Source organism: Duganella vulcania (genome assembly GCF_009857655.1).
Taxonomy (GTDB): domain Bacteria; phylum Pseudomonadota; class Gammaproteobacteria; order Burkholderiales; family Burkholderiaceae_D; genus Rugamonas; species Rugamonas vulcania.
The window spans coordinates 56,747-98,987 of record NZ_WWCX01000015.1 but is presented as its reverse complement, the minus strand read 5'-3'; the positions used below and the strand labels follow the sequence as shown (position 1 = coordinate 98,987).

The window sequence follows — 42,241 nt, the reverse complement described above, 5'->3', positions numbered from 1 at the left end:
GACATGCGCGGCCCGCGCTTCCAGCCGCTGACGCTGTGGGTGCCGATCGCCGCCGCCACGGTGGCCAGCCTGCTGTTCGCGATGCTGCTGGCGTGGTACTTCTCGCGCCCGATCCGCGCGCTGCGGCAAGCCTTCGACGCGGCCGCCGGCGGCGACCTGGCGCCCCGCTTCGGCGCCGGCGGCAAGGGCAAGCGCAACTCCGAACTGAACGACCTGGGCCGCGACTTCGACCGCATGACGGCGCGCCTGCGCAGCCTGATCGACGGCCAGACGCGGCTGCTGCACGACGTCTCGCACGAGCTGCGCTCGCCGCTGGCACGCCTGCAGGCGGCGATCGGCCTGGCGCATCAACAGCCCGAAAAGCTGGCCGCATCGCTGGAGCGCATCGAACGGGAAAGCGTCCGCATGGACAAGCTGGTGGGTGAACTGTTGACGCTGGCCCGCCTGGAAGCGGGCGCCATCAAGGCCAGCGAGGAGGAAATCAGCATGGCCGAGCTGCTGGAGCAGATCACCGACGACGCCAACTACGAGGCTTCCAGCCAGCAGCGCAGCGTGGTGCAGGAAGGGGAAGCCGACGTCATGGTCGCCGGCCAGGCCGACCTGTTGGGGCGCGCCATCGAGAACGTGGTGCGCAACGCCATCAAGCACAGTCCCGAGGGCGGCGTGGTGCAGCTGCAGACCAGCATCCTGCCCGACGCGCGCCAGCTGTGCATCCGTGTGCTCGACCGCGGGCCGGGCGTGGCGGCGGCCGACTTGGCAACCATCTTCCAGCCCTTCTTCCGCTCCAGCAGCGCCAGCGCCGAAGGGCACGGCTTGGGCCTGGCCATCGCCCAGCACGTGATCGAGGCCCACGGCGGCAGCATCAAGGCCAGCAACCGCGAGGACGGCGGCTTGTGCGTGGAAATGATGCTGCCGGTGAAAGGTTGACGCAGGCGGCCCGCAAAGCAAACGCGGGCCGAAGCCCGCGTGTTGTGAAGACCGGCAAAGCGCGGCTTATGCTTTAGGCAAGGTCACGCCGTGCTGGCCCTGGTACTTGCCGTTGCGGTCCTTGTACGACACATCGCACACTTCATCGCTCTCGAAGAACAGCACCTGCGCGCAGCCTTCGCCGGCGTAGATCTTGGCCGGCAGCGGTGTGGTGTTGGAGAACTCCAGCGTCACATAGCCTTCCCACTCGGGCTCGAACGGCGTCACGTTGACGATGATGCCGCAACGGGCGTAGGTCGACTTGCCCAGGCAAACCGTCAGCACGCTGCGCGGGATGCGGAAATATTCCATGGTGCGGGCCAGCGCGAACGAGTTTGGCGGGATGATGCAGACGTCGCTCTTGATGTCGACGAAGGAATTCGAGTCGAAGTTCTTCGGATCGACGATGGTGCTGTTGATGTTGGTGAAGACCTTGAACTCGTCGGCGCAACGGATGTCGTAGCCGTACGACGAGGTGCCGTACGAGATGACCTTGCGGCCTTCTTCCTGGCGTACCTGGTCCGGGAAGAACGGTTCGATCATCCCATGTTGCTCCGCCATACGGCGTATCCATTTGTCGCTTTTAATCGTCATCGCAAGGCATTCCTAAAGTTCAGGGGCGGCGCAACAGCGCCGAATGCCCAAGATTTTACGCGAAAGCCCGCTTTTTAAGAACTTTTTTACCAGAATCGCTCAGCAGCCCGGCGATCATCTCGCGGGTGGCCTGCGCCGCCAGCGCCGGCGACTCCATCGGGAACAGGTGGCCGCCCGGCACGATGCGGAAGTGCTTGCCCACCAGCGCCTGCGTATGGCCCAGGCCGGACTGGCTGGTTTCCCAGGAATCGGTGCCGCCGATGAAGCCGATCGGCGCCGGGAAGCGGCCGCGCACCAGCTTGGGCAGGTGGTGCGGCAGGCTGGCATAGATGCTGGTTTCCACTTCCCGCGTGAAGCGCAGCTGCACGCCCTCGGGATGGGGCTTCAGGCCGCTCGCCATGTAGTCCTCGAGCACGCCCGGCGCCCAGGCGGCGAACAGGTCCTTGCCGGCGAAGTGCTGGTAGGCCGCCTGCGCGTCCGGCCACACATTGCGCCGGCGGATGGAGAACTTCGCCGGCGGCACGCGGTTGGCGTTGCCGCTCATTTTGATCAGGCGCCAGAACAGCGCGCGCCAGCCGGCCACCACCGGCGCGTCCAGCATCACCACGCAACGCACCAGGTCCGGACGGGCATGGGCCACCATCAGGCTGAGCATGCCGCCCAGCGAGTGCCCGACCAGGATCACCGGCTCGTCGTAGCGCGCAGTCAGCTCGTTGATGTATTCGTCGACCAGCGCCGGCCAGCCGTCGCTGACCGGGTAGCGCGGGCTGTGGCCGTGCATGTCCAGCGCCTGGATGTCGAAATCGTCGGCCAGCAGCTCGAAAAACTGGCGGTACACGCCCGCCGGGTAGCTGTTGGCATGGGCAAAATGCAGCTTGGGCTTGCTCACAAGCGGTCTCCGTATGATTGTTTTCGGACCATTGTAATGGCACTTCCCACGGCAGGCTTGGGGGAAAGGCTCTAATTTAGCGGCCGTACCAGTAGCGCGCGTGCGCCTGGCGGTAGGCAGCGATATCGATAGTGTCGCCGAAATCCAGCGTCACTGCACCCGCCTGGTCGGTACGCAGCCGTTCGATATGCAGCTGGCCGTAGCGGTCATAGACTTCCGCCTTGGGATGATGATAACGATTGCGATAGCCCACCTGGAACACGGCGGTCCGCGGATCGACCGCCCGCAGGAAGGCCGGCGTGGACGACGTGCCGCTGCCGTGGTGTGGCGCCAGCAGCACGTCGGCGCGCAGGGTGGCGCGGTCGCGTTGCAGCAGCTCGGCCTCCTGCGCGGCTTCGATGTCGGCGGCCAGCAGCATGGCCTTGCCGCCGGCTGTGATCTTCAGCGTGCAGCCGCGCGCGTTCGGCTTGAGCGCCGTGTCGGCATAGCTGGCGGGCAGCGGATGCAATATCTCGAAGCGCACGCCGTCCCAGCTCCAGCGCTGTCCCGTCGCACAATGCACGTGCTGGCGCGCGGCGCCGGCAATCGGATGCTGGATGGGCAGCGACGACAGCACCCAGTCCACCCGCACGCCATCGAGTACCGTCAAGGCGCCGCCGGAGTGGTCGATGTCGCTGTGGGTGACGATCATGCCGTCCAATGCGGCGATGCCGCGCGCCTTCAGGTAAGGCAGGATGACGCGGTTGCCGGCGTTGGAGGTGGGCGCATAAGAGGGGCCGGTGTCGTACAGCAGGCGATGATGGCTGGTTTCGATCAGCAGCGCCATGCCCTGCCCCACATCGAAGACGGTGACGGTCATGCGGCCCGGCGCCGGATGCGAGGGCTCAGCCGCCAACAGCGGTATCCACGTCGCGAGGCCCAGCCAGCGCACCGGCCAGCCGCGCGGCGCGAGCAGCCAGAGGGTACCGCAGGTGGCCCAGCAGAACAGCCAGAACGGCGGCGTCGGCGCGCTCCATACGGCAAAACGCAGACCACTGAACCATTGCAGGCAAACGGCCAGCCACTCCACCAGCAGGTGCGCAAGGCCCAGCACAGGCACCGCCAGCGGCGCGGGCAACATGCTGCCGACCAGCGCGAGCGGCGTGACCACAAGGCTGATCAGCGGGATCGCCATCGCGTTCGCCAGCGGGCTGACCACCGACACCTGCGCGAACAGCAGCATCGTCAACGGCACCAGGCCGAATGTGACGGCGTACTGCGTGTGGGCGCCAGCATGCAAGGCCTGCCACAGCCGCTCGCTGCGCGAAGGCCCGTCCGCGCCTGGCGGCACATGCCCATCACTGTGCGCGGCGTCAGGAGGACGCCCAGGCCTCAGCGCGACGCGCCCAACGGTGGCATACAAGATCGTGGCGACCGCTCCGAACGAGAGCCAGAAGCCGGGCCACAACACCGCCCACGGATCGATCAGCACCACCACGCCAAGCGCGGTGCACAGCACCTGCGCCACGCTGGCGATGCGGCTCGACCACAGCGCGGCAGCGACCACCATCAGCATATACAAGGTGCGCTGCGCCGGCACGCCGAAGCCGGCCAGCAGCACGTAGAACAGGGCCACCGTCGCGCCGACCAGCGCCGCCACTTTTTGCGCAGGCAGCAGCAAAGGCAGTTGCGCGCGCGTGAAGAAGGAATGGCGCCAGAGGGTGAATGCCGCCAGCGCGAACAGCCCCGCCACCATCGTTATGTGCAAACCGGAGATGGAAATGAGGTGGCCGATGCCGGTGCGGTTGAAGACGTTCCAGTCGGATTGGTCGATGCCACGCTGGTCGCCGACCACCAGCGCGACGATCACGCCGGCATACGGCTTATCCGGCAGCGCGGCCTGTATGCGTGCGCGCAGCAACGCGCGCGTGTGCTCGATCATATTGCCGGCGCTGAGGACGAAACTATCGATCCGGCGGTTGCCCTGTGCCGGCCGCACATAGCCCGTCGCCCGCAGGCCTTGCTCCAGCAGCCACACTTCGTAATCGAAGCCATACGGGTTGGCGTTGCCGTGCGGCCGTTGCAGCCGCACGGTCAGCTGCCAGCGCTCGCCGGGCTGCACGTCGCCCACTTCGTTCACCTGATCGCGAAAGCCCGCGTACCAGGCCAACGAGATATGCGGCGGGACCGCGTTCTGCGCGCCGTTCAGCACGCGCTCCACCGCGAAATTGAAACGCACGCCCTGATCGAAGCTGTATGGCAGATTGTCGATGGTGCCGACCAGGGTGAAGTCCCGCCCTTCATCGGCGAGGGCAAGCTGCGGAGCCAGCACGCGCTGCGCCATCCAGGCGGCCCAGAAGAACCCAACCACGCCGCCGGCCAGCAACGACGCGGCACAACGCAACGCGGCCTGCGCCTGCACGCCGATACGAGCAGCGCGCCGCCGTAACCAGCCGCGCCACAACCCAAGCCAGAGTGCGAACACCAGCGCGGCGGCCACACCGGCCGACGCGGACGGCAGCGTCGCCTGCGTTTGCAGCAAGGCCGCTCCCGCAGCGAAGCCTATCAATACCGCCCTCATCGCGCCGTCGCTCCTCAAGTATCGTAACAGTCCGATACTACGCAGATGCGACTACTAGACACGGGCAACCGTGTCGGATATTGATGCAGATCAGCCGGTGCGGTAGCCGGTCAGCTGATTCTGCATCAGGTGGAAGTACAAGCCGTCGCGTTGCTGGATCAGCTCCGCGTGCGCGCCCTGCTGCACAACGGCGCCATGCTCCAGCACCAGTGCGCGGTCGGCCTTGACGATGGTGGAATAGCGATGCGCGATGACGATGGTGGTGCGGCCTTCCATCAACTTGTCCAGCGCCTGCTGCACTTGCAGCTCGCTGGCGGAATCGAGCGCGCTGGTGGCTTCGTCGAGAATCAGGATCTTCGGGTCGCGCAGCAAGGCGCGGGCGATGGCGATGCGCTGTTTCTGCCCTCCGGACAGCTGCACGCCGCGCTCGCCCACCACGGTATCGTAACCGTGCGGGAATCCGGCGATGAAATCGTGCGCGTTGGCCAGCCTCGCGGCATCGGCCACTTCATCGCGCGTCACATGCCGGTCGGGCACGGCGAAGGCGATGTTCTCGAAGATACTGCCGGAGAACAGCGACGGTTCCTGTTCGACGATCGCGATGTGCGCGCGCACGCCAGCCACGTCCAGCTGTTCCGAGGGCACACCGTCGAAGGCGATGCAGCCCTGGTGCGGGCGATAGAAGCCCAGTATCAGGCTGGCGATGGTGGACTTGCCCGCGCCCGACGCGCCCACCAGCGCCACGTTTTCGCCAGCCGCGATCGCGAAGTTCACGCCGTCAAGGGCCAGCTTTTTCGGCCGCTCGGGATAGACAAAGCTGACATCGCGGAATGCCAACGCGCCGCGCAGCGTCACCGCGCCCGCAGGTTCCGCAGCCGGCTGCGCTTCGCTCTCGATGATCTCGAACACCCGCTCCGTGGCGCCGATGGTGCGCATCCAGTCGCTCCAGAAATCGCTGACCGCGCCGGACGAACTGGTGACCATGCCGGCATAGATCACAAAGCTGGTCAGCTCCCCGACCGACAGGCTGCCCTGCCCTATCAGCCGTGATCCCAGCCACAAGGTCACCAGCAGCGCCAGGTACATGACGAACGACGACACACCCCGGAACGACGCCAGCAAGCGCGTGTTGGCGATGGCCGCAGCCAGTGCATGCGCGGTGGCGTCGGCATATTTGGCGCCGGCGGCGCGCTGCTGGTTAAAGGCATGCACCAGCCGGATGTTGGTGAAGTACTCGTGCGCCACGCCGCCGCATTCCGCTTGCCGCTGCTGGATGTCGCGCGAACGCCGGAGCACTTGCTTGCCCAGCCAGTCGCCCATGTACAGCGTCAGCGGAACGTAGACCAGCAGGATGAGGCTGAGCACCGGGGAGATCAGCAGCAGCATGACGACGCAACCGGCCAGCACGCACAACGAGCGCAGCGAGATGGCCAGGCCCATGGTCAGCGTATCGTGCAGGATTTCGACGTCGGCCGACAGGCGGCTGGTCAGTTCGCCGACGTTGTGCTTGTCGTAGAAGCCCACTGGCTGCCGTATCAGCGCGCCATACAGCAGGCGGCGGATACGCGCGACGATCATATGTCCGGTCGATTCGAACAGGTAGTAGCGCATCGTGGTCGCCACCGCCTGCAGCGCCAGCACCGCCGTTATGATCGCGGCGAAGGGAGCGAACCAGCCGCTGTCCCCCTTCGTGCCGATATGATCGATGAAGTATGAAAGCGCCTTCGGATAACTCAACTCCACCAGCACCGTCAACGCCATGAACAACAGGCCCAGGGCCAGGCGCGGCGCGAATGTGCGCAGCAGCGCGAGCCGTTGCAGGTGCGGATTGCTCATCCGTTCAGACGGAGCAGGACCAGCGCGGCAGCAATCCATCCGGCCGCCGATAGCGCACCGCCACGCCGTCGCGCGTGGCCAGCAAGGCATCCTGCACCGGCGCCTCGAGCGAGGCGCGGGCGCCGCCACCGATATGGGCTTGCAGCATCCGCGAGATGTCCCACGCCAGGTCGTCTGTCGCCGGCTCGCTCCTCACCCGCAGGCCCAGGGCAGCCAGCTCCTCGCCGGTGATCGCATAATGATGCGAATGATAGCCGGACATCAGGTGCTCGACGATGCGGGCGTGCGCCTCGGCATCGTGCTGCGGCAACTGATGGCGCAGCAGTTCCTCGCCGATCTGGCGCAGCTCCAGCGTGGTGCGGTAGAACGCCGTCAGCGTGGGCGGGAACACGCTTGCGCTCAACAGCGACAAGGCTTCCGCGCGCGCCTGCCCCTCGTCCGCGCCGAACCATGCGGCGCACATTTCGCCGAAGCGCTGGATGTCCTGGGAAGATACCGCGGTCGATTCGCCGCCATCGGCATCGCCTTGCAAGTGCGGATCGATGGGCGAGAAGATGGCCAATTCGCCGGCAATGATTTCGTCGCCTGCGAGCGTCAACAGCGTGGCCGACGATTGGCAGTGGAACGGTACAATGAAAGTCAATCGCTGCGTGTACTCGCGCAGCAGCAGCGCGATGCGGCGCGCCGCGTTGACGACGCCGCCCCGGCATTGCAGCACAACGTCCAGCCGGTCGCTGCGCCCGATGGCGCGCAGCTGGCGGTACAGCTCCGGCAGCATTTCCATGTCCAGCTGGGATGCCGCCATCACCAGCACGCGGCTGCCGCGCACCGCTTCGAGATGCTTGATTTTTTCCGGCAGGGGTTCGTTCAGTGGGTGCGGCATGCGGTCTCCTGCAACAGCGGTGCCGCGCCGTTGGACGGCAAGCGTCCGGGGCGCGGGACGGTCAGACGCTTAGCACCAGATGCCGGTGTCGGCGATCCGGTTGCGCGGGCCGCGGGCGTCAGGACCCGAGCAACCTGCCAATGCCACGCCTTCGCGTGCTTTCCACTGCGGCGCGGCTTTCACGGCGCCGGCTTTTTTCTCTGCCAGTTTGAATGCAAACAGCTTCGCCTCATTTTGCTTTTTCATTTGTAGAACCTCTTCAGATAGTTAAAGTTCAAACGATGACCACGGATAGTGGTGCAAGAAAGGTATCATTGCCGTTTATTCATGTCAATAAAACACAGTTATTGCTGCGTCATTTCACCGACACGTCGGTAGACTTGACCGCCACGCGCTCAGTGATGTTCTTGGCGGCGATGGTTTCGGTCAGGAAGGAGGTCGACTTGACTAGCAAGTCACGCGCGACTTCTTCCAGCGGGGAGCCGCTGATGCTGGCGTGGTTGCCGCCCAGCCCGACGCCGCCGCCCCAGCCCAGGGCCGACACGCCGAAGCCGTTCTTCTCATTGTTGGCCTGGAAGGTTTTGGAGGCGATGATCTTGGCGCGCTTGACATCCACCACGCGGATGTCCATGTTCATGTGGACCTTGGATTTCTTGAAGTCGACCGAGCCGGCCAGCAGGCCCAGCGGACCTTTGAGGAAGCCCAGGCCGCCCAGGCCGGTGGAGCTTTGCTCGAAGCCCAGCGAGGTGATCGAACCGGTGATCATGTAGTCGGCCGCTTCGGCCTCGACCTTCTTGCCGATCAGCGCCAGTTCCTTGTTGATCTCTTCCATTTCGGCGCGCTCCTGCACGTCGAAGCAGCCGGTCTGCGTGAGTGCGGTGGCCAGCATTTCGGTCATGCCGGTGCCGACGCCGGTGTAGCTCGGCTGCGCCACATTGCCCTGGCGCTCCCACCAACGGTACTGGCGCGGGTCCTGCTGGCCGGCGCCGGACGAGCAATCGGCCGATTTGCACTTGAACTCGGTGAACACGACCTTGGCGGCCGGGTTGGCGCACTTGGGCACATCGATCTGGCGCTCGGCGACCTCGCTCGAGTCGGCAAGGCATAGGACGGGGACAAACAGGAGGGCGGCGGCAATGCCAGCGTGAGATTTCATCGTAGGGATAGTGAGAGTGGAGGGAAAAACATTGGCAATTATGCACCACACCCCGATCCGCAATTCTATCTAAATGTCACAAAAACATGATAAATGAATAAAGTTTAAGATGGCGCAACACTTCCCCCGAAATTTTGTGCTTGAGCTCGTCATCAACATCCTTGCATCCGGGGTAGTGTTTGTTTGGCGTTTGCCGTGGTCGCGGACGCGACCTCCTCCACGCTCATGCCGCGCAACTCCGCCAGCACCGCGCCGATGCGGGGAATCTGGTCGGGACTATTGCGGCCGGGATGAACCCAGCTCGGCGCGATATCCGGCGCGTCGGTTTCCAGCACGATGGCGTCCAGCGGCAGCTCGGCCGCCAGGCGGCGGATTTGCAGCGCGCGCGTGAAGGTCATGGCGCCGCCGAAGCCCAGTTTGAAACCCAACTCGATGTAGCCCTGCGCCTGCTGAAAACTGCCATTGAAGGCGTGGGCGATGCCGCCCGCCGGCCGGATCTGGCGCACGTGCTTGAGCACCACGTCCTGCGAGCGGCGCACATGCATCAACACCGGCAGCTCGAAATCGCGGGCGATCTTGAGCTGCTCGCGGAAGAAGAACATCTGCTTCTCGCGCATCGCCGGCTCGGTCAGCATCGGAAGGAAAAAATCCAGGCCGATCTCGCCCAGCGCCACGAAACGCTTGTCGGCCATCGCGGCGGCGACCTGCTCGCGCAATACGCGCAGGTCGTCCTCCCCGGCGTGCGGCACGTAGATCGGATGGATGCCCAGCGCGTAGCAGCCGTTGTCCAAGCTGGCGGCCAGTTGCGCCACCACCGGGAAGTTGGCCACCGCCACCGCCGGGATGACGATCATCGACACGCCCCGCTCCCGCGCCAGCGCCGCCTGCGCGACGGACTCGCCGCCGAATTCGTGCGCATCGAGGTGGCAGTGGGTGTCTATCCACATGACGTCAGTCCTGGTACGGCTGCAGGCCTTCGTCGGTCAGGCGCAGCACGCGGTCGCAGCGGCGCGCCAGCTCGATATCGTGGGTGACGATGATGAAGGCCGTGCCCAGGGTGCGCGACAATTCCAGCATCAGGTCGAAGACGGTCTGCGCGGTGGCGTGATCGAGATTGCCGGTCGGTTCATCGGCCAGCACGCAGGCGGGCTGCGTGACCAATGCCCGCGCCAGCGCCACACGTTGACGCTCGCCGCCCGACAGCTCGCCCGGCACGTGCGTGACGCGCTTGGCCAGGTTGACGCGGGCGAGGATCTGCTGCGCCGTGCTGGTCGCCTCGGCGCGTTTGACGCGGCGTATCATCAGCGGCATCGCCACGTTGTCGAGCGCACTGAATTCCGGCAGCAGGTGATGGAACTGGTAGACGAAGCCCAGCGAAGCGTTGCGCAGGTCGCCGCGCGCGGTTTCGCTCAGGCTGGCGAAGTCCTTGCCCAGCAAGGTCACGCTGCCCTTGGTCGGCGTATCGAGGCCGCCCAGCAGGTGCAGCAGCGTCGATTTGCCGGAGCCGGAAGCGCCGACGATGGCCACGCGTTCGCCGCGCCGCACGTCGATGTCGATACCTTTCAGTACCTGCACCGAGTAGGCGCCTTGCGTGAACGTCTTGCCCAGGTTGCGGCAGGACAGGACCACAGGTTCGAGATTACTCATAGCGCAGCGCCTCCGCAGGTTTCACGCGGGCGGCCCACCAGCTCGGGTACAGCGTCGCCACAAAGGCCAGCGCCACGGCGACCCCACCAATCTTGGAGACGTCCGGCCAGCGCAGGTCGGACGGCACGGTGCTAATGTAGTAGATATCCTTCGACAAGAACTGCACTCCCAATAAATGTTCGATAAACGGCACGATGACGTCGATGTTGAGCGCCACCAGCACGCCCAGGCCCACGCCGATCGCGGTGCCGAGGATGCCCACCAGCGCACCCTGGATCATGAAGATCTTCATGATCGAGCGCGGCGAAGCACCCAGCGTGCGCAGGATGGCGATATCGGCCTGCTTGTCGGTCACGGTCATCACCAGCGTCGACACCAGGTTGAACGCGGCCACCGCGATGATCAGCGTCAGGATGATGAACATCATGCGCTTCTCGGTCTGCACGGCGGCGAACCAGTTGGCGTTCAGCTTGGACCAGTCGCGCATGATCAAGTCACCCGACATGCTGTTCTTCAGGTCCTGCGCCACTTGCGGCGCGCGGTGCATGTCCGACAGGCGCAGGCGCAAGCCGGCCGGCGCGTCCATGCGCAGCAGCTTTTCGGCGTCGGTCAGGTGGACGAAGGCCAGCGCCGAGTCGAACTCGTTATGGCCCGCCTCGAAAATGCCGACCACGGTGAACGAGCGCAAACGCGGCAGCACGCCGGCCGGCGTGGGCTGGCCCTGGGCCAGCGCCAGCGTGACCTTCTCGCCGAGGTTGACGCGCAGCGCGCGCGCCAGCTCGATCCCCAGCACGATGTTGTAGCTGCCCGGCTGCAGCGCGTTGAAGCTTCCGCGTTTGGTCTGCTTGGCGACGTCGGAGACGTTGGGTTCCTGCTCCGGCAGCACGCCGCGGATGATGGCGGGACGCAGCACGTCGTCGCGCACCAGCATGCCCTGGGTCTCCGCGAACGGCGCCGCGCCGATCACTTCAGGATTCTTGCGCGCTTCGGCGGCGGCGGCGTGCCAGTCCGGCATCGAACCGCGGGCATCGAAGATCTCGATATGGGCCAGCACCGACAGCATGCGGTCCGTCACTTCCTTCTGGAAGCCATTCATCACCGACAGCACGACGATCAGCGCGGCCACGCCCAGGCCAATGCCGGCCATGGAAATGAGCGAGATAAAGGAGATAAAACTATTGCGCCCGCTTCGCTTGCCGGCCCGCGTGTAACGCAGGCCAACCAGCCACTCAAAGGGCAGATTCTGGATAATGCTCATGGGCTCCGTAGGGAATCAAACTTGGTGAGCCCGCAGTTTGCCATATAAACAGCATGTCATGGGTGAAAAAGGCCGTGCCGGGCAGCGGCGAGGACGCCGGCAAGCCATGTAAACATCCTGCCGCAGCCCGCTATGCCCTACAATCTCGGGATGACTGAAATCACCCTTGCCCTGCCCTACGCGCTGCCCCCGCCGGAGATGGCGCCCGACCTGATGCGCGCCCTGACCCCCCCCGCCCTGGCGGCACTGTTGTCTCTCAATAAACACTATCAATACCAGGCTTATGACGCGAAAGCCCGGCTGCTGCCGCACGAAGCCTGGCTAGCGCACGCGCTGGGACTGGCGTCCGCACCCGACCAGCCGGACACCGGCGCGCCGCTGGCCACCGCCGTCATGCACGGCTGCGGCCTGCAGGCGGAAGCCGCGCAAGGCCACTGGTTCATCGTGCAGCCGGCGCACATCCAGCTGTCGCGCACCCACCTGCTGCTGTCCGACCCGCGCGGCATGCATCTGAGCGAGGCGGAATCGCGCGCGCTGTTCGATCTGGCCCGCCCCTGCTTCGAGGAGCAAGGCAAGACGCTGCTGCACGCGGCGCCCGGCCTGTGGTTTGCGCGGGCCGACGAGTGGGCCGGCCTGGACACGGCGTCGCCCGACGCCGCGACCACGCAGAACCTGAGCGACTGGATGCCCGAGGGCGAATATGCGCGCCCCTACCGCAAGCTGCAAAACGAAATCCAGATGCAGTGGCACGAGCAGCCGGTCAACGAAGCACGCCAGGCGCGCGGACTGCAGGCGGTGAACTCGTTCTGGCTGTGGGGCGGCGCCGGTCCGCTGAAGGCCGCGCCGCGTGCGCTGGCGATCGGCGGTGGCCCGGACTGGATGCAGGCGCTGGCCGCGCCCGCGCTGCGCCAGCCGTCGGCCGATCAGCTGATCGCCCAGCCGGGCGCGGTGATGCTGGCCGAGCTGATACCGTCGGCGCAATCCGGCGACTGGTCCGATTGGATCACCCGCATGCAGCGCATCGAGCAGGAATGGCTGGCGCCATTGCTGGCGGCCTTGCGCGATGGCCGCATCGGCGGCTTAAGGCTGGTGCTCAGCCACCGCAACGGCTGGTCCAGCGTCGAGACCAGCAAGCTCTCGCTGCGCAAATTCTGGCGCAAGCAAAACCTGAACCTCTTACTGAAGCAAGCCTGACATGACCCGTATCGCCATCCGCCCCTGCCCGTTCCGCGAATCCGAAATGCTGCGCCAGGGCGGCATCCATCCCGTGCTGGCGCGCCTGTACGCGTCGCGCGGCCTGACCGACGTCAAGGAGCTGTCGAGCGAGCTGGCGTCCATGATCCCGCCATCGGGCCTGCTGCACATCGACGCCGCCGCCGTGTTCCTGGCCGACTCCATCGCCGCCAACAAGCGCATGGTGATCGTGGCCGACTACGATTGCGACGGCGCCACCGCCTGCGCGGTCGCGCTGCGCGGCCTGCGTGCGATGGGCGCCAACATCGATTTCATCGTGCCTAACCGCTTCGAATACGGCTACGGCCTGACGCCGGAGATCGTCGAACTGACGGCGCGCGAAAAGCAGCCGGACATCATCATCACCGTTGACAACGGCATCGCCAGTATTGACGGCGTGGCCGAGGCCAACCGGCGCGGCATCGAAGTGGTCGTCACCGACCACCACCTGCCGGCCGACACCCTGCCCGCCGCGCGCGTGATCGTCAATCCGAACCAGCCGGAGTGCGGCTTCCCGAGCAAGCATATCGCCGGCGTCGGCGTGGTGTTCTACGTGCTGCTGGCGCTGCGCGCGGAGCTGCGCAAGCGCGGCGTGTTCGACGCCCAGACCCAGCCCAAGCTGGACAACCTGCTCGACCTGGTCGCGCTGGGCACCGTGGCCGACGTGGTGCGGCTCGATCCGAACAACCGCATCCTGGTGGCGCAAGGCCTCAAGCGCATGCGCGCGGGCCGCATGCACGCCGGCGTGGCGGCGCTGTTCCGCGTGGCCGGCCGCGAACCGCGCAACGCCAATCCCTTCGACCTGGGTTTCGCGCTCGGCCCGCGCCTGAACGCGGCCGGACGCCTGGAGGACATGTCGCTGGGGATCGAATGCCTGATCACCGACGACGAAGGCCGCGCATGGCAACTGGCGCAGCAGCTCAATGAAATCAACCTGAAACGGCGCGAGATCGAAGCCGAGATGCAGGACGCAGCCTTGCAGCACCTGGACGCGTTCGAGCCGGCCAACAGCAGCACCATCTGCGTGTTCGACGAATCCTGGCACCAGGGCGTGATCGGCATCGTCGCCTCGCGTTTAAAGGAGAAGTTCTTCCGCCCGACCATCACCTTCGCGCCCGGCGCCGACGGCTGGATCAAGGGTTCCGGCCGCTCCATCCCCGGCTTCCACCTGCGCGATGCGCTGGACCTGGTGTACAAGAAGGCGCCATCGCTGATCGACAAGTTCGGCGGCCACGCGATGGCGGCCGGCCTGACGCTGCGCGCCGACGCCTTCGACGCCTTCTCGGCGGCCTTCGAGGAAGTGGGCCGCGCATGGCTGAGCAAGCAGCAGCTGGAACGCGTGATCGAAACCGACGGCCCGCTGGAAGACGCCTACTACACCACCGCCTTCATCGACCTGATGGACGGCCAGGTATGGGGCCAGGGCTTCCCGCCGCCGGTGTTCTGCGACGAGTTCCGCGTGGTGAGCCAGCGCATCCTGAAGGAGCGCCACCTCAAGCTGCTGCTGGAGAAGAACGGCGCCCGCTACGACGCCATCTGGTTCGGCCACGTCGACTCGCTGGGCGAGCGCGCCAAGGTCGCGTTCCGGCTCGACGCCAACGAATACAACGGCGTCACCAAGGTGCAGCTGATGGTGGAACATGCCGAACCGGTGTGAGAATGCGTGTACTTTTCACAAGGGCATGATGGTATTCTGAGCCTTCCAGTCTTGCTACGCAGGGAGTACGAAAATGAAATTCGATTGGCACGGCGGGACAATATCGCCTTCGACTGAAATCGATTCGGGCTACAGGAATACGCAAAATGTCCGCCGCTTTCTTTGTGGCGAGTGCGGGCCGGACTTCAAATTCGACCGCGAACTGATGGCCTGGATGCGCAACGGCGGCGCGAAAAACATGGCCGATGTGGTGGAAGAATGGAAGCGCCGGCGCGGCAGTAACTGACTGTCGCGAAACAAGGACTACAGCCAGACGGGAACGCATGGAACCGACAATTCCAAATGACGAGTTCATCCGGTCGAATTTCCCCAGGCTGGCGGCGGCGCTGGAATACATGCCGGTCGGCGTAACGATCGTCGACCGCGACCTGACCATACGGTTTTGGAATCCGGCCTTTTGCCAGGTGCAGGGTTTTCCGGATGAAGTGATGCATCCCGGCGTCACGATGGCCGAAGTGTTCCGTTACATCGCCTTGCGCGGGGACTACGGCCCCGGCGCCATCGACGACCTGGTGGCTGTGCGGGTCGGGCTCTGCCTGAAGTTCGAACCCCACAATTTCACGCGCACCATGGCGAGCGGCGTACGGCTGAACATCATCGGCCGCCCCATCTTTGCCGCGGACGGCACGGTCAGCGGCTTCGTGACCATTTACCACGATGTGACGGCGGAGAAGCGCCACGAGGAAGAACTCGAGGCCAAGAACAACGAGCTTCAGCAGGCCAAGCAGCTGGCCGAGGCGGCGAGCCTGGCCAAGGGACAGTTCCTGTCCAATATGAGCCACGAGATCCGCACGCCGCTCAACTGCGTCATCGGCATGGCCTACCTGGCCTTGAAGACCGAGCTCGACCCGCGCCAGCGCGACTACCTGGAAAAAATCCGCTTCGCCGGCGAGCACGTGCTGGGCATCATCGACGACATCCTGGACATTTCCAAGATCGAGGCCGGCAAGCTGGAAATCCAGCATATCGATTTTTCGCTCGACCACGTGATGCAGACGCTGACGACCGTGGTGGCGCCGAAAGCGGCCAGCCGCAAGCTCGAACTGGTGTTCGATCTCGATCCCGCCTTGCCGCCGACGCTGGTGGGCGATCCGCTGCGGCTCGGGCAGGTGCTCATCAACTACACCAACAACGCCATCAAGTTCAGCGAACACGGCCGGATAGAGATCCGGGTGCGCCAGCAGGCCAGCGACGGCCACGGCTGCCTGCTGCGTTTCGAGGTGAGCGACCAGGGCATCGGCCTGTCCCAGGCGGAGATGGCCAAGTTGTTTGTCTCGTTCCAGCAAGCCGACACGTCGACCACGCGGGAATATGGCGGCACCGGCCTCGGCCTGGCGATCTGCAAGGAGCTGGCCCAGCTGATGGGCGGCGATGTCGGCGTCGACAGTCAGCAAGGTGTCGGCAGCACCTTCTGGTTCACGGCCCGGCTCGGCGTATCGGACAAGACCGTGTCCATGCTGATCCACCAACTCAGCGACGCCGCCGCCGAGCTGCTGGCCAGCGCCCACACCTCGGCCGCGACGGTGGCGCTCAAGGTGGCACGCATTCTGCTGGTCGAGGACAATGTCTTCAACCAGCAAATTGCGCGGGAGATGCTGGAGGAAGTGGGCGCCGCCGTTTGCATCGCCAGCAACGGCGTCGAGGCATTGGAACTGCTGCGCCAGGCGCAATTCGATTGCGTCCTGATGGACTTGCAAATGCCGCAAATGGACGGGCTGGAGGCGACCCGCCGCATCCGCGCCGACCCGCAACTGGCCAGGCTACCGGTATTGGCGATGACGGCCACCGCGACCATCGACACCCGGGCGCGTTGCATTGAAGCCGGCATGAACGGTTTCATCTCGAAGCCCATCCAGCCTAGCCTGATGCGCCAGACCATCGCCAACTGGCTGCCGCAAGGCTCGCTGCTGACGGCGCCGCCTGAGCCGCGCCATCCGGTAGCGGTGGTCGAGTCCGCACCTTGCGGCGACGCGGTTGCGATCGACTTCTCGGTGCTGGCCACGCTGTTCGACGACGACCTGCCGAAGGTGCGCAAATTCGCCGTCAAATTCCTGCACAGTGCGCAGGCTGGCGTGCGCGACATGGAGGAGGCGCTGGCGCGCGGCGAAATGCAGGTGTTGCGTGATCTGGGCCACCGCATCAAATCCTCGGCGCGCAGCGCGGGCGCCTTCGGCATGGCCGAGTTGTGCTGGAAGCTGGAGCAACTGGCGCCGGGGGATGCGGGCAGCGAGGCGGCCCGCGCCCAGCCCCTGGTGGCGCAACTGAGGGAGTCGCTGGAACAAGTGGCGGAGCAAATCCTGCGGAACACGGACGACGCCGCCTGAAATGGTGGCGCCATGCTGGACCTTTGGTATTGCAAACCGGGTCCACCCCGTCAGTCAAATGGATCCCAGCCTGGACCCGCCGCAGTCTGCTAATGTGCGCTTTTTCCCCGGGGGATACTTATGAGATTTCTGCTGGTAGCGCTGGCATTGACACTTCCGACTCTCGCCACGGCGGAACGAGCCGACCGATTCCAGAAAACCGTCATTTCCTATGATGGCGAGATGCATTACGACACCATCAAGGGCATCAGCAAGTTCAGCGACCATGTCGAGGCGTCGAAAGGCACTCTGCTGATCTCGTCGGATTTCCTGACCGCGGCGCAGTCACCCGAGGGCGACTATCTCTACACCGTCACGTCGCTCAAAGACAACCTCGCCAGGTTCAAGCAGAAACAGGATGCTTCGAATGACAAATGGGTCAACGGCGAAGGGAAAACAATGGCGTACAGGGAGAAGGACGACTTGCTCACGGTCGATGGCAATGCTGAAGTCAAGATCATCGAAAACGGCAACGTTACCGGCGTCGCGACAGGCGCGAAAATCACCTATGACGCCCGAACCGAACAGATCTTCGTGAAGAGCGCGGGCGACGCCGTCGACCCTGCCAAGAAAACGCGCGCCATGCTGGTGCTCATGCCCAAAGCTGATCCACTAAAAAACTAAGTCCAGGCTCATCCGATGATATAATTTCCTTATGGAAACTTTCCGTATCATCAAATGAAAAATAAATTCAAGTCGCGGTTCTTGTACGCTGTTTGTGCGATCGCCATGGCAAGCAATGCCATATCAGCGCCAGTAGAAGGCACCGGCAAACCGTTTTCCGTCCTTGGAGAACAGCTGCAGCACGCAATACCGAAGGGATGGAAGCTGGCCTGGATGGAAGGCCAGCCCAACGGTGAATATTTTGTCGAATACCTGCCCGAGGCGGAAGACATCAACAGTTGGCGCGAGGGATACCTGGCAATTCGGCGGCTGCCCTCCCCCAATGCGGCCGCAATGGCGCAAATTGAAAAATCGGGTGCCAAGCTGGCCGATGTCGCGCTGTTCCAGTTCATGAAGGGTGCCGCGCAAAGGTGCGGTGGCCACCATCAAGCGATGTCCCAACGAACAGATGCCTCAAATGGTGTTTATCTGGCCGTCAGCGGAGGGTATTGCGACAAGTACGGCAGCGCAGCGCCCTTTGGCGAAGGCTCGCTGATTGCCTATGCCCAGGGCAAGGACTACGTATTCCAGATCCAGTATGGCTGGCGCCCCAAGAGCGAGGCGGATCAAAAAACGAACCTGCCTTGGCATATCGCTCCTGAAACTGCCCGGCAGTATATGGAAGCAATTAAAGCCTCATCGCTTTGCGGCGGCAGCGGGCAGGCGGCTTGCCCGCCAATGGCTGGGGCAAAAGAGTAATGTCGTGCTGAAGACCACGGGCATGCGACACCGCCTTGCAATTTCTCGTTCCGCTTCCCGCCTGAATTGGCTGTGGAAGATTGTTCCTTGCATCTTTGGCCTGGGGTTTTGTACGCCGGTGATCGCCTCAAACAACCAATGTCCCACGCCGATGGCATTCCTCGGCCACAGCATGGCGGAATCCGGAAAGGTGCTCGAGAGGGAATTTCCGGGAAATTGGGACGACAACGGCCCTCTCTGTTCGAGCAATTATTCCAACCTGATGACGCACGTTTTGCCTGCAACCGAGACATCGAATCTTTGCGAAACTCCTCTGCCGGCGAAACGAATAATCATTTTCGGATTTGATGATTCCAGCCGGGTCATCGGCTTAAGTTATATTTTTTCCGCGGCAATTGACCCGGATACGTTAATCAATTGGGCCGCGAATATGCTCGGCGTGAAGCTGAACGCCGTCGACAACTTTCATCACGCCAACCTCTCCAGATGGTTGGGCGTCACAGGCACGTCAAAATGGCAATATCAGTCCGCAGACCAGAGGTATCTTGTAATGGTCAAAGCCAGTCTGGTAGCCGGGCAAACGGACGTCATTGTCTACGACATCCAAGCCGCAGACCTGGAAGCGGCGGCACTGGACACATGCCTGAAGGACTTCGGCCGTTGAACTGATCTGCTATTCAGGCGTGCGTTAGTCAGTCGCCGGGTTGATTCCCGGTTGCTATCCATCCGAAAAAGGAGTATAACTACTCCAACAACGGAGGATTTATGAATCTTACCTACGCTTACCCCCGCAGCCGCTTCGAGCCCACCATACTGGTCGACCTGAACGCCAAGGCCGAGCGCGAACGGCTGTCCAAGGCTGCCCTCAAGGGCTTTTTCAAGCTGGCCGCCGCCTGGAAACTGCGCGACGACGACGCCCGCGAACTGTTGGGCGGCATTTCCAGCAGCGCCTACTACGAGTGGAAAAAACACCCGGAACGCACGCTGGAGGTGGACTGCATCACGCGCATCTCCTACCTGCTGGGCATCTACAAGGCGCTGCACATCCTCTACGGCGACAAGCTCGCCGACGAGTGGATGAGCCTCGCCAACACCAACCTGATTTTCGGTGGCCGCACCCCGCTCGCCTATGTCGCCGCCGGCGGACTGCCCGCCATGCAGATCGTGCGCCAGTTGCTGGACGCGCGCCGCGGAGGACTGTAAGTGCCGGTCAGCCTGATACCACCATTAACCACGCTGCGCCAGTTCGACACTTGCCGTTTGCTGCCCTCGCGCTTCGCCGACATGGAAGACTCGGTCCTCGCGCCCCTCGCCGATAACGAGCAGGATCTGCACGACCTGTTTGAACTGGATAACGCCACCAACGCCCGCCTGCAGGCGCAGAACGGCAACGCCACCGGCATCACGATGGATGAACTGGTGTTTGGCGTGCCGAACTTCCGCATCGTCAACGCCGCCTTTACCTACGCCCGCCCTGAAGGCAGCCGCTTCAACGGCGGCACGCGCGGCGCATGGTACTGCGCCTTCAACGTCGAAACCGCGCTGGCCGAAGTGAGCTTTCACAAAGCCGTCGAATACGCTGAGATCAATCGCTTCGACGACAGCGTGCAGTACCAGACCATGCTGGCCGATTTCACCGCCCCGTTCCATGACCTGCGTGGGCAGCTGCGCTACCTCGGCTGCCTGGCGCCGGACAGCTACATCGAATCGCAGCTGCTGGCGGAACGCCTGCTGGAAGGCGGCTCGCTGGGCATCATCTATCCGAGCGTGCGGTTGGACGGCGGCACCAACCTGGCCTGCTTCCGCCCTGCGCTGGTGGGCAATGTTCGCAAAGGCGCGGTGTATCGGTTAACATGGCGGGGTAGCCCTGTACCGATCATCGAACTTATCTGAATCATGCAAACCAAACCTGAAAACGACACCGACCTGCGTCTCAAAGTAAACCGCGAGACCGCGCGCCTGCCATGGACCGAACTGCTCAAGCATTTCGCGGCCGGCACTGTGGTGTGGGTCGCCAATTCGCTGGACCTGGTCGATGTGGCCGTGCGCATCTCGCACGACGACAAGGCCAACATCACCCAGTGGATGAACGCCGGCCTGCTCGCCAAAGTCAGCGACGAGCAAGCGGCGACCTGGCTGGAGGCCAACGCCGAACTATGGGCGGTGGTCGTCAGCCCCTTCATCCTCGTCCAGCAGGAGAAGGCTGTTCCAGCCAGCGTGCATTAAAACTGGAAGCTGCCAGCGTCGAGCGTGACCGAACCGCCGCAAGCCGGCGTGGTTGCCTCGCGATTGCCGCTGGCGGTGGACTGGTTACTCTCCCAAACGGTGCTCACGCCGTACTTCATGAACTTGTACTGGATCGCCGTTGACGGCGGCAGCTGGAAGGTACGCGACCACGGCACATTGGCGCCGCTGCCTTCGATGTTCAGCTGATCGCTCGCACCCGGCGTCCAGTTGCCCAGCTCCGCGCGATTACCCACCACGTACACGTTCTGCCCCACCACTGTATTCGCATTCGCCACGCGGAAGGTCACCGGCACCGTGGTGCAGGTACCGCCACCGCCGCCACCCACCTTCTGGTTGACGTGCAGCGCTACCGCAGGCACGGTCGCGCCGCCGTTGGCCGGAATACTCACGCTGATCATGCCATTGCTGCCGACAGTGACGCTGTCGCTGGTGCAGCCGGTACCGGCGGCGTTCAGCTGGCCGTGCACCACGTTGCAGTAAGTCCCCGCAGGCAGCAGCGTTTGCAGCGAGGCGTTCCAGGCCGCGTACTCGTTGTTGATCGCGACGAAGCCCTTGGCGCCGCGCCCGAACGCGATCTGGTTGGCGGTGCCGTTGGTGAAGTAGTCGACGCCCTGCCCCGACGTCGCCGCGCGGAAGGCGACCATGTTGGAGATGTCGCTCCAACGGTGGATGAAGTCCCACTGCTGGTTAATCAGTGGGTTGCCGCTGGCGTCGAACGGGCTGGCGCTTGGCGGGGCTTGGTCGTAGTTGGTGAAGCGGAAGCCCGAGTGCAGCTGCGCCGATCCGTAAGGCCAGGCCAGCATGAAGATGTTCGCCAGGTCGTAACGCTTGGTGCCTTGCGTGTCGTTGGTGGTGCCGGAGACGTAGTTGCTGGCCACCAGCGAGCTGCCGTTGCGCTCAGTGTCCCAGTTGTTGACGAAGACGGTCGCCTTCTCGCTCGGCACGAAGCCCCAGGTACCGCCCCAGTTGCCGGGCGTGCCCATGATGGCGCGCACCTGCGACAGGCTGGCGCCGTTCTCGTTGCGGAACATGGCCTTGAGCGCGAAGGTGTACTGGAATTCGTTCAGCGTGCCGATGCTGTAGTAGCCCGAGCGCACCACGTTACTGTCCGGGATCACCTCCTGCGTGATCCACAGCGCCTCGCCGGCCTTGGTGGTGTGCGTGACGCCGCCCATGATCGCCTGCAGGTCGCTCGGCTGCATATGCTTGGCGGCGTCGAAGCGCACGCCGTCCACGCCCATGTTGATCAATTTGGTCAGGTAGGTCTGGACCTGGCCCTGCACGTAGGTGCCGTCGGTCTTCAGGTCCGGCAGGCCGCTCAGGCGGCAGAACATCACGTTGTAGCGATTGCCCGGCGAGCCATAGTCGCCGCCGGCGATGTCGCAGGCGGGATGGAAATCGCTGGAGCTAAAGAACGGATAGGCCAGCGTGGACGAATTCCACGTCGAGCCGTCGGTCGCGGTGCCGGAACCGGCGGCCAGATGGTTGACCACCACGTCCGCATACACGCGCACCTTGGCGGTGTGACAGGTGTTGATCATGGACTGGAACTCGGCCTCGGTGCCCATGTTGCTCTTCAACGAGGCGAAGTTCACCGGCTGGTACACGTCCCACCACGCACCCAGGCTGGCCGAAGCCTGCGGCGGCGATACCTGTACCGCACCAAAGCCCTGCGGTCCGAGCCAGTTGGTGCACTCCTTGGCGATATCGTTCCACTTCCAGCGGAACATCTGCACCGAGGTGTCGGCGGGGTTGAATGCGGCATGGGCGGGTGCGAGGGCGCACGCGCCCAACAGGCCGGCGGCCAATAGGGTTTTCTTCATTTTTCGTCTCCGTGTCGTTTTATTTGTATTTTGGGAAATACTGCAGCCCAGATAAAATGTAGCAGAACTACAGTAAACAACAAGCGAAATACGATTCAATTTTTCACAATCCCCCATAGGAACCGCTTCCACTGGCGATTTTCGCGACACAGATGTAATGCGATTACCTTTGCAATACTGCGGTATCATGGGACGAAAAAACGACACTACAGAATTCCAGCCACTTCATGTCCATCACCCAGCCCGCAGAAAGCGCCAACGACATCGCCACCCATCTCGCCGAGGCCATCGCGGCGCGCAAGCTGCCACCGGGGACCAAACTGCGCGAGGAAGCGCTGTGCCGCCTGTATTCGGTCAGCCGCACCAAGATCCGCGCGGCGCTGCTGATACTGTCCAAGGACAAGCTGATTAACATGGTCCCGGACAAGGGCGCGATGGTGAGTCAGCCCAGCGAGCAGGAGTCGCGCGAGATCTTCGCCACGCGCCGCATCATCGAGGCGGCGCTGGCACGCGAGTTCACCGCCAAGGCCAAGCCGGCCGATTACCGGAAGCTGGAGAAGCATTTGAAGGAGGAACGCAGCACGCTGTCGCAGGTGCCGTCGAAGATGCGCCAGCAGCTGCTGGGCGATTTCCACGTGCTGCTGGCGGACGTGGTGGGCAACCAGGTGCTGAAGGAGATCGTGCGCGAGCTGGTGGGCCGCAGCTCGCTGATCACCATGCTGTATCAATCGGAGCGCGACGCCGCCTGCTCTTCCGACGAACACGCGGCCTTCCTGGCGGCGGCCCGCTCGGGCGACGCGGACAAGGCGGCGGAGCTGATGCTGCACCACCTGAGCCACGTGGAAGCAGCGCTCAACTTCGACATCAACGCCAGCCCGGCCAAGCGCGACCTGGTCTCCGCGCTGCTGATTTAACAATACGGATCGGGATATCGGCTGACGACAATAATTCATTGGACGCACCCTCGCACCTGCCGCAACATGAAATCCTGCATGGGCAGACACAAAATCTATAAAGCGAGACGACAATGACTAAAAAGCTACTCAAGAAATGTGCGGCGGCGGCAGCCATCGTGCTGTGCGCCGCCGGTGTTCAAGCCTCCACGTGGACGCTGACCGGCGACCTCGTTACGCACGACCCCAGCGTCTACAAGGAAAACAGCACCTGGTGGATCACCGAAACCAGCGACAACGGCATTGGCGTCAAGTTTTCGGCGGACGGCCACGCATGGAAGCAAGGCGTGAGCATCTTCGGCAACGGCCTGTCGTGGTGGGGCCAGTACAATAACAATTCCAAGACCGTATGGGCGCCGGACATCCACGTCTGGAACGGCAAGGCGATCCTTTACTACGCGGTGTCCACGTTCGGCTCGCAGAAATCGGCCATCGGCCTGGCCACCGCCAGCAGTATCACAGCGGGAAACTGGACCGACAAGGGCGTGGTGCTGAGCTCCGCGCCAGGCAACAACTTCAACGCCATCGATCCCAACTTCTTCGTCGACAAGGCCGGCCAGCCGTGGTTGTCGTTCGGCTCATTCTGGACCGGCATCTACACCACGCGGGTCGACGCAAACACGCTCAAGCCAATCGGCAGCTGGTTCCATCTCGCGGCCGACAGCACCGGCATAGAGAACTCGTTCATCATGTCGAACGGTTCGTTTTACTACCTGTTCGTCTCCAAGGGCAAGTGCTGCGCGGGCGCCAACAGCACCTATCATATTTCGTATGGCCGCTCGACCAGCGTGACCGGCCCCTATCTCGACAAGAACGGTGTCGACATGCGCAACGGCGGCGGCACCACACTGGATGCCGGCGGCGGACGCTTCATCGCGCCCGGTGGCGAGTCGGTGTCCAATGGCGTGATGGTGCGGCACGAACTGGATAGCCAGAACAACTACAACGGCGTCCTGTTCATCAACGACCTGACGTTCAGCGGCGGCTGGCCTACCTACTGATGAAGGCTGCGGCGACTATCGCGGCGCTGGCGGCAACCGCCCTGCTCAAGGCGTGGGCGTGGCGGGAGCCGCTCGCGCCCGACTCGCCGCCGGCGGAGCGTAAGGCAGCTCCGCTGCCGGCAAAGTCCTGCGCCGCCGATCCGCACGCCGCCTGCGCGGGCGCAGGCGAGGCCCGGCGGGCCGCGCGCCACTGGCTGGATGTGCCAACCGGCGAAGGCAACGCGCCCCCCGGCCTATCACTGACCGACGATCAGCAACTCATCCCCGACTTCGCGCTGCACCAACTGATGGATCGTTTTCTGCTGGACCGCAGCGGCGCCGGCGGAATGCAAGCGCTGACGGAACACCTGCGGCGCGCGCTGCCGGCAGCGGCAGCCAATGAAGCGATCCAGATCGCCGCCCGCTATCAAGCCTACCTGACCGCCCACGACGAACTGCTGGCGGCGCAACACTTCACCTCCGCGAGCGCCGCATCGCAGGACCTGAACCGCATCAGCAGTTGGCAACAGCAACGCCACCAACTGCGCGTCCGCGCGTTCGGCGAGCGGATTACGCTGGAATGGTTCGGCACCGAGGATGCCTATCTGGAGCAGGCGCTCGAAGAACAACGCCAGCGCAGCGAAGGCCGGCCGCCTGCAGCCGACGCCGAGCCCGCGGACCAGGCGGCCCACGACCTGCACATGCGGCTGGCCCTGGATCAGGCCATCACCGGCTATCAGGCGGCAGCCAAGGCCAATTGATGCGCCAGCGCGTTGTGGCGTTCGATCACCACCGGCAGGTCGATGGTGCATAGCACGCCGTCGCGCACCACCACCTTGCCGTTGATGATGCTGTGCGAGACATTCGGCGGCGTGCAGAACACCAGCGCCGCGACCGGATCGTGCAGCGCGCCGGCGAAGCCTATCGTATCGAGCTTGAACATCACGATGTCCGCCGCCATGCCCGGCTTGAGCGCGCCGATGTCGTCGCGGTTCAGCACCTTGGCGCCGCCCAGCGTGGCCATCTCCAGCGCCTGCCGCGCCGTCATCGCATCCGGGCCGAAGCCCACGCGCTGCAGCAGCATCGCCTGCCGCACCTCGCCCATCATGTGCCCGGAATCGTTGGAGGCGCAACCGTCCACGCCCAGGCCGACCGGCACGCCGCTGTCGAGCATCTTGCGGATCGGCGCGATGCCGGAGGCCAGGCGCATGTTCGAACAAGGACAATGCGCGATACCGGTGCCGGTGCGGCCGAACATGTAGATGCCATCGTCGTCCAGCTGCACGCAGTGCGCGTGCCATACGTCGCGCCCCACCCAGCCGCAGTCCTCGGCATATTCGGCCGGCGTCATGTTGAACTTTTCGCGGCTGTAGGCAATGTCGTTCGCATTCTCGGCCAGGTGCGTGTGCAGCGACACGCCGAAATTGCGGGCCAGCGCCGCCGCTTCCTTCATCAAATCGCGCGACACCGAAAACGGCGAACAAGGCGCCACCACGATGCGCTGCATCGCGTAGCGGCCGGCGTCATGGTAGGTCTCGATCAGGCGCTGCGTGTCCTTGAGGATGGCGCCCTCCTCTTCCACCACGCGGTCCGGCGGCAGGCCGCCCTTGGACTGGCCCACACTCATCGAACCGCGCGCGGCGTGGAAGCGCATGCCGATCTTGCCGGCCGCCTCGATGCTGTCATCGAGCTTGCAGCCGTTCGGATAGATGTACAGGTGGTCGCTGCTGGTGGTGCAGCCGGACAGGATCAGCTCCGACATCGCCGCCAGCGTCGACACGTTGACCATCTCGGGCGTCAGGTTGGCCCAGATTGGATACAGGTTGGTCAGCCAGTTAAACAGTTCACCGTTCTGCGCGGCGGGGATCACACGCGTCAGGCTTTGGTACATATGGTGGTGGGTGTTGACCAGGCCGGGCATCACCACATGATTGGCGGCGTCGATGATCTCATCGGCCTGCTGCGGCAGATCGGCGCTGGGGCCGACTTGTTCGATCACGTTGTCCCGGATGTAGACGGCGCCGCCGGCGATTTCACGGCGCTCGTCATCCATCGTCACCAGCACGCGCGCATTTTTGATCAGTAGAGTTTTAGTCATTTTCTATAAGGGCTAAACACTGCGGAAACAATGCGCGGGCACTGCGGAAACAGTAGGGTTGATATCAGGCGTATTTTAAGCTGCTTCACGCTCGGAGGTCAGGAAAGCCTGTGGGACGTCTTCTTCCTCATCGTCATCGTTCAGTTCCAGCGGACGCTCGGGCAGCACCAGGTTCAGGGCCACGGCCACCAGCGCACCAACGGTGATGCCGGAGCCGAAGACCTCCTTGACGAAGGCCGGCAGCTTCGACAACAACTCCGGCCGCACCGTCACCGCCAGGCCGCAGCCGATGGCCACCGCCATGATGATGCCATTGCGCTTGGTGTGCTCGACGTGGCTCAACAGCTGCACGCCGGCCGAGATGATCATCGCGAACATCATCAGCCCCGCGCCGCCCAGCACCGGCTGCGGTATCGTCACCACCACCGCACCCAGGATCGGGAACAGGCCGGCCAGGAACAGCATCACGCCGGTCAATGCAACCACATGGCGGCTCGCCACGCCGGTCAGCGACACCACACCCACGTTCTGCGCAAAGGTCGACACCGGAGGGCTGGACAACAGCGCGGCGAAGGCCGAACCGACGCCGTCGCACAGGATGCCGCGCGCCAGCGTCTTGCCGCGCATTTTGGTCTCGGTGGCGGCGCCCAGCGCCATGAAGGTGCCGGTGGTTTCCACCATCGTGACCAGGTAGGCGATCGCCATCGCGACCACGCCGGCCACCGGGAAGGTCATGCCATAGTGGAGCGGCTGCGGCAGCGCGAAGACCTGCGCGTTCCGCACCTGCGAGAAATCGATCATGCCCATCGATACGCACAACAGGTAGCCGATGAACATGCCGATCACCACCGCTGCCGCGGATACAATCCCCTTGCCGAATTGGACCAGCATGATGACCGTGACCAGCACGAAGGCGGCGATGCCGAGGCTGAGCGGCGAGCCATAGACCGCGCCCGGCGCATGGCCGCCCGCCGCCCAGTCCACCGCCACCGGCACCAGCGACAGGCCGATCATCGTCACCACCACGCCGGTGACGGCATGCGGGAACAGCTTGCGGATCGTCGGCATGAAACAGCTGCCGACGATCATCACCACCGAAGCCGCCAGCGACGAGCCGAGTATCGCCGGAACGCCGTGTTCCAGGCCGATGCTGATGGCCGCGCCGACGAAGGCGAAGCTGGTGCCCATCACGCAAGGAAGCCTGATGCCGATTGGACCTATGCCTTTGCACTGCACCATGGTGACAATGCCCGAGCCAAGCAAGGCGGCGTTGATCAGGGTGATGATCTGGTCGGCCGGCAGCTTGAGCGCCGCGCCCACCACCAGCGGCACGGCGATGATGCCACCCAGCGCGGCAAGCATATGCTGGGCCGCCAGTAATACGGTTGTGAATAGGGGTGGCCGATCCTCGACCTGAAATAACAAGTGATTCATAAACGCGTCTCCGTCTGTCTTTTTTTATGGGCGTTACTTTGCAACTACAACCCGCACGGGCTGCCCTTAACCGTGCGTAGAAAGGATGCTTAGCAACGCAACAGCTCGTGACCGACGCGTTTATTGACGACGATATTGCGCCTCGCCGGATACATTGTCAACGAATTTTGTATACAATTTTTTATCGAAGCGCGGCGTCCCCGCGCAGTGTGGCGATGGCCAGGTCGAGGAAGGCGCGCAGTTTGCGGGACGAGTGGCGGCCTTCGTGGTGCACCACGCTGACCGGCATCGGCGCGGGTTCGCAGTGGCTCAAAACTGCGACCAGGCGCCCATCGGCGAGATACGGCGCGGCCATGTAGGACAGCACGCGGGTCATGCCGAAGCCGGACAACGCGGCGCGCAAGGCGGCGTCGTTGCTGGTGCTGCTCATGCGGGGATGAACCTTCACCACCTGCGCCTTGCCCTCGCATTCGAAGCGCCAGTCGTTGGTGGCCGTGACGGCGGTCGCCGCGACCAGGTCGTGGCCGGACAACTCCTGCGGCGTGGATGGCGTACCACGCGCAGCCAGGTATTGCGGCGACGCGCACAGCACCTGCCTCACCTGCCCCACGCCGACCGCCTGGTAGCTGGAATCGGGCAGCACGCCGATGCGGATCGCCGCATCCACGCCTTCGTCCATCATGTTGACCACGCGGTCGAGGAAGCGGCATTCAACGTCGGTTTCCGGATAGCGCCGCAGGTACTCGGTGACGATGGGCGTGACGTACATCGCGCCGAACATCACCGAGGCCGTGATCACCAAACGTCCGCGCGGCGCGCCGTGGGCGCCGGCGGCGGATGTCTCGGTTTCCACCACGTCGGCCAGAATGCGGCGGCAGTCGGCGGCATAGCGCGCGCCGGTTTCGGTCAGCCGCACCACGCGCGTGGTGCGCAACAGCAGGCGCACGCCCATGCCTTCCTCCAGCTCCGTCACGGCGCGCGTGACCACCGGCGGCGATATCTTCAGCTTGCGGGCGGCGGCGGCAAAGCCGCCTTCGTCGACGACAGCCACGAAGATCGCCATGGCGGAGAGCTTGTCCATATTATTCCCAATTTAGAAATAGTTCATTGCACATTTAATGGATTCTCATTATCCCGCTTATCGATGAAACTGCAAGTGTTCGCTGAACAAACAACCCACAACCCAAAGGAGCAACACCATGACCCGTATCGCCACCATCGAAAATGCCACCGCCAACACCGAACAAAAAGCCCTGCTGGACGCCATCCAGGGCCAACTCGGCATGGTGCCCAACTTCCTGAAAGTGTTCGCCAATTCGCCGGTCGCACTGCGCGCCTTCCTCGGCCTGCACGGCGTGGCCAACGACGGCTCGTTGAATGCCCTGACCCGCGAACGCATCGCCCTGGCGGTGGCGCAGCAGAACAGCTGCGAATACTGCGTGTCCGCGCACACCGCCATCGGCCGCAAGACAGGCCTGAGCGGCGACGAGATGAGCGCCGCCCGCAGCGGCACCAGCGCCGATGCGCAAGCAGCGGTGGCGGTGAAGTTCGCGCAAAGCCTGATGGAGAAAAAGGGCGAGATCAGCGCCGTCGAACTGGCGGAAATCCGCAACGCCGGCTACAGCGAATCGGACATCGTGGAGATCATCACCCACGTCGCCATGAACTTCCTGACCAATATCCTGGCCAAGGCCAGCCGCGTCGAGATCGACTTCCCGAAAGTCGAACTGAAAATCGCCGCCTGATTCCATCCAAAACGAGGAGCCCATCATGGGACGTGCATATTCCGACATCACCTTCACGCCAGCGGTGCGTGAGGTTCAAGAGACCATGGGAAGCCGCGCCAGATATGGGTTCCTCGACCGGATGGAAGACCGGCAGGACAGCCTGGGGAAACGGGAGATCGGCTTCATCGAGGAGCGCGACCATTTTTTCCAGGCCACAGTCAACCAGGACGGATGGCCGTACGTGCAGCATCGCGGCGGACCGGCGGGCTTCCTGCGCGCGCTCGATGCGAAGACGCTGGCCTTCGCGGACTTTCGCGGCAATCTGCAGTATCTCAGCGTCGGCAATCTTAAAACGGACGACCGCATCTCGATGATACTGGTCGACTATGCGGAGCAGGTAAGGCTGAAGATCATCGGCCGCGCGCGCACCCTTGAAGCGGCGGAGGATCCGGCGTTGATGGAGCGGCTGCGCGTGCCCGGCTACGCCGGCCGCATCGAACGGGCCTTCGTCATCACCGTGGAAGGCTACGACTGGAACTGCCCGCAGCACATCACGCCGCGATATACCGAGCAGGAAATTGGCGCCATGACGGCGCCCCTGCATGCGCAGATCCGGCGCCTGCAGGAAGAGTTGGCGGTGCTCACTGCGGCGAAAGCGGAGCCGCCGGCACCGTAAATTCCGGCACAGCCGTCAGCAGACGTCCACCCATTGTCCTTGCGTGACGGCCGCCAGCAGCGCGGGCGTGATCCGTACCATGCTGTTGATGGAGCCGGCGGCAGGCAGCACCTCATCGAAGTTGCTCAGCGAATGATCGAGATAGACCGGCAGCGCCTGCGCAAGGCCGAACGGACAAACCCCACCTACCGGATGGCCGGTGGCTTCCGCCACTTCGTCCGGCGGCAGCATCTTCCCTTTGCCGAAGGCTTCCTTGAATTTGCGGTTGTCTATGCGCGCAACGCCGCTGGCCACGAGCAAAATCACGCGCCCTTCGGCGACGCGGAAGGCCAATGTCTTTGCGATGCGGCCCGGCTCCACGCCGTGCGCCTCGGCCGCCAGCGCCACCGTGGCGGTGCTGACTTCCAGTTCCACGATGGGGAGATCAAGATCACGGGCAAGGAAGAATTCACGAACGGATTGCAGGCTCATAGACTTATGCTAAGCAGTTTTTATCAGCCGGCAGTGTAGCAGCAGGTCAGGTCGGCGTGTCGACGTCGTCCCAATCGCGGTCTTCGAAATGCACCAGCCAGTTCAGCGCGTGGTGTCGTTCCTGCAGCACGCCGTCGTTCAGCGCCGCGGGAGCGGCGGTTTTCTTCAAGATCGCCTGGCGCGTGGCCCAGTGCTGGCGGTAATGCAGGTCCAGCGCATCCAGTATCTCCGCCGCCGGACGCATGGCCAACTGCTTGCGCAAGCCTTCGGTGCCACGCTCGATGACGGTGCGCGAGATGGCCGCTACGTCGCAGATCGCGTCGGCGAACGGCAGCGCCTCCTGCAGGCCAAGCACCCATTGCAGCACCAGGATGGCTTCATAACGCCACAGGAACTGCGTGGTCTCATGCCCCGTCGGCACGTCCTGCTCGAGGAAGGCGCGCTCCGCGTCGGTCAGGCCGGCAAAGGCAGGCGGGAAGCGTTTTTTCAGATCCTCGACGGCGATGGGTTGACCGCCCGTCAGCGACTCGGCTCGGATCGCGACCACGAACAGCGCCAGCATCCGACGCAGCACATCCTCCGGCGTGCGCAGGCGCAGTTCCGGCTCGGAGACCAGTGGCGGCAGCGTGGCCGGCACCGCGATCTTGCGGGAGGCAAGCAGCTCGTCGGAGCGCGCCTTGCGCTGCCAGGCCTGCGGTGGATAAGGCACCACGGCCTGCGGATCGCCGTCGTCGCCCGATGCGGGCAGCAGCACGCGCCCTTGCGGATCGCGCACACTGCCGTCGGCCATGAACACGATGGCGTTCGCAGCCAGCGCCCAGGCGGCAAAGCTGTCCATCGCGCCCTCCTCGACGGACAGGCTGACATGCAGGCGCACGCGCTGCACATGGCGGATCACGTGATACCGCACCTGCGTCATCTGACCAGCCCCGGCTTGGGCCAGATAGTTCATGAAGCCGTTGAGGTGGGGCTGCAATTCGGGATCGGACAGGTCGCGCCGCGCATTGAGCACGTGCGGGAAGCCGGGCTTGGGAACCTCGGCCACCGTGCAGTAGGCGTTGATCTGGATGTGGTGACTGGTGTCTTTGGCGGAGAACAGTTGCTTGATTCGGTTTAGCATGATGTGCTGGACAGTTTAACTGTCCAGCAGTGTAGCAGAGCCCTCCAGGGTCCTGGCTACCGCATGTCGAGCGCGCGGCTCCGGCGTGGGGGTGGGAATGCCCGGTCCAGCGCGGCCAGGTCCTGCGGAGAGAGCTTGATATCGGCGGCGGCGCGGTTGGCGCGCACGTGCACAGGATCGGTGGCCTTGGGGATGGCGATCACGCCGTCCTGGTGCAGCACCCAGGCCAGCGCGATCTGCGCGGGCGTGACGCCGTGGGCGTGGGCGACGGCATGCAGGCCGGGATTGTCCAGCAGCGCGGCCTGTTCGCGGCCGTGCGACTCCAGTGGCGAGTAAGCCATCAACGGCATGCCCTGCTGGCGGCACCACGGCAGCAGGTCGAACTCGATGCCGCGCTTGCACAGGTTGTACAGCACTTGGTCGGTGGCGATGGCGCCGCAGCCGACGGTGTCCTGCATGCTTTCGAGGTCGAAGTTGCTGACGCCGTAGTCCTTGATCTTTCCGGCTTTCTTGAGCGCCTCGAAGCCATCGACGGTTTCGTCCAGCGCGAAGTGGCCCTGCCAGTGCAGCAGATAGAGATCGAGGCAGTCGACCTTCAGCCGGCGCAGGCTGCGCTCGCAGGCGGCCTGAGTGCCCTCGAAGCTGGCGTTGTGCGGATAGACTTTGCTGACCAGGTAGACCTCGTCCCGGCGGCCGGCGATCGCCTCGCCCACCACCTCCTCCGCGCCGCCCTCGCCGTACATTTCGGCGGTGTCGATCAACGTCATGCCGAGGTCCAGGCCCAATTGAAGGGCGCGGACTTCATCGCGCTTGCGGATGGCTTCCTCGCCCATGTTCCAAGTGCCCTGGCCCAGCGCAGCTACGGTTGCTCCGGATGGGAATTTTACGGTTTTCATCATGGCTCCCGCCATTCAAAAAAACGTATAGTATCCCCAACCGTGCTTTTTCAGCAAACGCACCCGCACGTGTTCAGTGCCCGCCGCCGAGGTAGGCGGCGATCACTTTCGGGTCGGTCTTGAGGCTTTCCGCCGGGCCGTGGACCGAGATCGTGCCGTTTTCCAGCACGTAGCCGTAATCCGCCACGTTCAGCGCGGCGGCGGCGAACTGCTCCACCAGCAGCATCGTCACGCCTTCGGACTTCAGCCGCTGGATGATACGGAACACTTCCTCGACCAAAATCGGCGCCAGGCCCATCGACGGTTCGTCGAGCAGGATCACCTCCGGGTTGAGCATGACGGCGCGCGCCATCGCCAGCATCTGCTGCTCGCCGCCGGACAGCGTCCCGGCCAGCTGGTGCTGGCGCTCCTTCAAGCGAGGGAACAGCTCCAGCGATTTTTCCAGGTCGCGCTTGATATCGCCCTTGGGCCGGGCGCGCGTGAAGCGCGGGAAGGCGCCCAGCAGCAGGTTGTCCGTGACCGTCATCGACGCGAACACGCGCCGCCCTTCCGGCGAATGCGCCAGGCCGGCGCGCGCGATCTTGTGCGAATCGGCGCCGGTGATGTCCTTGCCGTCCAGCGTGACCTTGCCCTCCTTCGGCTTGAGCATGCCGGAGATGGCGCGCATGGTGGTGGTCTTGCCGGCGCCGTTGGAGCCGATCAGCGTCACCAGCTTACCCTTCGGGACCTCCAGCGAGATGCCGTGCAGGACCTCGACTTTGCCGTACGACGCGTGCAGATTGGTGATCGATAGCATGTGCTGTCCTCTTTAATGCGCCGCTGGCGCTTTGGTGCCGCCGTGTTCTTCGCCGCTGCCACCCAGGTAGGCCTCGATCACCTTCGGATCGCTCTGCACCGCGGCAGGCTTGCCTTCGGCGATCTTCTGGCCGAAGTCCAGCACCGTCACCGTGTCGGACAAGGCCATCACCACGTCCATGTGGTGCTCGATCAGGATGATGGTGATGCCATGGTCGCGAATCTTGCGGATGATCGCCATCAGCTCCTTGATGTCCGGCGCGGTCAGGCCGGCCGCCGGCTCGTCCAGCAGCAGCAGGCGCGGACTGAGGCCCAGCGCGCGGCCGATCTCCAGCAGGCGCTGCTTGCCGTACGGGAGATTGCGCGCCTCCTCGTTGGCCATCGCCGTCAGACCGACGAACTCCAGGATGCTGGCGGCGCGTTCGCGCGCGGCGCGCTCCTCGCGCTTGTAGCGCGGCGTCTGCAGCATCACGTCGAGCACATTCGATTCGAAGGTGTTGTGCAGGCCGACCAGCACGTTCTCGGTCGCCGTCATCTCGCCGAACAGCTGCACGTTCTGGAAGGTGCGCGCCACGCCGCCCAGCGCGATCTGGGACGGCGTGCGGCCCGAGATCAAGGCGCCGGCGAACGACACCTGGCCGGCGGTGGGCTTGTAGATCCCGGTCAGCACATTCATCATCGTGCTCTTGCCGGAACCGTTAGGGCCGATCAGGCCATGCACCGATCCCTGCACCACGTTCAGGTCCACCTGGTTGAGCGCCTTCAGGCCGCCGAACTGCATCAGGATGCGGTCGACGCTGAGCAGCGTCTCGCCGGCCGCCCCGCCCTTGGCGCGCGCGAACGGCTCGGCGCCGCTGGCCTGCACCGCCTTGGCATGCACGGCGCCCCGCCCCATCAGGCTTTGCAGGAAGCCGACGATGCCGTCCTGCAGATAGTAAACCACGAACAGCGTCATCAAACCGAAGATGGTCAGGCGCCAGTCGACGATGTTTTCCAGCTTGTAGGAATACGCGGCCATGCCGATGGTGGCGACCAGCGGCACCATCACGCCGCGCACGGTGGCGCGCCTTTTGTACAGCATCAGCGCGGCGCCGATCACGCCCAGCACGGCGGCCGCCACGGCGATCTGGCGGAACAGCTCAATATCGGCCAGCAGGCTGGGAAGCATCACCACAATCAGCGCGCCGATCAGCGAACCGGAACGGGTCTTGCGGCCGCCCATGATCACCGCCAGCAGGAACAGGATGGTCAGCTCGAAGTTGTAGGTGTTCGGCGAGATGTACTCCTCCGAATACGCATACAGGCTGCCGGCCAGGCCCGCGAAGCCGGCGCTGATGATGAAGGCGTACACCTTGTAGCGGTACACCGATACGCCCATGCAGTCGGAGGCGATCGGGCTGTCGCGCAGCGCCTCGAAGGCGCGGCCCAGGTTCGATTTCAATATGCGGTGCACCACGATCAGCGACACCACCATCAGCGCCGCCACCATGTAGTAGTAGCTTACTTCGCCGAGCTTCTGGCCGATGATGGTGGGCTTGGCGATCTTGATGCCCATCGGGCCTTCGGTGAGGAAGGTCATCTCGTTGATCAGGATCTGGATGATGGTGCCGAAGGCCAGCGTGACCATCGCGAGGTACGGGCCGGTGACGCGCAAGGCCGGCAACGCGAGGATGGCGCCGAACACCGCGGCGCCGGCCACGCTCACCGGGATCGCGATCCAGAACGGCGCGCCCAGCTTGAACACCAGCACGCCGGTGGCGTACGAGCCGATACCGAACAAGCCGGCGTGGCCCAGCGACACCTGCCCGGTGTAGCCGACCACGATGTCCAACCCGAACAACAGGATGGCGTAGATCAGGATCGTCTCGAACAGATGGATGTAGTAAGGATTGGGAATCAGCACCGGGTACAGCACCAGCACCGCCAGGCCAACGATGCTCGCCGCGAGGAGTTTCTTGTTCATGTCTCAGACCTTTTTGATGGCGGCTTTGCCGAACAGGCCGGACGGCTTGATCGCCAGTACCAGCAGAAGCAGCAGCAGTCCCGGTACTTCCTTGTAGCCGGTCGAAACGTAGTAGCCGGTGGTGGTCTCGGCGATGCCCAGTATCAGGCCGCCGACGATGGCGCCGACGCCCGAGGTCAAGCCGCCGATGATCGCCACAGCGAACGCCTTCAGGCCGAGCGAGGCGCCCATGGTGGCGCCGGTGAGCGTGAGCGGCGCCACCAGCACGCCGGCAAACGCCGCCGTCGCCGACGACAGCGCGTACGAAAAGGTGATCACCATGCGGGTGTTAATGCCCATCAGGCCCGCCGCGTCGCGGTCGTTGGCGGTGGCCACCACCGCCTTGCCGTAGATCGATTTGCGGTTGAAGATCTCCACGGCCGCCATGATCGCCAGCGCGCCGACGATCACCGCCACCTGCATCGGCTGCACGTTCGCGCCCAGCACCTGGAACGGCGCGGAGCTCAATGGCGACGGGAAGGTCAGGTCGTCCTTGCCCCAGATATTCTCGGCCACGTTCTTGAAGATGATGGCCAGCGCGATGGTCGACATGATCCAGCCGAATTCCGACTTGATCTTGATCGCCGGCCGCACGCCTATCCACTCGACGAACATGCCTTGCAGCGCGCCAAACACGATCACCAGGGGGATCATCAACAGGTAGCCCATGTAAGGCCCGCCGTGGATGGTGCCGACCAAGCTAAGTCCAACCAGTGCGCCCAGCATCAGCGACTCCCCCTGGCCGAAGTTGAGCGTGCCGGAGGTGGCGAAGGTGAGCTGATAGCCGAAGGCGATGACGGCGTAGATCATGCCGAGCGCGATGCCGCTGAATGCCAGTTGCAGGAAGATTTCCATGATAACCACCACTTTAGGACGACAAGAAAAAGGCCAGGCTTGAATCCTCAAGACTGGCCAGTACGAAGACCTGCGAGCTTACTTGGCCAGCACTACTTTGCCATCTTTGACTTCGCCGAACACGGTGATGTCGGCGGTGATCGCTTCGTGATTATCTTTGCTGAACGGCTTGTTGTAGGTGGTGACGACGCCGTCGATCTTCTCGTTCAGGTTCTCCAGCGCGGCCTTGATCTTCGGCCCATCGGTGGAACCGGCCTGCTTGATGGCCGCGGCCAGCAGGTAGATCGAATCGTAGCCCTGCGCCGCCGACACCGGCGACGGCATGCGGTCGCCAGGCGGATGGTAGGCCTTGACGTAGGCGTCGATGAAGGCCTTGCGTTTCGGCGTGTTCGGGTCCTGGATGAAGGTCTGCGGCATGCGGGTGCCGTTGCCGTTCTTGCCGGCGTTGTCGATGAAGTTAGCCATCGACAGCGTCCAGCTGCCGATCAGCGGCACTTTCCAGCCCAGCTTCTCCATGCCGTTGGCGATCTGCGCCAGCTCCGGGCCGATACCGTAGGTCAGCACCACTTCGGCGCCGGCCTGCTTGGCCTTGAGCAGCTGGGCCGTCATGTCGACGTCCTTCAGGTTGTATTTTTCGATGGCGACGGCGCTCATCTTCTTCAGGGCCAGCGCCTTCTCCAGGTCCTCGCGGCCAAGCTGGCCGTAGTTGGTGGAGTCGGCCAGGATGGCGACCTTCTTGAACTTGCGGTGGTCGACCGCTTCCTGCACGATCATGTGCGACTGGATGGTGTCGTTGGCGGAGTTGCGGAAGATGTAGTTCTCAGGCTGGTCGGCGAACTGGCGGGTGACGATGGAGCCGGTGGCGACGTTGTTCATGACCGGGATCTTGGCTTCCTGGTAGAAGCGCTGCGAAGCCAGGGCCACGCCGGTGTTGATATAGCCGACGGTGGCGGTGACCTTTTCCTTGTTGATCAGCTCCTGGGCGATCTGCACGCCGCGTTCGTTCTTGGCTTCGTCGTCGCGCTCCACCAGCTGGATCTGGCGGCCCAGCAGGCCGCCCTTGGCGTTGATCTCCGCCACGGCCAGCTTGACGCCGTCGCGCATCGACACGCCCATCGGCGCCGAACCGCCGGTGAAAGGACCTGCAACGCCGATCTTGATGGGATCAGCCGCCATCGAGGAAGCCGAGAAACCGAGTGCCATGCCTGCAACGAGCATTTTCAACTTGAAATTCATCTGTGATCTCCTGTTTACAACGTTCTTATAGTAGTCGCTTACGTGGGAAATTCGGCCGGATGGGCTCCCCATCGATGGGCCATTGTAGGGTAGTAGATCGGCAGCGGCAACAGATAGATGTGCGGCATCGCAGCAAGCCGCAGAGGGGCCGCCGCGTGTAAGCAAGCAGTAAGGAAGGCGTGCGCCGTAGGCCCGGACTACATGCCGGAGGTGCGTTGCGCCAGGGCGCGATTGGCGAAGCGCATCTGCGTCTCGGACAGCGCCTCGTTGCGGTCGAAGCCCATGGAGCCGTCGCGCAGGCCGATGGCCATCGCCATCACCGCTTCAGGATACTCCAGATCCGCGGCTTTTTCTATCAGGTGGCGTGCGGCCTGCTCGTCGCGCTTGACGCCGTCGCCGCTCAGGTACAGGTTCGCCAGCGCGAACATCGCGGCCGGCATCTGGCGGTCGGCCGCGAACTTCAACCAGTGGGCCGCGGCCTTGGCGTCGCGCGCCACCGCCATGCCGTTCCGGTACATCATGCCCAGGTAGTAGGCGGCCAGCGGATCGCCAGCCTTGGCGGCTGCGCTGAAGATCGAAAACGCCTTCGGCAGGTTGGCGGCCACGCCCGAGCCGCCGCGCAGGTACAGGCGCGCCTCGTCGACCGGCCCGGCCACGGCGTAGCCTGCGATACTTGTAGCCGCCAGCAGCAAACACGCCAGCACTTTTCGCCCCTGCTTCATGCGTCCTCCGTTCATAAGGCCAAATCGATGGCGTACAGGGCCAGGCCCTTGCCGCCGCCATCGTCCGTTTTGATCTGGGTGACGGCCTTCAAGCCAGCCTCCCTCGCCAGCTCCACCATGTTGGGGGCGGAATGAAACACCACCGCGCCCTTGGTCGCGACCGGCGCGAACCGCCAGCTGCGCGTGGAACCGTTGCGGGCACGGGTGACGTTCTTCTGCTGCTGGATGTAGGCGATCAGCACATCGCGGCTGGCGTCCGGCGATGCCAGGATGGTCTTGCTGCCATCCAGACCAGGGAAGGCGCCGCCACCGCTGGCGCGGTAGTTATTCGTCGCGACCAGGAATTCCTGCGCCGGCGACAAGGCCGCGCCCTTGAACCGCAAGGCCGTGATGCGCTGGCCGGCGGGTTTGGTCACGTCGATCTGGTAGCTGATGTCGACGTCGCTCAGCATGTCGAAGTTGAAGCCGGGGACTGCGGTGTTGACGAGTTCCTGCTGCGCGGCGCTGGCCGGGTCGATGCGGTTGAAACGTTCCGCAGCTTTTTCCAGCCAGGCCTTCAGGCCGGCGCCGTCCACCTTCACCACGTGCAGCGCGTTCGGGTACAGGTACAGGTCGGCCACGTTGTTCAGCGCCAGGCCGCCCGGCTTGACGTCGGTGTAGTCGCCCGCGCCGGCGGCGCCGGCCTTGAACGGCGACGCCATCGACAGCACCGGCAGCGCCGCGTACTGCGGCAGGTTGGCCTTGACGTAGTTCCGCACGTAGGCAGTCTGCGCCTGGTTTACCACTTCGATGGCGCTGCTGTCGCCGATGTCGGCGAAATAGGTCGTCATGCGAAAGTTGCTGCTGCCGACCGGTGTTTTCACGTAGCCGATGGTGGCCTCGTGCTCGGCCGCGACCAACGGTGCGATGGCCGGATCGGCGGCGACGTAGCTGCCGTCGGCGTTGCGCGTCGAGCGCACTTCGACCGTGGTGCGGCTCTTGTCCACCACCCAGGCCTTGCCGTCGTACTTCAGGCGCAAGCCGATCACGCCCAGGTGCTTGCCCCACAGGTTGGCCATCACGGCGGGCACGCCGTAGACCGTGCCTTTGGCCTTGTCCACGTCCGGCAGGCCGAATTCCGGCACCTTGCTGGCGGCGTCAGGGAACGGCTGGTGCGAGTGGCCGATCATCATCGCGTCCACGCCCGGCACCTGCGCCAGGTAGTAGTTGGCGTTCTCCATCTCCGGCGAATACGGCGCGCCATCGAGGCCGCCGTGCGAGATGGCCACCACCAGGTCCGCGCCCCGCGCCCGCATTTGCGGAATGTACTTGAGCGCCGTCTCGCGCACGCCCTCGGCGTAGACTTTACCTTCCAGCCAGTGCTTATCCCACGACATGACCACCGTCGGCGCAAAGCCGATGATGCCGACCTTGATCGTCGCCGTCACCGGCTTGCCATCGGGGCCGGTGGCGCTGATCCGGCGCGTGAGGATGCGGTATGGCTCGAACAGCGGCTGCCTGGTCTTGGCGCTGTAGATATTCGCCAGCACGATGGGGAAGTTTGGTCCGGCGCAGCGCGGTGCGTTGGCCGGCACGCCGTCCACGTCGAAATGGCTGGCGGTGACTTGGTTCAGGTAGGCCAGGCCGTAATTGAATTCGTGGTTGCCGATGCCGCCGCCGTCCACGCCCAGCGCGTTCATGGCCTTGTAGATGGCCAGCGGCTGGCCGCACGGCACCGGCGCGACCAGCGCCTGGTAGTCGGCCAACGCCGTACCCTGGATGGCGTCGCCGTTATCGAGCAACAGATTATTGGGGAATTCGGCGCGCGCCTGCTTGATCAGCGTCGCGGTGCGTTCCAGGCCGATCGACGGATCGGCCTTCAGCTTGTAGTAGTCGTAACTGAGCACGGTCGCGTGCAGGTCGGTGGTTTCCAGCAGCGCCAAAGTGGCCTGCGCGCCCAGGGGCGTGGTCTCGCCATGCGGCAGGCCGGCACAGCCAAGCAACAGGGTGGGCAACGCGAGTGTGAGGCGGCGAACTGCTGAATGCATGTAGAAAATAGCTAAAGTTGCAACTTTTTGGCAACGGACCGATGCGCAACATCATACGCACGTGATTTCCTTGCATCAAGCAACTTAAGGCAGAGAGGCCATAATTTTATGTCATGTGTGGCAAAAATGTCACCTTTTTGCATTCTATTGGGGAGGCGGCCTGCCATCCGCGCCGGCCCCGGCGTCGCGCTGCCCATTTAGCTGCGAGAGAACGGCCCGGCTAGGGTATAATCGAAGGTTTGATTTCAGCCTTAGAAAAGAAGAAAACATGGAAGCCGAACGCATCAACTCCCTCTCCGCCCTGCTCGCCGATCTGACCTCGCGCGAAGCCGAACTTCGGAGGTATCTTTGACTTCGATAAAAAGTCAGAGAAACTCGAACAAGTAAACGAAGAACTGGAAGACCCGACGGTCTGGAACGACCCGAAAAAGGCCCAGGATCTCGGCAAGGAAAAGAAATCGCTCGAAGCCATCGTCTTCGCGCTGACCAAGGCCGACACCGACCTCAAAGACATGGGCGACCTGTTCGCCATGGCCAAGGAAGAAGGCGACGACGACACGCTGGAAGCGCTGATCGCCGACGCCGAGGAAGTCCGCAAGGTCATCGAAGGCATGGAGTTCCGCCGGATGTTCAACAATCCGATGGACCCGAACAACTGCTTCATCGACATCCAGGCCGGCGCCGGCGGCACCGAGGCCCAGGACTGGGCTTCCATGCTGCTGCGCCAGTACCTGCGCTATTGCGAACGCAAAGGCTTCAAGGTCGAGGTGATGGAACAATCCGACGGCGAGGTGGCCGGCATCAAGACCGCCACCATCAAGGTCGAAGGCGAATACGCCTATGGCTTCCTGCGCACCGAGACCGGCGTGCACCGCCTGGTGCGCAAGTCGCCGTTCGACTCGGCCAACGGCCGCCATACCTCGTTCACATCGCTGTTCGTGTACCCGGAGGTGGATGACTCGATCGACATCGAGATCAACCCCGCCGACCTGCGCATCGACACCTACCGTGCGTCCGGCGCCGGTGGCCAGCACATTAACAAGACCGACTCCGCGGTGCGCCTGACGCACGGCCCGTCCGGCATCGTGGTCCAGTGCCAGAACGACCGCTCGCAGCACCGCAACAAGGCCGAGGCGATGGAAATGCTGAAGGCGAAGCTGTACGAACTGGAACTGCGCAAGCGCATGAGCGAGCAGCAGAAGCTGGAAGACTCCAAGACCGACGTCGGCTGGGGACACCAGATCCGCTCCTATGTGCTGGACCAGTCGCGCATCAAGGACTTGCGCACCAACTTCGAGACCGGCAACACCAAGGGCGTGCTGGACGGCGACCTGGACGACTTCATCTCGGCATCGCTGAAGCAAGGCGTCTAATGAGCTCCTCGAATTCGCAGCGCGCGTTCATCTTCGACATGGACGGCACCATCGTCGACAACATGGCCTTCCACACCAAATCGTGGCTGGCCTTCTTCGCCCGTCGCGGCCACGACCTCGACGCCGATGAATTCTTCCGCGCCACGGCCGGCCGCCAGGGCCATGAAATCATGAGCACCTACCTGGGCAAGCCGATGTCTAAGGAAGAATGCGCAGCGCTCGACTTCGAGAAGGAATCGCTGTACCGCGAGCTGTACGCGCCGCACCTGGCGGCGGTCGACGGCTTCGAAGCCTTCATCGCCCGCGCCAAAAGCGCTGGCGTCAAGCTGGCCGTGGCCACCG

Annotated in this window: 41 protein-coding genes (1 of these 41 only partly in view); 18 read left to right on the top strand and 23 right to left on the bottom strand. The window is 63.9% G+C overall.

Annotated elements, in window-relative coordinates; translation table 11 throughout:
* Window positions 1-927, top strand: a 927-nt coding sequence (locus GTP90_RS12115; RefSeq protein ID WP_161083769.1) for a HAMP domain-containing sensor histidine kinase, incomplete at its 5' end; no start/stop codon positions are given.
* A gap of 66 nt (window positions 928-993) precedes the next feature.
* Here the strand turns inward: GTP90_RS12115 and dcd are convergent.
* The 10 genes from dcd to GTP90_RS12070 form a co-directional block, all read right to left on the bottom strand.
* Complete coding sequence (gene dcd, locus GTP90_RS12110; protein ID WP_161083768.1) at window positions 994-1,560, bottom strand: dCTP deaminase; 567 nt, start codon at window positions 1,558-1,560, stop codon at window positions 994-996.
* 55 nt (window positions 1,561-1,615) lie between these two features.
* On the bottom strand, window positions 1,616-2,449 hold the full coding sequence (locus GTP90_RS12105; RefSeq protein ID WP_161083767.1) for an alpha/beta hydrolase: 834 nt from the start codon (window positions 2,447-2,449) through the stop codon (window positions 1,616-1,618).
* A gap of 76 nt (window positions 2,450-2,525) precedes the next feature.
* On the bottom strand, window positions 2,526-5,009 hold the full coding sequence (locus GTP90_RS12100; protein ID WP_161083766.1) for a DNA internalization-related competence protein ComEC/Rec2: 2,484 nt from the start codon (window positions 5,007-5,009) through the stop codon (window positions 2,526-2,528).
* 90 nt (window positions 5,010-5,099) lie between these two features.
* A complete protein-coding gene (locus GTP90_RS12095) occupies window positions 5,100-6,845 on the bottom strand; it encodes an ABC transporter ATP-binding protein (protein WP_161083765.1) in 1,746 nt (581 codons plus the stop codon).
* A gap of 4 nt (window positions 6,846-6,849) precedes the next feature.
* Window positions 6,850-7,728 carry an SDH family Clp fold serine proteinase gene (locus GTP90_RS12090; protein ID WP_161083764.1) on the bottom strand — a complete coding sequence of 293 codons (879 nt, stop codon included), beginning with the start codon at window positions 7,726-7,728 and terminating at the stop codon, window positions 6,850-6,852.
* Between the two features lie 69 nt (window positions 7,729-7,797).
* The gene (locus GTP90_RS36410; protein WP_175048061.1) at window positions 7,798-7,974 is read right to left on the bottom strand and encodes a hypothetical protein; all 177 of its coding nucleotides are present in this window, start codon (window positions 7,972-7,974) and stop codon (window positions 7,798-7,800) included.
* Between the two features lie 109 nt (window positions 7,975-8,083).
* Window positions 8,084-8,884, bottom strand: coding sequence for a CsgG/HfaB family protein (locus GTP90_RS12085; RefSeq protein WP_161083763.1), 801 nt, complete (start codon window positions 8,882-8,884; stop codon window positions 8,084-8,086).
* Window positions 8,885-9,036: 152 nt separating this feature from the next.
* Window positions 9,037-9,831, bottom strand: a complete 795-nt coding sequence (locus GTP90_RS12080; RefSeq protein ID WP_161083762.1) for a TatD family hydrolase — start codon at window positions 9,829-9,831, stop codon at window positions 9,037-9,039.
* Window positions 9,832-9,835: 4 nt separating this feature from the next.
* Window positions 9,836-10,531 carry a lipoprotein-releasing ABC transporter ATP-binding protein LolD gene (gene lolD / locus GTP90_RS12075; protein WP_161083761.1) on the bottom strand — a complete coding sequence of 232 codons (696 nt, stop codon included), beginning with the start codon at window positions 10,529-10,531 and terminating at the stop codon, window positions 9,836-9,838.
* Window positions 10,524-11,789: a lipoprotein-releasing ABC transporter permease subunit gene (locus GTP90_RS12070; RefSeq protein ID WP_161083760.1), complete on the bottom strand. Its 1,266-nt coding sequence runs from the start codon at window positions 11,787-11,789 to the stop codon at window positions 10,524-10,526. The genes lolD and GTP90_RS12070 overlap by 8 nt, the downstream gene beginning before the upstream one ends.
* 150 nt (window positions 11,790-11,939) lie before the next feature.
* On the opposite strand from GTP90_RS12070, the gene GTP90_RS12065 reads away from it, so the two are divergent.
* From GTP90_RS12065 to GTP90_RS12020, 10 genes are all read left to right on the top strand, one after another.
* The gene (locus GTP90_RS12065; RefSeq protein WP_254451834.1) at window positions 11,940-12,983 is read left to right on the top strand and encodes a hypothetical protein; all 1,044 of its coding nucleotides are present in this window, start codon (window positions 11,940-11,942) and stop codon (window positions 12,981-12,983) included.
* A gap of 1 nt (window position 12,984) precedes the next feature.
* Entirely contained in the window at window positions 12,985-14,679 is a 1,695-nt protein-coding gene (gene recJ / locus GTP90_RS12060) for a single-stranded-DNA-specific exonuclease RecJ (protein ID WP_161083759.1), read from the top strand.
* Between the two features lie 73 nt (window positions 14,680-14,752).
* Window positions 14,753-14,965, top strand: a complete 213-nt coding sequence (locus GTP90_RS12055; protein WP_161083758.1) for a DUF6434 domain-containing protein — start codon at window positions 14,753-14,755, stop codon at window positions 14,963-14,965.
* 37 nt (window positions 14,966-15,002) lie between these two features.
* Window positions 15,003-17,063: a response regulator gene (locus GTP90_RS12050; protein ID WP_254451833.1), complete on the top strand. Its 2,061-nt coding sequence runs from the start codon at window positions 15,003-15,005 to the stop codon at window positions 17,061-17,063.
* 120 nt (window positions 17,064-17,183) lie between these two features.
* Window positions 17,184-17,726 carry an LptA/OstA family protein gene (locus tag GTP90_RS12045; protein WP_161083757.1) on the top strand — a complete coding sequence of 181 codons (543 nt, stop codon included), beginning with the start codon at window positions 17,184-17,186 and terminating at the stop codon, window positions 17,724-17,726.
* A 54-nt stretch (window positions 17,727-17,780) separates the two neighbouring features.
* Window positions 17,781-18,464 (top strand): hypothetical protein, encoded by a 684-nt coding sequence (locus GTP90_RS12040; protein WP_161083756.1) that lies wholly within the window; start codon window positions 17,781-17,783, stop codon window positions 18,462-18,464.
* Between the two features lie 4 nt (window positions 18,465-18,468).
* Window positions 18,469-19,128: a hypothetical protein gene (locus tag GTP90_RS12035; RefSeq protein WP_161083755.1), complete on the top strand. Its 660-nt coding sequence runs from the start codon at window positions 18,469-18,471 to the stop codon at window positions 19,126-19,128.
* 101 nt (window positions 19,129-19,229) lie between these two features.
* Entirely contained in the window at window positions 19,230-19,667 is a 438-nt protein-coding gene (locus GTP90_RS12030; RefSeq protein WP_161083754.1) for an antitoxin Xre/MbcA/ParS toxin-binding domain-containing protein, read from the top strand.
* On the top strand, window positions 19,668-20,357 hold the full coding sequence (locus GTP90_RS12025; protein ID WP_161083753.1) for an RES family NAD+ phosphorylase: 690 nt from the start codon (window positions 19,668-19,670) through the stop codon (window positions 20,355-20,357).
* 3 nt (window positions 20,358-20,360) lie between these two features.
* Complete coding sequence (locus tag GTP90_RS12020) at window positions 20,361-20,690, top strand: DUF2288 domain-containing protein (protein WP_161083752.1); 330 nt, start codon at window positions 20,361-20,363, stop codon at window positions 20,688-20,690.
* Here GTP90_RS12020 and GTP90_RS12015 read toward each other — a convergent pair.
* Entirely contained in the window at window positions 20,687-22,534 is a 1,848-nt protein-coding gene (locus GTP90_RS12015) for a carbohydrate-binding module family 20 domain-containing protein (RefSeq protein WP_161083751.1), read from the bottom strand. The genes GTP90_RS12020 and GTP90_RS12015 overlap by 4 nt on opposite strands.
* Before the next feature lie 227 nt (window positions 22,535-22,761).
* On the opposite strand from GTP90_RS12015, the gene GTP90_RS12010 reads away from it, so the two are divergent.
* From GTP90_RS12010 to GTP90_RS12000, 3 genes are all read left to right on the top strand, one after another.
* Window positions 22,762-23,448 (top strand): GntR family transcriptional regulator, encoded by a 687-nt coding sequence (locus tag GTP90_RS12010; RefSeq protein WP_161083750.1) that lies wholly within the window; start codon window positions 22,762-22,764, stop codon window positions 23,446-23,448.
* A gap of 113 nt (window positions 23,449-23,561) precedes the next feature.
* The gene (locus tag GTP90_RS12005; protein ID WP_161083749.1) at window positions 23,562-24,488 is read left to right on the top strand and encodes a family 43 glycosylhydrolase; all 927 of its coding nucleotides are present in this window, start codon (window positions 23,562-23,564) and stop codon (window positions 24,486-24,488) included.
* The gene (locus GTP90_RS12000; RefSeq protein ID WP_161083748.1) at window positions 24,488-25,228 is read left to right on the top strand and encodes a hypothetical protein; all 741 of its coding nucleotides are present in this window, start codon (window positions 24,488-24,490) and stop codon (window positions 25,226-25,228) included. The genes GTP90_RS12005 and GTP90_RS12000 overlap by 1 nt, the downstream gene beginning before the upstream one ends.
* Here the strand turns inward: GTP90_RS12000 and GTP90_RS11995 are convergent.
* The 3 genes from GTP90_RS11995 to GTP90_RS11985 all read right to left on the bottom strand — a co-directional run bounded on the left by GTP90_RS11995 (window position 25,204) and on the right by GTP90_RS11985 (window position 29,080).
* Window positions 25,204-26,565, bottom strand: coding sequence for an 8-oxoguanine deaminase (locus GTP90_RS11995; protein WP_161083747.1), 1,362 nt, complete (start codon window positions 26,563-26,565; stop codon window positions 25,204-25,206). The two genes, GTP90_RS12000 and GTP90_RS11995, sit on opposite strands and share 25 nt — an antisense overlap.
* Window positions 26,566-26,640: 75 nt before the next feature.
* Window positions 26,641-27,999, bottom strand: a complete 1,359-nt coding sequence (locus GTP90_RS11990) for a nucleobase:cation symporter-2 family protein (protein WP_161083746.1) — start codon at window positions 27,997-27,999, stop codon at window positions 26,641-26,643.
* 181 nt (window positions 28,000-28,180) lie between these two features.
* Window positions 28,181-29,080: a LysR family transcriptional regulator gene (locus GTP90_RS11985; RefSeq protein WP_161083745.1), complete on the bottom strand. Its 900-nt coding sequence runs from the start codon at window positions 29,078-29,080 to the stop codon at window positions 28,181-28,183.
* 118 nt (window positions 29,081-29,198) lie between these two features.
* Between GTP90_RS11985 and GTP90_RS11980 the strand changes: the two genes are divergently transcribed.
* Window positions 29,199-29,744 carry a carboxymuconolactone decarboxylase family protein gene (locus tag GTP90_RS11980; RefSeq protein ID WP_161083744.1) on the top strand — a complete coding sequence of 182 codons (546 nt, stop codon included), beginning with the start codon at window positions 29,199-29,201 and terminating at the stop codon, window positions 29,742-29,744.
* A 25-nt stretch (window positions 29,745-29,769) separates the two neighbouring features.
* A complete protein-coding gene (locus GTP90_RS11975; protein ID WP_161083743.1) occupies window positions 29,770-30,402 on the top strand; it encodes a pyridoxamine 5'-phosphate oxidase family protein in 633 nt (210 codons plus the stop codon).
* Window positions 30,403-30,417: 15 nt separating this feature from the next.
* On the opposite strand, the gene GTP90_RS11970 is transcribed toward GTP90_RS11975, so the two are convergent.
* The 9 genes from GTP90_RS11970 to GTP90_RS11930 form a co-directional block, all read right to left on the bottom strand.
* Entirely contained in the window at window positions 30,418-30,873 is a 456-nt protein-coding gene (locus tag GTP90_RS11970) for a YbaK/EbsC family protein (RefSeq protein WP_161083742.1), read from the bottom strand.
* A gap of 46 nt (window positions 30,874-30,919) precedes the next feature.
* The gene (locus GTP90_RS11965) at window positions 30,920-31,993 is read right to left on the bottom strand and encodes a DUF4272 domain-containing protein (RefSeq protein ID WP_161083741.1); all 1,074 of its coding nucleotides are present in this window, start codon (window positions 31,991-31,993) and stop codon (window positions 30,920-30,922) included.
* A 56-nt stretch (window positions 31,994-32,049) separates the two neighbouring features.
* The gene (locus GTP90_RS11960) at window positions 32,050-32,889 is read right to left on the bottom strand and encodes an aldo/keto reductase (RefSeq protein ID WP_161083776.1); all 840 of its coding nucleotides are present in this window, start codon (window positions 32,887-32,889) and stop codon (window positions 32,050-32,052) included.
* A gap of 73 nt (window positions 32,890-32,962) precedes the next feature.
* On the bottom strand, window positions 32,963-33,685 hold the full coding sequence (locus GTP90_RS11955) for an ABC transporter ATP-binding protein (protein ID WP_161083740.1): 723 nt from the start codon (window positions 33,683-33,685) through the stop codon (window positions 32,963-32,965).
* Between the two features lie 12 nt (window positions 33,686-33,697).
* Window positions 33,698-35,647 carry a branched-chain amino acid ABC transporter ATP-binding protein/permease gene (locus GTP90_RS11950; protein ID WP_161083739.1) on the bottom strand — a complete coding sequence of 650 codons (1,950 nt, stop codon included), beginning with the start codon at window positions 35,645-35,647 and terminating at the stop codon, window positions 33,698-33,700.
* Window positions 35,648-35,650: 3 nt separating this feature from the next.
* Window positions 35,651-36,541 (bottom strand): branched-chain amino acid ABC transporter permease, encoded by an 891-nt coding sequence (locus GTP90_RS11945; protein WP_161083738.1) that lies wholly within the window; start codon window positions 36,539-36,541, stop codon window positions 35,651-35,653.
* A 78-nt stretch (window positions 36,542-36,619) separates the two neighbouring features.
* Entirely contained in the window at window positions 36,620-37,777 is a 1,158-nt protein-coding gene (locus tag GTP90_RS11940) for an ABC transporter substrate-binding protein (RefSeq protein ID WP_161083737.1), read from the bottom strand.
* Window positions 37,778-37,974: 197 nt separating this feature from the next.
* A complete protein-coding gene (locus GTP90_RS11935) occupies window positions 37,975-38,499 on the bottom strand; it encodes a tetratricopeptide repeat protein (RefSeq protein ID WP_161083736.1) in 525 nt (174 codons plus the stop codon).
* A gap of 11 nt (window positions 38,500-38,510) precedes the next feature.
* The gene (locus tag GTP90_RS11930; RefSeq protein ID WP_161083735.1) at window positions 38,511-40,526 is read right to left on the bottom strand and encodes a bifunctional 2',3'-cyclic-nucleotide 2'-phosphodiesterase/3'-nucleotidase; all 2,016 of its coding nucleotides are present in this window, start codon (window positions 40,524-40,526) and stop codon (window positions 38,511-38,513) included.
* 268 nt (window positions 40,527-40,794) lie between these two features.
* Between GTP90_RS11930 and prfB the strand changes: the two genes are divergently transcribed.
* Together prfB and GTP90_RS11920 are read left to right on the top strand one after the other, a co-directional pair.
* Window positions 40,795-41,899 (top strand): peptide chain release factor 2 gene (gene prfB, locus GTP90_RS11925; RefSeq protein WP_161083734.1). Its coding sequence is split into 2 segments (ribosomal slippage): window positions 40,795-40,875 and window positions 40,877-41,899, totalling 1,104 coding nucleotides; the frame shifts between segments, so codons are not numbered across the junction.
* Window positions 41,899-42,241 carry the 5' portion of an HAD family hydrolase gene (locus tag GTP90_RS11920; RefSeq protein WP_161083733.1) on the top strand. 338 nt of this gene lie beyond the right edge of the window, so 343 of the gene's 681 nt are visible here — the first part of the coding sequence; the start codon lies at window positions 41,899-41,901; its stop codon lies beyond the right edge, outside the window. Before prfB ends, GTP90_RS11920 begins: the two co-directional genes overlap by 1 nt.

Coding starts and splice junctions, on each gene's coding strand:
- GTP90_RS11940 (WP_161083737.1), bottom strand. CDS start 37,777: ATGAATTTCAAGTTGAAAATGCTCGTTGCAGGCATGGCACTCGGTTTC.
- GTP90_RS11950 (WP_161083739.1), bottom strand. CDS start 35,647: ATGAACAAGAAACTCCTCGCGGCGAGCATCGTTGGCCTGGCGGTGCTG.
- GTP90_RS12045 (WP_161083757.1), top strand. CDS start 17,184: ATGAGATTTCTGCTGGTAGCGCTGGCATTGACACTTCCGACTCTCGCC.
- GTP90_RS12070 (WP_161083760.1), bottom strand. CDS start 11,789: ATGAGCATTATCCAGAATCTGCCCTTTGAGTGGCTGGTTGGCCTGCGT.
- GTP90_RS12040 (WP_161083756.1), top strand. CDS start 17,781: ATGAAAAATAAATTCAAGTCGCGGTTCTTGTACGCTGTTTGTGCGATC.
- GTP90_RS11960 (WP_161083776.1), bottom strand. CDS start 32,889: ATGAAAACCGTAAAATTCCCATCCGGAGCAACCGTAGCTGCGCTGGGC.
- GTP90_RS12050 (WP_254451833.1), top strand. CDS start 15,003: ATGGAACCGACAATTCCAAATGACGAGTTCATCCGGTCGAATTTCCCC.
- GTP90_RS11970 (WP_161083742.1), bottom strand. CDS start 30,873: ATGAGCCTGCAATCCGTTCGTGAATTCTTCCTTGCCCGTGATCTTGAT.
- GTP90_RS12015 (WP_161083751.1), bottom strand. CDS start 22,534: ATGAAGAAAACCCTATTGGCCGCCGGCCTGTTGGGCGCGTGCGCCCTC.
- GTP90_RS12005 (WP_161083749.1), top strand. CDS start 23,562: ATGACTAAAAAGCTACTCAAGAAATGTGCGGCGGCGGCAGCCATCGTG.
- GTP90_RS12020 (WP_161083752.1), top strand. CDS start 20,361: ATGCAAACCAAACCTGAAAACGACACCGACCTGCGTCTCAAAGTAAAC.
- GTP90_RS12000 (WP_161083748.1), top strand. CDS start 24,488: ATGAAGGCTGCGGCGACTATCGCGGCGCTGGCGGCAACCGCCCTGCTC.
- GTP90_RS12090 (WP_161083764.1), bottom strand. CDS start 7,728: ATGCCGCACCCACTGAACGAACCCCTGCCGGAAAAAATCAAGCATCTC.
- recJ (WP_161083759.1), top strand. CDS start 12,985: ATGACCCGTATCGCCATCCGCCCCTGCCCGTTCCGCGAATCCGAAATG.
- GTP90_RS36410 (WP_175048061.1), bottom strand. CDS start 7,974: ATGAAAAAGCAAAATGAGGCGAAGCTGTTTGCATTCAAACTGGCAGAG.
- GTP90_RS11955 (WP_161083740.1), bottom strand. CDS start 33,685: ATGCTATCGATCACCAATCTGCACGCGTCGTACGGCAAAGTCGAGGTC.
- dcd (WP_161083768.1), bottom strand. CDS start 1,560: ATGACGATTAAAAGCGACAAATGGATACGCCGTATGGCGGAGCAACAT.
- GTP90_RS12065 (WP_254451834.1), top strand. CDS start 11,940: ATGACTGAAATCACCCTTGCCCTGCCCTACGCGCTGCCCCCGCCGGAG.
- lolD (WP_161083761.1), bottom strand. CDS start 10,531: ATGAGTAATCTCGAACCTGTGGTCCTGTCCTGCCGCAACCTGGGCAAG.
- GTP90_RS11935 (WP_161083736.1), bottom strand. CDS start 38,499: ATGAAGCAGGGGCGAAAAGTGCTGGCGTGTTTGCTGCTGGCGGCTACA.
- GTP90_RS11965 (WP_161083741.1), bottom strand. CDS start 31,993: ATGCTAAACCGAATCAAGCAACTGTTCTCCGCCAAAGACACCAGTCAC.
- GTP90_RS11975 (WP_161083743.1), top strand. CDS start 29,770: ATGGGACGTGCATATTCCGACATCACCTTCACGCCAGCGGTGCGTGAG.
- GTP90_RS12095 (WP_161083765.1), bottom strand. CDS start 6,845: ATGAGCAATCCGCACCTGCAACGGCTCGCGCTGCTGCGCACATTCGCG.
- GTP90_RS11980 (WP_161083744.1), top strand. CDS start 29,199: ATGACCCGTATCGCCACCATCGAAAATGCCACCGCCAACACCGAACAA.
- GTP90_RS12085 (WP_161083763.1), bottom strand. CDS start 8,884: ATGAAATCTCACGCTGGCATTGCCGCCGCCCTCCTGTTTGTCCCCGTC.
- GTP90_RS12055 (WP_161083758.1), top strand. CDS start 14,753: ATGAAATTCGATTGGCACGGCGGGACAATATCGCCTTCGACTGAAATC.
- GTP90_RS12100 (WP_161083766.1), bottom strand. CDS start 5,009: ATGAGGGCGGTATTGATAGGCTTCGCTGCGGGAGCGGCCTTGCTGCAA.
- GTP90_RS11945 (WP_161083738.1), bottom strand. CDS start 36,541: ATGGAAATCTTCCTGCAACTGGCATTCAGCGGCATCGCGCTCGGCATG.
- GTP90_RS12080 (WP_161083762.1), bottom strand. CDS start 9,831: ATGTGGATAGACACCCACTGCCACCTCGATGCGCACGAATTCGGCGGC.
- GTP90_RS12030 (WP_161083754.1), top strand. CDS start 19,230: ATGAATCTTACCTACGCTTACCCCCGCAGCCGCTTCGAGCCCACCATA.
- GTP90_RS11990 (WP_161083746.1), bottom strand. CDS start 27,999: ATGAATCACTTGTTATTTCAGGTCGAGGATCGGCCACCCCTATTCACA.
- GTP90_RS12010 (WP_161083750.1), top strand. CDS start 22,762: ATGTCCATCACCCAGCCCGCAGAAAGCGCCAACGACATCGCCACCCAT.
- GTP90_RS11930 (WP_161083735.1), bottom strand. CDS start 40,526: ATGCATTCAGCAGTTCGCCGCCTCACACTCGCGTTGCCCACCCTGTTG.
- GTP90_RS11985 (WP_161083745.1), bottom strand. CDS start 29,080: ATGGACAAGCTCTCCGCCATGGCGATCTTCGTGGCTGTCGTCGACGAA.
- GTP90_RS11995 (WP_161083747.1), bottom strand. CDS start 26,565: ATGACTAAAACTCTACTGATCAAAAATGCGCGCGTGCTGGTGACGATG.